Source organism: Pseudoalteromonas sp. SR45-6 (assembly GCF_014163545.1).
Taxonomy (GTDB): Bacteria; Pseudomonadota; Gammaproteobacteria; order Enterobacterales; family Alteromonadaceae; genus Pseudoalteromonas; species Pseudoalteromonas rhizosphaerae.
This window is the reverse complement of the sequence record NZ_JACJDM010000005.1, coordinates 115,343-173,013: the sequence shown is the minus strand read 5'-3', so window position 1 is coordinate 173,013 and position 57,671 is coordinate 115,343. Positions and strand designations below refer to the sequence as shown.

Genomic DNA, 57,671 nt, shown 5'->3' with positions numbered 1-57,671 from the left:
CGTTTTATCGTAACCTGGAGGTAAATATAGCGTACCAGAGAGTTCAACACCGTCATCACGTTGGTAACGCACAAGTTCTTTAGTCACCCCTTTAAACGCCGGGTATGGATGCTCAAAGGTAGTGAGCTGAGTCAGAGTGTCGGCATCTAAATCGCGAATAAAGAAGTTAGGTTGTTCGGCCTTAGATTCACGAATAGTAATTAATCGCTCACCTTCATCATCAAGCATGGCACGAACTCGCTCGTAATATGGCGCTTTTGATTGCCATAAACGCTTGGTTGTATTGGTCTTAATGTCGTACTGATCTAAAAATGGCACATTCCCTTGCTCTGACGCACCATCACCACGCAAAAATATATAACGTCCACCAACCACTTTAATAACGTTTACACCAAGATCATTTCGCTCATAAATAGCGTCGCCCGGATCTTTATAAGCATCGTTATAGCTGCGCTGTGAAAACAATACGCGGTTATTATCCGCATCGCGTGGTTGGATCACATAGGTACGTAACTGGCGATCACTAAAACGCCACTCGGTTAAAAACGCAACGTTTTCATTCGCCCACTCAATACCTGAAAAACGTCGTTCTAGTTTAGCAAATAGTTTTGGTTCACGTTTAAAAGGTGAGCGTAAACTATATAGATGATCATGATACGGCACATCGGTTTTCATATCGCCGCCATCTTGCGCCTGCGCCCAAATGATCTCAGCACCTTGGTCATCACGCCACTGAAAATCACGACGACCCGTTCGCACACTGTCATAACCTTGTGGAATGTTGTCGGCCAGTGGCTGTTTAGACAATTGCGCTAACGTATAACCCCGCATGCCAAACACCTGCCACGTTGTCGCAAAGCGGCTATAGGGTACTTGATACGAAAATGGTTCGTCGATAGTGGCGACTAAAATATTGGTTGAATCAGGCGAGATCGAAAATGATTTAAATAATGCTGGTTTGCCAATCGATAACGCAACACCGCTCAGGGGAATATAAGTTAATTGACCTTGGCCGTAAAACTTAAACTGCAACTCATCAAACGGGCTGGTTAATAAATTTTGGTAAGTCCGTGCTGGCGCTTTTTGACCGCTACTTTGCTGAATAACCGGCACAACGCTATTTGCATCACTAACTAATTTTGGCTTGCCAAGGTTAACCGCTTGGTTAGCAACAATTGCCGTGCTATCTGGTAACCATTGATAAGGGGTAGCTGTTAGCACTGAATTAAGAGCCACTGTTGACAACTGACGTGCTTGTTTAGTTTCGGCGTTATACACCCACAATTGCGCCTGAGTTGGTTGCTCAACAATAAACGCTAAATATTCGCTATTACTTGACCATTTAGGTGAGCGGATCACCCCTTGAGGTAAATTATTAACGGTAATCACAGCCCCAGTCGCAATATGTTTAACTTGTAACGCACTAAATTTAGTGCGAGGACGTGAGCGTGAAAAGTTTGCCGGGTTTAACTTTATACCCGCCAATTTCAATTCTTCTTTTGCTAAATCATCTAATGTTTCAACACGTTTACGCTCAAACAGCGCTAACCATTGACCATCAGCCGATAGGTAGCTACTCGGTGCTAATTTAGCATCAACCAGCGCGGCTAAATCACTTGAAGGGGTTTGATAGCCTTGTGCAGCAAGTACCGAGCCTGAAACACTTACGCTCAGCACTAACGCTAATAACAGCCTGATGCCTTTCATGGTGTATCCTTGATTTTTTATTATTAATAGCTGTATCTAAACATGTTTTGCAACATTCATAAAGTTTTTGCGATTCTAGCTTCAATAACGCCGATAGATGACTTATTAGCTGAAACTACGTTAAACTGGCGCCTTCGTTCAAGCAATTGCTGACGCATACATTAAAATGAAAACAAAAACCGATAAAATAACTATTTTTGACGTTGCCAGAGAAGCTCAAGTTTCTAAGTCAACGGTGTCGTTAGTGCTTACAAACAGTGACAAAGTCAGTGATAAAAGCAAAGAAAAAGTATTGCATGCCATTGATAAGCTTGGCTATGTATATAATAGAGATGCGGCAGCACTGAGAAGTCGCCGCTCTAACTTAGTGGCGTTAGTTATTAATGACTTAACTAACCCTTACTCTGCGCAAATAGCGGTAGGACTTGAAAACCATATTCATGCCCTTGGTATGCTGCCGATGTTAGTGAACACCGCCGAAAATGTTGAGCGCCAAACACAAGTTGTTAAAACACTCAAAGAATATAATGTTGCCGCATTTATCATGTGTCCTGCCCCGGGAACTACCCAGCAGTGGGTTGATGAACTTATCAATAGTGGTTTCCCGGTCATTCACATTATGCGCGAAGTGGCTTTTTGTGCCGCCCCGACAATATTGCCGGACAATAAAAAAGGCACTCATCTAGCCACTAGCCATATTTTACAACAAGGTATTGAGGATATCGCTTTTATAGGTGGAACTGATGATATTTCTGATCATCATGAACGTTTAAGTGGTTTTCACAGTGCCTTAAAGCAGTTTAATATCCATCAACACAAACCAACGATCACCGCCGCCACGAACCGTCAAGGCGGGCGCGATGCCTTTGCTACGTTGTATGCGCAATACCCTGCGACTAAAGCGATTATTTGTTTTAATGATGTTATTGCATACGGTGTCATAGAAGCCATTCGCCAACATGGTTTGATACCCGGTAAGGATATAAAAGTAGTCGGTTTTGATGATTTAGCTGATTCATGTTTAATGTCTCCCTCGTTAAGCAGTGTCACCATCAATGCGGACGATATTGGTAAGCATACTTGCCAAGTACTGCAAGAATTACTTAATCAAGGCACTCCTGCGGTGCGTACCTTAGTCGATGTTCATCTGCAAGTAAGAGATTCAAGTCAATGAAAAAAGTCTTAGTAATTGGCTATGTATGGCCAGAACCAAATTCATCAGCGGCCGGCACTCATATGATGTCGCTATTAAAAGCGTTTAAAAATGAAAATTGGGCGGTTGAATTTGCCAGTCCCGCTCAGAAAACCGAGCATATGGTTAATCTGGATGACTACGGGATCAGCAGCGCAACTATTGCCCTTAATTGTGCAAGTTTTGATGAATATGTTATCAACTACGCCCCTGATATCGTCATGTTTGACCGTTTTATGATGGAAGAACAATTTGGCTGGCGAGTAGATAAACATTGCCCTAACGCAGTAAAAATCCTTGATACTGAAGATTTACAATGCTTACGCAATGCCCGCCATGAAGCGCATAAAGGCAACCGAGCATTTAACCATAGTGATTTACACTCTGACCTCGCCAAACGAGAAATAGCCGCTATTTTACGCTGTGATTTAAGTTTAATTATCTCAAGTTTTGAAATGCAATTACTTGCTGATGTATTTAAAGTCGACAGTAACTTATTGCATCATCTGCCTTTTATGGTCGATTTAAGCTCACTCCCTGAGCAAACTAAATCGTTTGAGCAACGCCAACACTTTATGACCATAGGTAATTTTCGCCACGCCCCAAACTGGGATGCCGTACTCTATTTACAACAAATCTGGCCGCTCATTCGTAAACAACTACCCCAGGCTGAGTTACATATTTATGGCTCTTACCCACCGCCAAAGGCCACCGCGCTTAATAACCCCAAAACTGGCTTTTTAATAAAAGGTTGGGCGCATGATGCCTATCAAGTAATGGAAAGTGCGCGTGTGTGCATCTCACCACTGCGTTTTGGTGCTGGCATTAAAGGAAAGCTGTTAGAGGCGATGATCATGCAAACACCCAGTGTTACAACGACAATTGGTAGTGAGGGTATGCACCATGATTTACCTTGGAGTGGTGTGGTTGAAAATGAGCCGCAGCAATTTGCCGATGCCGCTGTGGCTCTGTATCAAAATAAAAGTTTATTTACGCAGGCACAAACAGCCGGTAATACGATATTAAAAACGCACTACGACAAACAGCTTTTATCTAATAATTTAATCATTAAAATTCAATTGATTAAAGAGAAATTACAAGCTCACCGCGAAGCAAATTTTACAGGCCAAATGCTCAAACACCACACAATGCGCAGCACTCAATATATGGCGCAGTGGATTGAGGCTAAAAACAAATAAAAAAAACTAGACAGGCGGTGATTAGTGTTTAAAATTCCCGCCAAACTAGCTAGGCAAATTTAGATGTATTGTCTATATTTTTTAACTGAATAATTTAAATTTTGGCTCAATACAAATTTGAAAACCGCAACGTTCACAGAAAAGCGCAAATTTATCGTTAAACTGGGTAAGATGCTTCATAAGTATGGCACCCCAGCTTATCGACTCGAAGCTCACTTAATGGAAGTGGCTACTTACCTTGATCTTAAATCTTCATTTGTCATGTCACCCACTTCCGTTACTTTTGTAATTTGGACCGATGGCCATGAAGATGAATATACTCACGTTGCCCGTGTTGATCCTGGCGATCACGATTTAGGTTCGTTAGCTGATACCGATGATCTGGTTAATAAAATGCTCAATGGCGAACTCACGCTACAAGAAGTTGACGTTCAACTCGACGCCATTTTTATTATGCCAAATCCGTATAATCGCTTTACCACAGGGGTTGCCTTTGCCACCTCAGGCGGCGCATTTGCAATGCTGATGGGCACCAGCTGGAATGACGTATTTTGGTCAGCGCTACTTACCTCTGTCGTTTACTTATTTGTACTGTGGTCAGCGCGTTCAAAACGCGTGGGCCATATGTTAGAGCCATTAGTGGCGATAGTCTCGGCTATTTTGGCCTGCGCTGTAAGCGTGCATTTAGACGTCGGGATTAATATTCGTTTAGTGGTATTGTCTGCGATTATTGTGTTTATACCCGGGCTTGCATTAGCACTGGGCCTAGCAGAACTTGCAGCGCGGCATTTAGTTTCTGGTACAGCGCGTGTGATGGATGCTTTTATGCTGTTGTTTAAACTGTATTTTGGTGCCTTCATCGGCATTGCGATTGGTTTTGCACTATTCGGCCAAGCCGATTTCGTACAACCTGACCCTTTACCTAAATGGACGGCTTGGTTGGCAATCTTTTTACTCTGTAGCAGCTTAATCGTTATTTTTAGAACCAAACTAAAACATGCTACATGGTCTATCGCCTCTGGCTTTATCGCTTATGGCAGCAGTATTGGCTCTGCGATGTATTTAGATTACACCTTAGGAACATTTGTAGGTGCATTTGCGGTGGGTGTATTTAGTAACCTATTTAACCGCGTAGCAAACGCTCCTGCCTCAATTGTTGCCATGCAAGGCTTGATTGTATTAGTTCCAGGTAGCAAAACTTACATAGGTCTAAACTCATTAATTGAAGGGCAAGACTTTGTGTATGCGGAGCACATCGGCCAACAAACCTTCCTAATATTTATGTCATTGGTGGCTGGATTAATCTTTGCCAACGTTGCACTCCCACCGAAAAAGAGTTTATAAAGCAATTAAGTGCGGTAGTCACTATCGCGCTTAAACCTTATCACTTTAATCTCTTCATTAAACGCCTACTTGTGCGTATTAATCGCATATTTTAGCATTTAAGGTACACCTTGTTATAATCCTTCGATAATTAAAACATGCGAAGGAAAATTCATGATAAAAACTAGCCTAGCACTGGCTCTTGGACTCTCAAGCTCACTGGCATTTGCAGCCACATCGCTTACTGTAGAAGATATCCCTAAAATTCAGTCAGTTATTCAAACCAGCATTAGTCCAAATGGTGACAATGTTGCATTTACCCGCTCAGTGCCACGTGAATTATACGTCGACGAGAATGGTGCCAATTATAGCGAACTCTATGTCGTCGATGATGAAGGTGTCGAGCGTCCTTTCATTACCGGCTCTGTAAGTATCAAGAGTATTCAATGGTCAAACGATAGCAAAACGATCTACTTTTTAGCAAAACTTAAAGACGACAAGTTTACCGCGTTATATCAAATTCCAGTGGATGGTGGTCAAGCGCAAAAAGTACTATCGCTTAAAGACACATCAATTTCTAGCTATCAGTTAAGCCCGAATAACAAACAACTCGCTATTTTAGCTATGCCAGCGGCTGATAAATCTGAAAAAGAGCTGAAAAAATTAGGCTTTATGGCTGAGGTGTACGAGCTAGGCTTAAGAGATAAACAACTATTTATTGTCGATTTAGCCAAAACAGATAAACCTCTTACACCAACAGCGCTTAACGTTGCAAACTATGTAAGTGATGTAAACTGGGCCGCAAAAGGCGATAAGTTATTAGTAAAAACCCAGCCTACAGCGCTAATTGACGACAAATACACTAAATCACAATGGCACTTATTTGATATTGCGACTAATCAAGTGACGATGTCGTTTGCTACTGAAGGTAAATTAGACGGTGCTGAACTGTCTCATGATGGTCGTTACATCGCAATTCTAGGTGCCGAAGATAAGCATGATCCAGCCGCTGGTCGTTTATTTTTAGCTGACACAAAAACAGGTGAAGTAAGTGATTGGTTACCTAATTTCATGGGTCATATCGTTGATTTTGAATGGTCACATAAACGCAACACGCTTAATTTTATTGCCAATGTAGGTACGCAAAGTTTTGTCGCAAGCATTAAAACCGGCTCTAATAAATACAAAAAAATTATTAATGAAGGCCAATTTATTGCATCAAATCTGAGTATTTCTGATTCAGATAAAACCTTAGCGCTACGTGCAAACACTGCAAAGCACCCAAATGAAGTATTCATTATTCGTGGTTCTAAAGCACAACGTTTAACGGATTCAAACAACTGGTTGAATGACAAACGTTTTGCTAAGCAAGAAACTATTTCACTTAAGGCTCGCGACGGTGTTGAGATTGATGGCGTATTAGTCTACCCATTAGATTATGAAAAAGGCACGCGCTATCCATTGATCATGTCAGTGCACGGTGGCCCTGAAAGCCATGACAAAGACGGTTGGGTAACAAACTACTCGCGTCCAGGTCAAATGGGAGCAGCACGTGGTTATGCAGTATTTTACCCAAATTACCGTGGCTCTACAGGTAAAGGCGTTGATTATTCAAAGCTTGGTCAAAACGACTATGCAGGTAAAGAGTTTGACGATTTAATTGACTTTAAACAGCATCTTGTTGAAATGGGCTTAGTTGATACTAAACGTGTTGGTATTACGGGTGGCTCTTATGGTGGTTATGCATCAGCATGGGCCGCAACAAAATTGACTGAACACTTTGCTGCGAGCGTGATGTTTGTAGGTGTTACCAACCAACTATCTAAATTTGGAACTACTGATATTTCTAACGAAATGAATCTTGTGCATGCACGTTCATACCCATGGGATAAATGGCAGTGGTATTTAGAGCGCAGCCCTATTTACTGGGCAGGCCAGTCTAAAACACCATTACTGATCATGCATGGTAAAGATGATCCTCGCGTACACCCTGCACAATCAATGGAACTGTACCGTTATATGAAAGTACAAGGCAAAGATGTACGCCTTGTATACTATCCTGGCGAAGGTCATGGTAACCGTAAAGTAGCCGCGCAATATGATTACAGTTTACGTTTAATGCGTTGGATGGATAACTATTTAATTGACGGCAAAAAAGACATGCCAGCATTCGAGATTGACCATGCAGGCAAGTTAAAAGCGGTAAAAGACGCCAATAAATAATCCTATTATTTTGTGTTAAATACGCTTTTAGGCCAACATTCGTGTTGGCCTTTTTGCTTTTAAATAACAATGAATATGGATGTAATATAAAGACCTAACTCGGTAATTTTTACAAGAAAACACCTTAACAAGCTCAAATATAAAAAATTAAATCAATATATTACAACAACTTAAAAGTTGGCTTCTGTCTTGCAATATTCATTGTAATTAATGAGTAAAGCAAGGAAAACCCATGAATATTTTTGAAGCACTTCGTAATGATCACGACAAACAACGTTCGCTTGTCGATGCGCTGATAAAAACCCAGGGAGAGTCACCGAATAGACAGTCTCTTATGGATAATTTAAAACATGAGTTAGTAGAACATGCTAAATTTGAAGAGCGTTATTTCTATAATCCTTTGATGTTTGATGATTTAACCCATGAAAAAGCCCGTCATAGTATTGCAGAGCATCATGAACTTGATGAATTGATTGAGCAACTTGAAGAAACTGATATGAGCTCACCAGTGTGGCTTGTGACCGCTAAAAAATTACATCATCTTGTACATCATCATCTGGCTGAAGAAGAGCATGAAGTATTTCAACTAGCCGGTAAAGCGCTAACCGAAAGTCAAAAAGAAAGTCTAGCCGAAAAGTATAATGATGCGATGAGTTAACTGCTATATGTGCCCGCTTTAATTTATAAAGCTCTCTAAATAGCAACAACTCTATACCATTTGCATTTATTAGGCACCTCTAACACGGTCAATACTTGGCTAAGCAAACACTCTTAAATTAACTAAGCCCGGCATCAAACGCTGGGTTTTTTAATGCTCATGCTCCATCCCCACCTTTATTTAATATGAAAATCATTCATTGAATGTAAATATTTCGCAATTGAACATACAACTGATAATTGTTATCATACCTACCTTGGTTGCTTATTAGATTAATAATCTTTATTCTTGTCATGAAGGAAGTACAATGAAATCCCGCCCGCTTTATCTGGCCTCACTGATCAGTGCATTATTAACATCAACAACACTTATTGCTGATGATGACACAGCTGAAAATATGGAAGTGATGGTTGTCACCGCTTCTGGTTATGAGCAAAAATTAATAGATGCACCTGCAAGTGTCTCGGTTGTCTCTCGCGAAGATCTACAAAATAAGCCATTTACTAGCCTTGCTGATGCGCTTCGTGATATCGAAGGTATCGATGTTGGTGCCGGACAAGATAAAAACGGTAATATTAGTATTACCATGCGTGGTTTACCCGCAAGCTATACTCTAGTGCTTATTGATGGCCGCCGTCAAAGTGATGTAGGTAATATAGGCCCAAACAACTTTGGTAACAGCCAATTTATGTATATGCCGCCACTTGAGGCTATCGAGCGAATTGAAGTCGTTCGTGGCCCAATGTCCACTTTATATGGCGCTGATGCAATCGGTGGTGTAATCAATATTATCACTCGTAAAAATCTTGATAGCACCCATGGTAGCGTCACGGTAAGCAGTAATATCCAACAAGACGATCAATACGGTAACGATAATAAAGTCGATATATATTTGACCGGCCCAAGCGGCGTTGAGGGATTAACTTACGGGATCCGTGGTAGTTTTTATGACCGTCAAGAAAGTGAGCCAACTTACAGCGAAAGTTTACCACTTCCAGATGGCAGCATGTGGGTTGATGATGGTAGCTTTGGCGATAAAAAAATCGTTGCAGCACGTAACTGGAATGCCGGCGCAACAATAAACTACCTGATCAATAATCAGAATGAAATTACCTTTGAGTACGACATAGCCAAACAGCGTTACGATAACACCGAAGGTCAAACGGGTACGTTAGATAGCCCAGTCAGTTTATGGCGTGTTAGCAAAGGCATTGTACAGCCACGCGTTGGTTATACTCCATATCAACGTGTTGAACGTGAGCAATTTGTATTTGCACATGTTGGTCGATACGATGTTGGTACGCTTACCAGCAGCATGACCCAAAGCAGCAGTGAAAACTTTGGTCGCTCATTACCTCTTAATGTACAAGAGCGTTTAGGTGTGCAGGCCATTTGGGACCAAGCAGTACAGGATCAAGGCATCGACAAGCCAGAACTAACGGATGCAATTTACGCTCAACTTGATGAGACTTTTTTACCACGCCCAATGCGTACACTAAAACTTGATAACTTAATTATTGATACTAAGTTTGAATCAAATATAGATAACCACTATTTTGTAGTAGGCGCACAATATTTTGATGCCGAAATGGAAGATGGTGTATTTGGTATGTACGGGGATGGCTTCCGTGAAGGTACGACTCAAGATCATCGTCAAACAGCTGTATTTGCTGAAGATAACTGGGAAATTACCACAAATCTAACTGCAACTTTCGGCGCTCGTTATGATCATCATAATATCTTTGGCTCACAAGTTAGTCCTCGCGCTTATTTAGCCTACTCTCCTGCTGATGAATGGACTTTCAAAGGTGGTATCAGCACAGGATATAAAACCCCAGAGCCAAACCAACTATTCTCTGGTATTACAGGTTTTGGTGGCCAAGGTACTAAACCTTTTGTTGGCACGCCAGACTTACAACCTGAAACCAGTGTAAACTACGAAATGGCTGCTTACTTTAATGGCAGTGATAGTTTTAGTGGTAACGTAACGGTGTTTTACAATGATTTTAAAGACAAAATCATTAACCAAGATAACTTACCAAACTGTGAAGTGGCCATAGCTGATGAACCTTGTGTTGAAATTGGCGCAGGTTGGGCAGGCATCGGTAGCACCACCTTTACGCAAGCTGCTAACGTAGATAAATCAGCTACTCGTGGTGTTGAAATTGCTGCTAATTGGCAGATTATTGAACAGTTGTCACTACGTAGTAACTTTACTTACACCGATAGTGAAGTGAAAAGTGGCCGTGATGAAGGACTACCTTTAGTTAATACACCTAAAAATATGTATAACTTAACGCTTGCATGGCAACCATTGGATGATTTGAGTATTTCACTTATTTCTGAAATCCGCAGCGATCGTTACCGTGGTACGGCAAATGTGTCTGGTCCACAGGGCCCTGAAACACAAAAGCTCTACTACAAAGCCTATGATTTATATCATTTAGCAGCAAGTTATAAAATTAATGATAGCCTAGCATTAAATGCCCGTATTAATAATCTGTTAGATGACGACTTATCAAGCCGTACTTGCTTATTAGCAACCTCAGAGGAAGAGTACGAATGTACATCTGATTACAATACCACCCAAAAAGCACGCAGCTTGTGGGTATCAATGAGTTACAGTTTCTAGAATAAAAAGCTATAAAAATAAAGCCCAGCAATAATGCTGGGCTTTTTATTATTACGATTTAACCGTGCCTTTTATACTTCATCACCCAACACAGATCCGTGGCCGAAGCAGATTAAAGCGTATACTCAATAAGGGTTCCCGATGAATAAGCAAAGGAAGCCTTAACTTATAGAATTAAATTTTAGAGTTTATTCGCTTAGTATGTAAAGATATGTTCTGAAAGATTTAATTTAAATCATTGAGGGATCTTATGTATAGAATATGGCTATTAAGTTTATGCTTTGTCTTCGGTGTTGCAAATGCACAAACGCCGCAACCACTGAGTTATGACGCATTATTAAGCAACTATAATTACGATTTTGACGTTAACTATTTTAACCTTGACTCACAAGGGCTGTCGTTAAAAATGGCGTATATTTACTTACCAGCAAAGGCTGGTAAACCCGTTGTGACTTTAATGCACGGTAAAAACTTTAACGCTCATTACTGGACTGAAACTGCACTATTGCTACAAAAACTCGGTTATGGCGTGCTGATACCTGACCAAATTGGTTTTGGAAAATCATCTAAACCACGAGATTATCAATTCTCTTTTGCAGCCTTAGCTAGTCACACCCATGCTTTAATGAGCCAACTTAATATAAATAAATCAATTGTATTGGGTCATTCTATGGGCGGTATGCTGGCAAGTCGCTTTGCGCTTATGTATCCACAAACAACCCAACAATTAATTTTACTCAACCCTATTGGCCTTGAAAATTACCTGCAATATGTTGATTATAAAGACACTAACTTTTTTTATAAAAATGAGTTAGCTAAAACACCTGCCGGGGTAAAAGCATACCAGCAAAAAAATTACTACGACGGAAAATGGAATAACCAATTTGCCGCTCTGACGAATTTTATCACCGGGCAAATTCAAGGCCCAGATAAAGAGCTAGTAGCGTGGGTTAACGCAAAAACATACGACATGATTTTTACTCAACCCGTTATCACCGAGTTTAAAAACTTCACCATGCCTGTTTCACTAATTATAGGTACAAGAGACAGAACAGGGCCTGGCCGTAACTGGAAAAAACAAGGGGTAGATTATGAACTTGGCCGCTACGATCAATTAGGTAAATCAGCCGCGGTATTAATTCCTCACAGCCAACTATTTGAACTGGCTGATTTAGGTCATTTACCCCATATTGAAGATTTTAAGCGCTTTAAAGCTGTATTGTTAAAAGCCTTAGAAGCAGGCTCAAAGCCACTAGAGTAATATTTAGGCAGATCAGCGGTTAAAGTTATTAACAGCTGATTTGATTACTCAACGCTGACCTTTGAAAACCAATTAATAAACATAAATGCCTACTATTAGATACCTTTTAGCGATAACAGAAAAATATTGTTAATTAGCATGTGGATTCACTTTTAATATTTTGATGGCACTAAAAAATAACAACTCACTGATATAATTAGACTAAAACCCTATCTCCATTAATATATTGCTATTCTGAAGTTATTTAAAAATTAAATAACTTTTCAGTTTAAAACTAAAAAAGCAGGTAATGTAAACTTAAAGTTAAAAAAATAAGCAGTCTGTTGTTGACCAAATTACAACCTTAGCTTACTCTATGTAAGCGCTTACAACACACACACTGATAAATGTAAGCGCTTACAACTTCGTTCGTAGACACAATAACAACCACAACGAAGTACTTTTAAATTTTTGTCGATACTGGGGTTCAACTAATGAACATGACAACAACCAAAGTAAGCCGCCTTGTTGCGGCAATATCCATGACCATGCTATTTGGCTGTGGTGGAAGTGCTGAGACAAAATCTGACTTCACAAAAGTCGATCCACAAAAGCCGGTTTCTGATTGGCAAATGGTTTGGAGTGACGAATTTGATGGCGCAAGTATTGATTCTAACAAATGGAATTTTGAATTAAGTTGTGCCGGTGGTGGTAACAACGAAAAACAATGTTACACCGATAACGAGCAAAATGCGTTTATCAAAGATGGCATATTAAATTTAGTTGCTTTACCGGCCGACGAAGGTGCCGAAAAGCCTTATACATCGGCACGTTTAAACACCCGCTACAACGCTGATTTTACTTATGGTCGTTTTGAAATGCGTGCAAAGTTGCCTTCAGGGCAAGGTAGCTGGCCTGCATTTTGGATGATGCCAACCGATGAAGAATATGGTACTTGGCCGCGCTCTGGCGAAATTGATATTTTAGAAGCGGTAAATTTAAAAACAGTTGCTGAAGATGGCACCGTTGAAGCAAATATTCATGGCACACTTCACTATGGTCGTGAATGGCCTAACAACTCGAACTCTGGTAAAGCGTACACATTTGCAGAGGGGATGAACCCTGCTGACGATTTTCATACTTACGCTATTGAATGGCAAGAGGGCGAAATTCGTTGGTACGTTGATGGTTACTTATATGCCACACAACGTCGTTCTGAAGTTCGTTATAACTCAAAAGACGAAGCTGTTGGCCTAAAACATAAAGGTTGGTTTGCTGAATACTTTGAACAAGGTAATGGCGAGCTTACAACACATTGGGATAATGCCCCCTTTGATAAAGACTTTTACCTTATTTTAAATAATGCCGTTGGCGGTGATTGGCCGGAAAACGTAAATAACTTAGGCGTTGACGCTGCAGCATTTGCAGAGGGTCAAAGCTTTGAGATTGATTACGTACGCGTTTATCAATGTGCAGCTAATACTGACACAGGTAAAGGCTGTGAGACAGTGCGCCCAGGTTACGACAACTTAGAAGATGCACTTGTTGAAGGTAAAGCGCCTGTACCTACTCCACCAAGTGATGGTGTTGCAAAAAACCTTGATATTTTTAATGGTAGCTTAGACGCAAACTGGATCGCTTGGGATTGTTGTGGCGGAACCACACCAGAAACCATTACCGACGCTGACAAAGGCGACGTGGTTAAATTTAATATCAACGATAATAACGGTACAGTATTAGGTTTTTCAACCCGTGGCGGTCACTTCCCTGATGGCTTTGCAGGGTCATCGTCTCCATTTGATGCTTCTTTACTGCTTGATTTAAATGGTCGTGTATCATTTGATATGAAAGTAGTGACTCCTCCAACATCTTCAACTACTTGGTTATTAAAGGCTGAAGCCGGTGATGGCGGTCCTAATACCGGCGATGTAGCCCTTAGCGATAGTAATGAAGGCGTAACACCGGTTACAGGCCAATGGCAAACCTATACATTCCCACTTTCTTTACTACAAGAAAGAGGCCTCGATATAAGTGCCATTGATGTATTAATGGTATTTCCTACATGGCAAACAGGTGGCGGTGCCGAGTACTTAATTACCAATGTAGCTATTGAAGGTGACTTACCAAAAGTCGATCTTTTCAGTGATGAACAAAACCTAGATTGGCCAATGTGGGATTGTTGTGGTGGTTCAAAACCGGTTGAAGTAATGGATGATGAAGAACACGGTTTAACGGCTGAGTTTACTATTGGCGCAACAGCAACAGTAATGGGCTTTAATAGCCGCACAGCTGCAGGCGGAAGCGATGAAGCATTCGATGCTACTTCGATATTAGAAAACGGTGTAATAGCGTTTGAGTTAAAGGTGATCTCAAAACCAAATAATCTTGATTCAGTTTGGAGTTTCAAAGTTGAGTCTGATAACGGTAGCTCTGCTGTCGAAATTCCATTAACTGACAGCGTCGAAGGTGTAGAACCTACTATTGGTGAATGGCAAACATATACCTTTACCCTTGCTGATTTAGCGGGTGCAGGTTTAGATGTTAGTGCATTAGATGTGGTGATGATTTATCCAACTTGGGACACAGGTGAAGGCGCTGTTTATCGTGTAGATAACGCATTCATTGGCATTCCATAACTAAGAATCACTTTATGGTAGGTGCGTATAAGCACCTACTTACCGTAAAAAATTTAGTAAAAAGCAGAGCAATTATGAACACAAATAAGTTTAAAAAAAGCCAAATAGCGGCTTCTGTGTCACTTATCATCGCTGCAAGCACATTTAACTTCGCTAACGCTGCGCAAGAAAGTACTGCCGAACCTGAAATCGAAGTAATACAAATTAAAGGTATACGTGGTTCACTGATCCGCTCTATGGACATGAAACGCGATGCATCTGGAGTAGTCGATGCAATTTCTGCCGAAGAAATGGGTAAATTCCCAGATACCAACTTAGCTGAATCACTACAACGCATTACGGGTGTATCGGTGAGCCGTGCAAACGGCGAAGGTAGCCAAATTACAGTCCGTGGTTTTGGCCCTTCATTTAATTTGGTAACACTTAACGGTCGCCAAATGCCTGGAACGGGTAACTCTCGTTCGTATAATCTTGAAAACATCGCCTCAGAAGGTGTAAGTGCCTTAGAAGTATTTAAAACTGCCCGTGCTGATGTGCCTAGCGGTGGTTTAGGTGCGACAGTTAATATTTCAACATCGCGCCCTCTGCAAAGACCTGGGCAGCACTTTTCAGCAACAGCAAAAGCAATTCATGACTCATCAAATGAAGTTGGTAGCGATGTAACACCTGAAATATCAGCTATTTACAGCAATACCTTTAATGATGAAATGTTTGGTATTGGCTTTTCATTCTCGCATCAACAGCGCGACTTTCAAAAACAAAGCGCTAATATTCAAGGTTGGCAAGCTAATGTAGATTTACCGACTCTTTCAGAAGATAAATTTATTGATGCTCGCCCAGTTGATGCAGACGGTAATCGCGTAGGTAATCACTTTTTTGCAAAAGACATGAACTACGCTATTGAAGATTTACAACGTGAGCGTACCAATGGGCAAGTAACACTGCAATTTGCACCCACTGATAATTTTGTGGCCACCCTTGATTACACAGCAAGTGAGGCTACAACAGGGTCAAAAACTCTCGGCTGGGGTATTTGGAACGACTTTGGCAGTAATATTAACGGTTACGAGCTAGATGAAAATGGCACCGCTATTTATGCCGATATTAGCGGTAACGATGCGTCATTTACCTCGAGTAAAAACACCACTGAAGTAAAAGCTCGCTCTATCGGTTTAAATTTAGATTGGCAAATTAATGATACATGGCAAATTGAGCTTGACTACCATGATTCTAAAAACGAAACCGACAATGGCGCAGACAAAGGTCTAGGTAGTGATGGGCAAGTTATTTTAGGTTCTGATCAGCTTGTTAATAAAATTTATGATTACCGCACTGGCGAAGTTCCGCATACGCAAGTTAATTGGAAAAACGGCACGAATGTATTAAGCCCAGGTGAGATTGATTCAAACTTTAGTCAGTTTATTCATTCACCGGGGGAATCAAATATTGAACAACTTCAACTACATGCAAGTTGGATAAATGAAAGTTTTGACATTGGTTTAATTGAAGTTAAGTTTGGTGGTTCGCGCACAGAGCAAAACACCGGTGGTTATGAGGCATGGAGTGGCTTAGTTGGTGGCCCTGGTTTTAATCCTTCTTACACTGAAATTTTCCCAGATGGTATGTTTACACTTCATGATACCTCAGGATTATTAGATCAATTTGCCGGTGGCGGTAGCAATTTACAACCAAACTATTACTACAGCTATGATTTTGACGAAGCCGTAGCAAGACAAATGGCATACTTAACCGCTGATGTAACAGGCGGCGATGCTTATGCACCTAATGCCTATCTTGATGGCATTGACAGTCAAAGCTCGGTTGAGGAAATTACCAACAGTATTTATGTTCAATCACGTTGGGAGTTTGACGTTAGTAATTACTACGTTAAAGTAAACGCAGGTCTTCGCTACGAAGAAACCGATGTAACCAGCTCTGTTCGTCAGCGTGTTGAACAACAAGTTAATTGGATCAGCGCTTCAGAGTGGATCACTCAATATTCAGCAGGTGGCGATGATAACTTCTTAGTGCAAGAAGGCAGTTATGATATTTTACTGCCATCAATTGACTTAAGTGTTGACCTAACTGATGACGTGGTTGCTCGCGTATCATGGGGCAAAACAATGTCGCGTGCACCTTTAGGCGATTTAGCTGGCGGTCGTTCACTAACAGGCAGTCCAAAACCGGGATCACGCGTAGGTAGTCAAGGTAACACGGGGCTATTACCGTTTGAATCAACAAATCTTGATTTATCTTTGGAGTATTACTACGCAGAAGGCAGTTATGCATCTGTAGGTTACTTTAAAAAGGACGTTGATAACTTTATTCAAACCACCATTACCCCAACCACCATTGAAGGCTTATATGATATTTTAAATGGCCCGCGCTATCTACAAGCTGTGAGTGATATTGAGGCACGTGGTGAGCAAGCAACAACCGATGCCATTTTTGCACAAATGCTTGCTAATGGTGATGGTAATGCCAATGGTCAAATTGAACCAAATAGTAACGATCCACTTATTACTTGGAACATTAGCCAACCACAAAATACCGATAGCAAATCAGTCGATGGTTTTGAAGTGGCAGTACAACACTTAATTGGCGAAACAGGCTTTGGTGTCGGTGTTAATGCTACATTTGTCGACGGCGATGTTGAATTTGATACAGACAGCTTAGACCAACAAGCTCCGTTAACGGGCTTAAGTGATTCAGCTAACTTCCAAGCGTTTTACGAAAAAGATGGCTTATCAGTAAAACTGACTTACGCATGGCGCGATTCATACCTTATTGGTGTAGGCCAAGCACAAGGTTCTGCTGATGCACCACCACAATATGCGAAAACATATGGCCAGTGGGATATGAGCGTAAATTATGACGTTAACGAGAATGTGACGGTATTCTTTGAAGGTATAAATCTCAATAATGAAACCGAGCAAGGCTATGGCCGTTACGAAGAGCAGTTCTTATTTGCTCGCCAGTATGGTCCACGCTACGCAGTTGGTGCACGCTATACCTTTTAATAAACCTAAGTAATTAAACAGTCCAGCCGCTCACTGAGCGGCTTTTTTTATAGCTGTTTAATTTTTTCTAATAGCTTATCGGTTGTCCAATCAATAGCGTTATAGGCAATATCGGGCTTATAGTAATCGCCCTTTGCTCTTGCTCTATCAACATACACTTTATTAGGGATAATAACTTTACCTAACCCTGAGGGTAACTCGGCTAATCGAACATCCATATACAATGAATCAGCACTGCTTGGCGCGCCAAATAACTGAGTGTTTGAAAACTGTTTAAATACATCAATGGCGCCAAGACAGGCACTTGCACACTGTGGTGGCACAATAACAAAAACCTGTGTTTTAAAGTCACTCACTAGCGATGTATTTTCGCTTTGATTTGATTTGCTTTGCTTTGCTTCTATATAAAATGGCTTATTGTTTTCAAGTGACTTTGCCATACCTGCAGCTATTTCTTTAATCTCTTTATGGACTTCAGGTTGATCTTTCACCACTTCAATTAATGATTTAACATGGTTAGTATTATCTTTTGACGCTCTCCACCAAACTCGGCTATTTTTTGAGTAGTTATCCATTTTTTGTTCAACAACTTGCTCACCCCACAACGCTTTTGCAAGCTTTAAGCTCCAATACGACGAGCCACCTTGGTTGTGACGAAGATCTAAAACCACCGTTTTTGCACTGAGTAACTTAGAACGTTGATCAGTCACTTTTTTATACAGGTTATTGTAATCATGAGTTTGCTTATCGTTATTTGCAAAACTGGGCATAGCAATCCACGCTATGTTTTGCGTAGGCCAAGTTAAATCGGTTGTAAGCTCATCCCCATTATAGGCATGTGTTAAATGCTTACTTACACTCTTTGGCCGAACAGACCAATCAAGGGTTTTACTGTAAGCTTGCCCATTGGCTTTTATTACTCTGCTATTGAGCGGCGCAGCTTTCGCTGAAGATAACTGTTATTTAACAGCTATTGTAAACAATGTATCAACCCCTTTATTACAAGGTGTTGCATCGACATAAGACTAGTAAAAGGGGTTAACCAATTTGAATTAGTATGTACACTAAGTCAAAGTGGTGTATTCACTTTTACTCGCCCTGCACTTAAGAGCTTTTCGTGGCAACAAGATGGCGCATTAAAAGCTCCCTTAAAAACAAATCATGCAGTGCAAAATTATTAGCTAATGCTAGGTGAGTTTGATAAGTATGAGCTAGCAAACATGGCTAACTCAGCTATATTAATCTTTTTTAAATAACACCTGTGGATAAACCATTGTTTTCATTTCTAATACATTACCGTTTGGATCTTCAATAAAAAACGTTTCTTGTTCAAATTCATTGCCAACAAAACGACGGTATGGCTTATCTAAATATTCAAGACCTGCATCTGCAATACGCTTTTTTAATGCTTGAAATTGATCTTCTGATAAGTGAATGCCAAAGTGAGGAACTGCCACCGCGCCCATATCAACATCATGACGAACAGTTGGTAAGCGCTCAACACTTTGATGAAGCGTTAACTCGTTACCCCAAAAATCAATGTCTACCCATCGCCCTGCTTCACTATTGCCCGTTTTACAGCCAAGTACGTCACAATAAAATGTTTTCGCTTTTTCGAGATCACCGGCAGGAATTGCTAGGTGCAAACAGTTGGACATAAATTACCTTTATTAATAACTTTTAACATATGAAATATGCTGCATTATACATAAACTGCAATTTATATAACATTAACAGCATTACTTTTAGTAATTAATTGCATACCACCAAATCTAAAACTAATACTTTATGATGTGTGTGCTATGCCTAAATCCATCTCCTTGAAGTTCATCGCTTTTGTAAACGCGTACAACATTGGCATTATCTATTGTTGTGTCTGCGGCTTTAACTGGCCTCATTGGTTCATTCCATATCCTGCAGATTATAAAAAACATTCTTATGCATCTATTTATACACGTAGTTTTGCCAGTATGTGTTTCACCGTTTTAATTAGCAACTACTGGAAAATTGCTATTATTTCTGCAACTGGCGCTGCGCTCACAACTGCTAAATAAAAGTATTCTAATAAAGAGTAATCCGTTCGCTCTTTGTCGTTTAATAACTAATATAAATATAAATATAAAACTATTAATGACCCTAAACCGCCTACGCTATAATAATTTCATATCTAGCCTTGTTATTTTTTACGTATATCTGTTAATATCCTCCGCGAACTTTATTTGCCCTAAATAAAGAATAATCATATACGGATTTATGAACATGAAAAAACTAATCGCAGTAGCAGCTCTATCTTTACTTCCTTTCTCAAATGCAATGGCTGACCAAGATATTGGTTGTGGTCTTGGTTCAATGTTATTTGCTGGTCAGCAAGGTAAAGGCGTGAAAATTTTAGGCGCTACAACTAACGGTACATCAGGTAACCAAACTTTTGGTATCTCTTTTGGTACTCTAGGTTGTGATGGTACTGGTACAGTAACCTCTTCAGAAAAAATTGCTTTATTCATCGACGGTAACATGGAGCAACTTGCTCGTGATATGTCAAAAGGTGAAGGCGAAACTTTAGCTACTCTAGCTGAAGCTTGGGGCGTTGCAGATCAAGATAAAGCAGCGTTTAATGAGCTAGCTCAAGCACAGTATTCTTCAGTATTCACTTCTGAAAATGTGACTTCACAAACAGTTTTAGAAAACCTAAACACTGTAATTGCAAGTGATGCAAAACTTGCTTCTTATACTCTTTCTTAATCAGCTAAATTAGCCGGTTTTTATACGTATAAATAAAGCCGCTGGGGTTTATCTCTAGCGGCTTTTATTAGTGATTATGAAAAAAATATTATTTGTTTTACTAATTGCACTGTTCAGTGCTTACTCAAACGCTAAAAGTATTGAAATTAATACATTAGCAACAGATCCATACTGGCTTAAACTGGGTCACTATCGTCCGACGACGCTAGGTGGTTGGAAAAGTGAAGTAGACAGTGTTAAGTTTTTTTTATCCCCTAAAGGAAAGGTAAGCCCAAGGGATGAGCTCAACACCACAATTAACGCATTTAATGGCGATAATAGCCTCCCTCAACAAACACAACAAACTCGGTGCCAATTTCCTGCACGTTACACGTGGCTTAAAACAAAAATAAAAAATAACTGGCCAGAACTTAATTGCCCAGATCTACAAACTTGGCAAAAAATTATAAACCCTAAGGGCGTTACTTTAGTCTTTCCAACTGCATTTATGAATAGTCCATCATCAATGTTTGGCCATACCTTGTTACGTATTGATGCAAAGGATCAAACTCGGCATAAAGAATTACTCGCATTTGCCGTTAATTTTGCAGCAGAGCCAGATGGTTCTGATAATGCTGCAATGTATGCATTAAAAGGCTTAATTGGTAGCTATCCGGGCAAATTTTCACTGATGCCGTATTATAAAAAAGTACGCGAGTATAATGATTTAGAATCTCGTGATATTTGGGAATACAAACTTAATTTATCCGAGGAGCAAGTTAAGCTTATTTTATTACATCTATGGGAGCTACAATTAGCCACTTTTGATTACTTTTTTATAGATGAAAACTGCTCTTATCAGCTGCTCGCATTATTACAACTGGCAAAAAACGATCTCAATTTAACATCCTCATTTGACTTACAAGCCATTCCATCTGATACCGTTGCGGTACTTAGAAATAATAACTTGTTACAAACACCTAATTATCGTCCTGCGTTTGGTACTAAACTGTATCATTATTCTACTCAAATGACTGACGAGCAACTTAATGACGCAAGAGCGCTTATGCAAGGTGGATCACTCAATACCCGAAACTACTCCGAATCACAATTGGTCGCTATATTAGAAATGGCCTATGAGTGGTTAAATTTTGAGTTTTACGATAAAAATTTAAACCGTGAAGAAATTGCCCCACGACTTGCTAAGTTACTCCTCATGCGTAGCAAATATAAAATAGCTTCGCCATTTACCAAACCAAATCGACCTGCAGCCTCTCCAGAGCAAGGTCATGGTTCTTCTAAAATAACGCTAGCAAGAACCCATTATAATCAACAAAGTGATTTAACAAGTTTTGCATATCGCCTCGCATACCATGACTTACTAGACACCTCTGCTGGGTTTATTCCTGGTGCTCAAATTAGCTTTTTTGATATTGAAGGCGCTATAAAAGATAACGGTAACACTCAGCTAGAACATTTTTATCTATTAGATGCAATGTCACTTGCACCCGATAACCGGATTTTTGATAGCTGGTCATGGAACCTTAAAATGGGCTTTGATCGACAGCCAAATAATGACTTTCAACAAGGCCGCTGGTTTACTAAAGGTGGCTATGGAAAATCAATCGGCAACCCAAACACCCTTCATGGCTATTTATTAGCACAAGTTGAGTTTAACAATGGCGATATAACGGATAAGTTAACAACGGGGTTTGGCACAGAAGCTGGTGTTATTTGGCAAATCAATAATAGTCATAAGCTTGCCCTTACAACAAATATAATGTGGCTTGTCGATGCAGACGTAGATAATCACGCTGATCTAACATTAAAATGGAATTACGCTTTGTCACGAAATTTATCTATACGCACAGAGCTAAAAAACCAGCGATGGTATACAAGCAGTACGTCGGCTAAACTAGCCATTCAATATTACTTTTAATCACTGGGTTTTACGGAGCTTGTTGGGTAACCAAACAGCACGTTTAACTTGGCTTTTAACCCTTTAGCTTGGTAGGTACTTTTAAATAAATACTGCCACTGATGAAAGGTGATTTTGATTGGGTTATTACTGTTTAGTTGGCCAATAATGCCGTATTTACAGGGCTTGTTTTCATCCTCTTCTACATAAGTGCCAAATAATTTATCCCAAATAATTAAAACGCCAGCGAAGTTTTTATCTAAGTAGCCATTATTTATAGCGTGGTGCACCCGATGATGCGATGGGGTATTAAATAATGCTTCAAACCAACCGAGCTTTTTTACCACTTGCGTGTGTACAAAAAATTGATAAGCCAAATTAAGTGCCACCACCGCAAAAACAATTACAGGCTCAAAGCCTATTAATATCATCGGCAACCAAAATAGCCACATTCCCGCCAGCGGATACATTAAACTTTGCCTAAATGCCGTGGTAAAGTTCATTTTAGTAGAACTATGATGCACTACATGAGCGGCCCATAACCAATGAATATGGTGTGATGCACGATGAAACCAATAGTATAAAAAGTCTTGCAGTAAAAAAGCGCCTAATACAGTAAATAGCGTCAATTCAATATCAAATAGCCGAAACTGATACAACCAATAAAAAAACGGCATTAATAATAATAACGCAATGGCATCAGCTCCTTGATGTAATAAAGCAAGTAACGCGTTGGCTAAGCTGTCTTTTATATCGTAGTAACGTCTAAATTTTATAAACTCAACCCCTACAAACAGCAAAAAAATAGGGCTCAGTGCCAATAAAATAATTTCAATGCTCATGGCGTTTGCTCCTTAAAATAGCGGGCTATTTTTTTAAGTGCTTGGCTAACATCTTTTTTTATAAAAAAAGCCAGTATAAAATTGGGTAACCACAAAGGCGCAATGCAACGAATATGGTAGCTGATCTCGGTGAGTGATGGCTGAGCATTATTGGCTTTTAAGTAAATATCACCACGGTGCTGTGCAACGGGTTTATCCCCTAAAATACGGTAACTAATGTGGCTATTATCGGCCGTTATTATTTGCTCTTTAAATGTTGTACCTTGCATTTTTATTTGTCTAATAGTGCCTTTTCCGCCACTTATTTCACCCGAGTCTTGCGGTGTTAACACTTTAAACTGCGCATTAAAAAAGCGCCCCAAATCAGCATGCGCTAATAATAAGGTGCGTAATTGTTCAGGCGTTGCTGCCACACTATGTTTAACGTTTACCTCAATCATTGTGTGCCCCATATTATTTTTATAGATCTCTAGCATATAAAAATATTGCATGGCAAACTTGCGATTAGATGACTATTTTTTAGCTTTAGGCGACAAATGAAAACCTTAGCCGATCATTACTTTTCTAGCTGTTTGGATTATCTTCAAAGCAAAGGATTAGATAGCCAAGAGATACTAACTGCCATTGAGTTTGACGAGTATACAAATAAGCAAACACAACAATTAGCACCACGTATTAGCTTAAAAAGCTATAATGCGCTGCTTAGTTATGCACAGCAAATGCTAAACGACTCCTTATTTGGGTTTGAGTTAGGAAAACAAATACGTACCGCTGATTTTGGTGTACTTGGGTATTTAATTGAATCGAGTACTAATCTAGCCAGTGCCATTACTGCATTACTGAGCTACGACAGTTTAGTGGCCAACATAGGGCGTGCTGAGTTTGAACAGCAACAAACACTTTGCAAGGTAACTTGGTTAGCCGACCCACAGTGCAGCCCACAGGCCGTATTACGAAATATGACCGCGTGGGTAAGTGTTATACGCCAACTACTTAATCCTCAGCTTTCGCCTAGTTGCGTTTATTTTACAGCACGTTTTTCAGACAGTGAGCTACAACAATTAGCGCGATGGTTTAATTGCCCAGTAAAAGCTGGCGCTAACTTTAATCAAGTAGAGTTTCCAAGTAGTTACTTAACCCTGCCTTTTAAAACCGATAACTCCCAGATTAACGCTGTGCTTAAGCAAATGTCAGAGCAACGGCTATCCCAGTTTAAAAGTCAGCAATTATTAACAGAAAAAATTAATCATATTTTAATGGCTAAACATGATTTACAAGAGTGTACGTTAATTCGCACCGCAAGCGTGTTAAATATGACCCAAAGAACATTACAACGTCGTTTAAAAAAAGAGCATAAAACCTTTGCAGCCCTACTCGAAGCAGAACGAAAACGACGTTTACCACTTTATATTAATCAATACCCTTTAAGCACAATTGCATTTATGTTGGGTTTTAACGATCAGAGCTCATTCAATCGTGCTTTTAAACGCTGGTATAACATCAACCCACGCGACTATATAAAAAAGCACTCACTGACTTAGTAAATCAGCATCATTTAAAAAATGGCGTAACGATAAAAACAAAGGTGTTGGCAAATCATTCACATCGCACCAACGCCACTGTAAACATTTGTTAGGCTCTTTATTTACAGGCTCGCCACCTTCATACTTTGCCTGCAAATATAAAGTAATATAATGCTTGTTCTCGGCGCTAAAAATATCGTTGGTAAAATCGAGTTTACGAATATTAGTAACATTAAGCCCTGTCTCTTCAGCGACTTCACGCACTGCACATTGCTCAACCGTTTCACCAAATTCTAAATGCCCCCCAGGGGTTGCCCAGGTATTTGCACCATGTGCGCCTATTCGCTCACCGAGTAAAATTTTATTATCATGCATTACTATCACTGCAACGCCTACTCTGACAACTTGACTCATTATTACCACATTAAATAGTTCATCATTTTTATATGTTACCTCATTTAAACCATCAAACTAGTCGTTAGTTCGTTATAAACCATAGCGTTAGCTAAAAACCACACAACCCGTTCATTATTTAACCGACCATAGTCGAATATCACTCCTGATAAAAAGCGCTTAGTTTTAAGATCTGTTGATCTTTCAAGCTTTAATTTGCAAAGGTCAACAGACCCTAAATAAAGTTATATTAAATTTTGCTCAGGAGCCTTTATGTCAGGTGAATACAAACAACATTACAACGAGTTTAAACAAAACCCGGCAGCGTTTTGGTTATCGCAAAGTAAACGCCTCCCTTGGTACCAGGCTCCCGAAACAGCTTACACACAAGATGAAAACGGTTTATATCACTGGTATGCCGACGGCCAACTTAATAGCTGCTTTTTAGCGGTAGATCAGCATGTTATTGCCGGCCATGGCGATGAAACAGCGTTAATTTATGACTCACCCGTAACCAATACCGCGCGCAGCTACAGCTACTTTGAACTGCAACAAGAAGTCGCTAAATTCGCAGGGTTAATGCAGTCTTTAGGCGTAACAAAAGGCGACCGCGTGGTTATTTATATGCCCATGATCCCCGAGGCCGTAATTGGTATGTTAGCCTGCGCTCGCATCGGCGCTATTCATTCGGTCGTTTTTGGCGGGTTTGCAGCACATGAGCTTGCCGTAAGAATTGATGACGCCAAGCCTAAGTTAGTACTCAGTGCCTCTTGCGGTGTAGAAGTGAATACCGTAATTGAATACAAAGAGTTACTTGATAACGCCCTCGAATCAGCCTCGTATAAAGTAGAACATTGTATTATTTATCAGCGAGAGCAAGTAACTGCACCACTTATGCCTGAGCGTGATATTGACTGGGCTGTTGCAATGCAAACAGCTACTGGCGTTGATCCCGTTCCGGTAAATGGCGATCACCCGCTTTATATTTTATACACGTCAGGCACAACGGGTACTCCCAAGGGGGTTGTTCGTGAAAATGGCGGCCATGCCGTGGCCATGCATTACAGCATGGAAACCGTATACGGAATGAAACCCGGTGACGTGTTTTGGGCCGCTTCGGATATTGGTTGGGTTGTAGGCCATTCGTACATAGTGTATGCCCCGCTTATGTACCGCTGCGCCACTATTTTATTTGAAGGTAAACCAATAAGAACCCCGGATGCCAGTGCATTTTGGCGTGTGGTTGAACAGTATAAAGTAACGGCTTTATTTAGCGCACCAACGGCCTTTAGAGCGATAAAAAAAGAAGACCCCAATGCCGATGGGTTTAAACAATACGATACTTCAAGTCTGAAACGCTTGTTTTTAGCAGGCGAGCGCTTAGATCCCCCCACCTACGATTGGCTCAAAGAAAAAACAGGCCTACCTGTACTTGATCATTGGTGGCAAACCGAAACTGGCTGGGCGATAGCCTGTAACCCTGTCGGCATTGAGCACCTGCCTACAAAAGCAGGCAGTTCAACGGTTGCTACTCCTGGGTTTGACGTACGTATTTTAGATATGAATGGTGACCAATGCGCCCCCAATAAACAAGGTGCAGTCGTTATTAAACTGCCTTTACCACCAGGATGTTTACCCACTATTTGGCAAAATACCGAACGCTTTAAAGCCGGTTATTTAAGTGAATATGAAGGCTATTATCTTTCTGGCGACGGCGGTTATATTGATGATGATGGCTACCTATTTATTATGGGCCGCACCGATGATGTAATTAATGTCGCGGGGCATCGTTTATCAACTGGTGAAATGGAAGAAATTGTAGCCGCTCACCCAGCAGTTGCTGAGTGTGCCGTATTTGGTATTAATGATGCGCTCAAGGGTCAAAACCCCATGGCCATGGTAGTGTTAAAAAATGATTTTCGTGGCTCGCATAAAGAAGTAGAGCAGCAATTGGTGCAAACCGTGCGTAATCAAATCGGCGCTATTGCGTGTCTTAAAAATATTATGTGTGTAGAGCGCTTACCAAAAACACGCTCGGGTAAAATTTTACGCAAAAACTTACGTCAACTTATTGATGGTGAAGAACTGCAAATTCCATCAACCATTGACGATCCGAGTATTTTTGAGGAATTAACTCTGCAACTTGCTGAAAGTAAAATATAAATATTATTTTTAAAACGTCTATTTAAGCGCGGCTTAAATAGACTTTTCTCGCCCCATCTGCTTAACTAGATTTCATTAAATAGATGAAACTCACGCAAATAAATCTCTTGGGAATATAAATGACTGAAATACGATCGCAGCTGCGAGAATTTTTACTGCAATGGTTTAGTCTTTATTTTCCTGGGAGTGCGCATTTATGGTACAACATATTAGTACTGTGCTGGGTTGGCTTATTTGCGCTCATATTGCACCTCATCTTAAGGTCAGTTTCAAAACGACTACTTAAAGGCCGCTTTAGTGATAAAGTTGTTCAAACCGATACCCACACGCCTGCCGACTTAGCGCTTAAATTAACACGTAATATTTCCTTTGTTTTACAAGGTGCTGTGGTTGTTATACAAGCAAGGCTCTGGGTTCCCGAAGGAACGGCTTTTTTACATATCATTGAGATGTTTACTGATCAGTGGATCATTTTATTTGCACTGCTCTCGCTGTTCTCTTTGCTCAATATTTTTCAAGCAATATCTGACAGGCAACCCATTGCAGCTCACTTTCCATTACGTGGTTTTTTACAAACAATTAAACTGATCGCCAGCGTATTAACCGGTATTTTAGCGATTTCATTATTAATGAATAAATCCCCGTTAATATTACTCAGTGGTTTAGGTGCGCTATCGGCTGTACTGCTACTGGTGTTTAAAGACGCTATTTTAGGGCTGGTGGCCGGTATTCAGCTTTCAGCAAACAATATGCTTGCGGTTGGTGATTGGTTAGAAATGCCCAAATACGGCGCAGATGGCGATGTGATTGATATAGCCTTGACCACAGTTAAAGTAAGAAATTGGGATAAAACCATTACCACTATTCCAACCTATGCGCTAATTTCTGACTCATTTAAAAACTGGCGCGGTATGTCAGAATCCGGTGGGCGGCGCATAAAACGGAGTATCCATATAGAAATGAGCAGTGTGCGCTTTTTAGATGAGCAAGAGATCACCGCGCTGAAAAAAGCAGATTTATTAAGTCACTACCTCGAAATTACCCTACCGGCTATTAACGAGCAAAATACCACGAAAAAAATAGATATGAGCTGTACGTTAAATGGTCGTCGGCTCACTAATGTTGGCACATTTCGTCATTATTTAGTCGCGTTATTAAAACATCACCCACATATTCATCAGGGAATGACACTGATGGTAAGGCAGCTAGAGCCAACTAAAAATGGCTTACCCATTGAGATTTATGCATTTACCAATACAACTAATTGGGGTGAGTATGAAAATATTCAGTCAGATATATTTGACCATATATTAGCGATATTACCCGCCTTTTCGTTACGTGCCCATGAGGCACCAACAGGGAACGATATTCGTCAACTAATTAAATAATCACTAAATCCGTTTTAATTGTGCTATTAACCACTGGTGAATATCGCTGTTATTTGAACGTGGATGCCATGCAGCAATCACCTTAAATGGCGGTGGTAATAATTCAACTTCAAGCTGTTTCACTTTGGCGTTTGGCAGTAAACGCGATGGGTAAAAAGCAATTAAGTCAGTACTGCAAAGCAAATCGGGGACAAATGAAAAGCCAGGCACTGACATAACAATATTGCGCGCATAGCCCTTATCAGCAAACCATTGGTCGTGAGAGCCTCGTAAGTTAGCACGGGACGCCGAAACCACTAATTGAGAGTGTGCCGCCACTTCAGCAAGGCTCAACGTCGATGAAGAAAACACCGTGTCTTTCCCTGCTATACAAATATGCTGTTCTTCAAATAATGTGTCATAGATTAAGTTTGCAGGGATAAATTCAGGAAAACTAATTAATAAATCCAGCTCTCCTGCACTTATTAATTGATTAACATTATCAGAGGCAAAGTCACGAATAATCAGCTTTAATCCTGGCGCTTCGCGTCTTGTTATTTCTAATAATTGTGGCAAAAGAGCTGCTATAGCGTAATCAGTCGCACTTATTGTAAATACGCCCTTGTAGCTACTTGGGGTAAATTGTTTAGGTATTAATAACGCTTCTACCTGAGTTAATATTTGATTAATGGGCTTCTCTAGTGCAATTGCTTTAGGTGTTGCAACCATTGTATTGCCTTGGCGAATAAAAAGCCGATCGTCAAATAAGTCACGCAATTTTCGCAGCTGCTCACTAATAGCCTGCTGGGTTAAGCCCATTTTGCGCGCCACATCCGACACATTTTTTAGTTTAAGTAATGCACTCAATATTCGTAATTGTTTTATATCAAGCCGAGATATACCATTCATAATTGTATCTTAAACAAAAAAGCATTGTTTCAAATTGTACCTTTTAATCCCTATGCTCACCAGCATTGTAATTGGCGCTAAACAGCATTATTAATTTAAAAGGTATTAAAATGAGTCAACCAAGTAAAAATATCGATAGTCTATTTTCATCAATCAATTTAGGCCCACACACGCTTAAAAACCGTATTGTAATGCCGCCACTTACCCGCTCACGTAGCACGGTTCCTGGCAATATCCCCAACGAGGTGATGGCCACATATTATGCACAGCGTGCTAGTGCTGGTTTTATGGTTACCGAAGGCACTCAAATTGAACCAAGAGGACAAGGGTATGCCTGGACACCGGGCATTCATTCTAATCAACAAATAGCTGGTTGGAAAAAAGTAACTGATGCAGTACATGCAGAAGGTGGAATTATTTTTGCCCAACTTTGGCACGTTGGCCGCGTTTCACATACCAGCTTACAGCCTAATGAAGCCAAACCTATTGCCCCCTCAGCTCTAATAGCTGATAGCGTTAAAGTCTTTATTGAAACAGGACCGGCTCAAGGCGCTTTAGCCAACCCAAGTGAACCACAAGCTTTAACAACCGATGAAATAAAAGAGCTTGTTGGCATGTATGCACAAGCTGCCCGTAATGCGCTAGAAGCGGGGTTTGATGGCGTAGAGCTGCATTGTGCTAATGGGTATTTAGTAAATCAGTTTATTTCTGAGCACACCAATAAACGAGATGATGAATACGGCGGCTCTCTTACTAATCGCCTGCGCTTTTTAAAAGAAATTGTCGCGGCAGTAAGTGACGTAGTAGGCCCGGAGCGCTTAGGGGTTAGATTTGCGCCCTTATTTAGCAGTACTGATGAAACCCGTGTTTATTTAGGGTTAGTAGAATCAAACCCGCATCATACCTACATTGAAGCGATTAAAGCACTTGAACAAGCTGGTATTGCCTACCTTTCAATTGCAGAAGCTGATTGGGACAATGCCCCTGATTTACCAGAGCAATTTTATCAAGCAGCTAGAGCTGAATTTTCTGGGCGTATTATTTACGCTGGTAAGTACACTGTTGAAAAAGCGGTGGCGATGTTAGCTAAAGGCTACGGTGATTTATTTGCTTTTGGTCGCCCTTTTATTGCAAACCCTGATTTACCAGCGCGCATAAAAAATCAATGGCCATTAAATGAAGCCGATGCAGCCACTATGTATGGCGGGACTGAGCAAGGTTACAGTGACTATCCTTGCTATAAAAATGATTGATAAAAATAACGGAGTAAGAGGCAGCTTAAGTTAAAAATAAATGACCCAAACATGCAGCCCATGTTTGGGTCATTACAGGGTATTACTGCTTTTTATCTATCACCATTTTTAGTTCATTTAATGCAGCAACCGAAAAACCCCGATCATAAAAGTAAATAATCTTACCGCTACCATCAATTAATACGATGCGGCTATTATTCGGATTTTCATTACCAGTGAACGCTTGTACTGCATCACCGTCTTTATAAATAGTGATCACCCCGCCCCACAGTTCTTTAGGAATGCCTTTTCTCATACCGCTATCAATAAAAGTACTAAACATACGCGGCACCATGCCTTGAATTGTGGGTAACTCATAAGCGGTGACGTTTATGCCACTCATATCCAAGCCAATAAGCCAGCGATCAATATCAAATTGACTATCTTGTTTATACCCAATTAACAGTAATGTCTGTGCGTTGTTAAAGTCTGTAGGGATAGTAAATTGCTGTTGCTCCAAGCTTTCACCACTGATAGTTGGAAACTGTTTACCGACTAAGTTCTGATTTGGGTATTGACTCGAACACCCACTTAAAAAAATAAAAAACATTAAACCAACAACTGATCGCAACATCTCTGTTCTCACTATTAATTAATAAACGATTAGGAAAAATTCTTTTGAATACAAATTTTTGATACGAATAAACACGCTATTAAGATCTAAATAACAACCAAAGAAGTCCATTCATACTGTTTTTTATCATTGCTTAATTTACCATTGATTATTAGCACCTTTAAATAGAAGCTCAACGGTTATATTTGTGTACAATAGTATTTTTTATACTCAAACATTATTAGCACATATCAATTTGTTCTATAGCATATCAAAAGTGTATTTTCGTTACCCGATACAAAACGCTAAAGTGCCGCGCTTATTCACAGCTTTAAAGAGGATGCTATGTCGCTTGCTGTTTTATTAATGCTGGCATTATTTGTCGGTTTGCTGTTTGCGATTTATCTTTTTTCGCAAAAAAGTAAAACCTTATCTCGCACTGTTTTATTTGGCTTAGTTGTTGGTAGTGCTTTTGGTTTAGCCTTACAATTTTTATTTTCCCACTCCCCAGAGTCTATTAATGACGTTTTAAGTTGGGTAAGTGTTGTTGGTAAAGGCTATGTTGGGCTATTAAAAATGATCATCATGCCATTGGTATTGGTGTTTATGATTGCCGCCGTGGTGAAACTAGAAAACCAAGGCTCTTTGGGCAAAATATCGTTCATTAGTATTGCTGTTTTACTCTTTACTACGGCAATTGCAGCCTTAATTGGTATTGCCGTAACCTATGGCTTTAATTTAAGTATTGAAGGCTTAGTTTCGGGAACCCGTGAGGCAGCAAAAATGAGCACGCTAGAGGGTAAAGCAGCCAATGTAGCTGATTTAAGTGTGCCACAAATGCTATTGAGCTTTATTCCAGAAAATCCATTTGCTGATTTAAGTAACCAACGCTCAACCTCTATAATTGCCGTCGTTATTTTTGGTGTCCTTGTAGGGATTGCCGCACGCAAGGTGATGCTTGAACGTAGCGAACTAGCAGATCCAATTCGCAACGGTGTTAACGCCTTACAAGCCATAGTAATGAACTTAGTAAGAATGGTGATAGCGCTAACGCCTTATGGCGTCGCAGGGTTAATGGCAAGCGTTGTGGCAAACTCAAGTAGCAATGATATTGTTAATTTACTGGCGTTTATTGTGGCTTCCTATGTCGCTATATTATTAATGTTTATTGCTCATGGTTTATTACTTAGCCTAGTTGGTGTGAACCCTAAGAGTTACTTTGAAAAAATTTGGCCAGTACTGACCTTTGCATTTAGCTCGCGTAGTTCAGCAGCCTCTATTCCTATGAATGTGGATGTACAAATTAACCAGCTAAAAGTGCCGCCTGCTATAGCTAACTTATCGGCTTCTTTTGGCGCCACTATTGGCCAAAATGGCTGTGCCGGTATTTACCCAGCCATGCTGGCAATGATGGTAGCACCCAGCGTAGGAATTGATCCGCTGACATTCGAATTTATTTTACCGTTAATTGGCATTGTTGTTATAAGCTCTTTTGGTATTGCCGGAGTAGGTGGTGGCGCAACGTTTGCTGCATTGGTTGTATTACCGACCATGGGATTACCGGTTGAGATAGTCGCGTTACTGATCTCAATTGAGCCATTAATAGACATGGCACGCACCGCATTAAACGTATCAGGGTCAATGACCTCAGGTGTTATAACGAGTAAATTAATTAAAGTGCACTAGATTTTTTGTAGTCGCCCAGCTTTGGCTGGGCTTTTTTATCTGTATTACTCCCTCCGCCTTAAGTAAAAACAATCCATTTATCTAATCACTAAAACAAAATCAATCATATTTATAGATTGTAGTAATCGCTTTATTTCGCACACACATTTCAGCCCGTTGCTATATTCTTTTCATTGCTTTGTTATTCAGGCTTGATTAAGCCTCACTTGAGCAAACAAATTTACAACTCAATAATTTTTAAAACGATTGAGATCTCTGTTTAAAGTAGTAATACGCTTTGTATAACGAAATTCGTTAACTTTAAGGAAGCTGACAATGAAAAACCGTTCATTCAATAAAAAAGCGCTTGTTGGATTTATAAGTATGGCACTTATATCTGGCACCGCTGTTAGCCAAGAAAAACCACAAATGTCAAAGCCACAAGGTGCTGTTGGCATGGGTGAAGCTAAAATGGGCGCAACCAGAACAAACCAGTTTTGGTGGCCAGATCAACTTAACCTTTCACCTCTGCGTGATCATGATGAACGCTCAAACCCTTACGGTGCCGACTTTAATTATGCCAAGGCATTTAATAGCCTAGATTTAGACACAGTAAAAAGTGATATTGATGCCCTACTAACACAATCTCAAGATTGGTGGCCGGCGGATTTTGGTAACTATGGGCCATTTTTTATCCGTATGACATGGCACAGCGCAGGTACTTACCGTACGCTTGATGGCCGCGGTGGTGCTGGTGGCGGTCAACAACGTTTTGAACCTCTCAACAGCTGGCCAGACAACGTAAGCCTAGATAAAGCGCGTCGCCTACTTTGGCCTATTAAACAAAAATACGGAGAAGCACTTTCATGGTCAGACTTAATCGTATTAGCCGGTAACGTTGCTCTAGAAAACATGGGGTTTGAAACCTATGGTTTTGCCGGCGGCCGAACTGATGACTGGGAACCAGACATGGTTTACTGGGGTCCAGAAGTAGAAATGCTTGCCAGCGACCGTGAAGATGCCAGCGGCAAATTAGAACGCCCATTGGGTGCAACTCACATGGGTTTAATTTACGTAAATCCTGAAGGCCCTAAAGGGGTTCCTGATCCAATCGGTTCAGCTAAAAATATTCGTGTGGCGTTTTCTCGCATGGCCATGAACGACGAGGAAACTCTTGCACTTATCGCAGGTGGCCACACCTTTGGTAAAATGCATGGTGCGCACAAACCTAAAGATTGTGTGAGTGCAGAGCCCGCAGCAGCAGGCATTGAAGAACAAGGATTAGGCTGGAAAAACAAATGTGGTAAAGGCCACTCTGAAGATACCGTATCAAGTGGTTTAGAAGGCGCATGGACACAAGCTCCTACTCGCTGGTCATCACTGTACCTTAGCAATCTACTTAACTTTGAGTGGAAACAAACTCGCAGCCCAGCGGGTGCGATCCAATGGATCCCAACCGACGAATCTATGCACAAAACCGTACCTGATGCTCATGTGAAAGGTAAGTTTAATTCACCAGTCATGACGACTGCAGATTTAGCACTTAAATTCGATCCTGAATACCGCAAAATTGCTGAACGCTTTTTAAACGACCCTAAAGAGTATCAACTGGCATTTGCTAAAGCATGGTACAAATTGACTCACCGAGATATGGGGCCACCACGTAACTTCTTAGGTAAAGAAGTTCCTAAAGGAGACTTAATTTGGCAAGATCCTATTTCAGCAGAGACTCAATCAAACATTGATGCTGGCGCAGTAAAAGAGCTTAAAGCCAGTATTTTAGATTCAGGTCTTAGCGTATCAGAGCTAGTACGTGTTGCATGGGCATCTGCAGCAAGCTACCGTCATTCCGATATGCGCGGTGGTGCTAATGGTGCACGCCTTGCACTTGCACCACAAAAAGACTGGGCTGTGAATAATCCAGCTGAAACAGCAAAAGTAATCAAAACCTTAAAAGCGATTCAAACCGACTTTAATGATAGTTTCTTTAGCAAAAGCCAAGTGTCACTGGCCGACCTGATTGTGTTAGCTGGTAATGCAGCGATTGAAAAAGCAGCGAAAGATGCAGGCTACACAGTAGACGTACCGTTTAATGCTGGCCGTGGCGATGCTACGCAAGCTCAAACTGACGTTAATGCATTTAGTTTATTAGAGCTGCCTGCCGATGGCTTTAGAAACTACTTTGATGCTGAACAAAGCTACAAATCGCCAACTGAAATGCTAATAGATAAAGCAGATCAACTTGATCTAACAGTGCCTGAAATGACGGTATTAGTAGGCGGATTACGTTCGCTTGATGCAAACTATAAAGGCACTGACTACGGCGTATTTACTGACAAGCCAGGCACTCTAAATAACGATTTCTTTGTTAATTTATTGGATATGTCTACGGTTTGGAAAAAGTCATCAGATGCGGGGATTTATCAAGGCTTTGATCGTCAATCAGGTGAGCAAAAGTACACAGCCACTTCAGTTGACCTTATCTTTGGTTCAAATTCAGAGCTGCGTGCAGTTGCAGAAGTATATGCCTTTGATACATCAAAGCAAAAGTTTGTAGAAGACTTTGTTGCGGCATGGACTAAAGTAACGAACTTAGACCGTTAATTACCATTAAGTAATACAACCATAGCGCTGCAATTAATTGCAGCGCTTTTTATGTTGGTTAGTCATACTCTTTTATATATTACTGCATTGCTTTGCAGCTAAACATACTGCCCAAACCTTGCTGAGTGTAAGTGCCTATAAAGATAGTCAATAAGCTTCGTCATCACTAAAAACCGTCACTGAAAGCTCTTCATCTATATTTTCAAAAACCAAAAAATTAATAGGCTTACAACAGACTTGGCAGTCCTCAATATATTGTTGATCAACATCTGCCGGATCGAGCAGCACGTCAATATTCTCACCACAATAAGGACATGCTATCGTTTTTTCAGTTAATTGATTCATTGCTATAACCTCACATATTACTTGCTATACCCATTATCATTAGACATATAGTATCAAGGTGCATTTCTTTGTGCAGGCTCTTTGTTGAATTTCTTGGCTGGAGCAATCAGCATACTATACTCACTCATAGTACTGCCGATAACATACTTACACTCAAAGTGTTTTAACAAACAACTTTATTTATTGCTATATTAAACTCATTAAATTTAAGGGTGTTGGGTAAAACGAAAAAGCAACAGGCATAAATATCTTTGCCTAAGATAGTGCATATCTAGCCTCACAAAATTTAGGACATTAAAAGATATTTGCATAAATATATTCAAATTCATCATCTTTTTCATAAAATACGACATCACAAAGGGATCCTTTTGCTCCGCCTCGCTTTTTGCAAACTCAATATTTTTGCGCATATAAGAGCTCAAAATATCTAAATGACTTCAAGGAATTGGGATTTAATTTTTAGCAGCTTAGATTGCACTCCAGCCTCCATAAAAACCTAACGAGCCTGAAGAGTAATTCGTTTTTAATTTATTTTTTATTGATGTATTAACCACAGTCGAATTCCTATTTTGATTCAATCGGTTACTTCTATTTCACGAAAAATATAAAAAGAGGACTTGGTGTTGTTTTAATTGTCATTTTGGAAGGTATTACAGGTGTTTGAGGATATAAAGCGCAGTGCTTTAGAAAAGTAAAAAAGCGCTGCAACAATACAGCGCTTTCATTACTCATAAAAATTATTTGTTTAAGCTTAACCGCTTTATTTAAAAGAAGCCGAGCGGATCTTCGCTGTAGCTTACTAATAAATTTTTAGTTTGTTGGTAATGGTCAAGCGCAAGCTTGTGGGTTTCGCGGCCGATGCCTGATTTTTTATAACCACCAAACGCAGCGTGTGCAGGATACATATGGTAACAGTTGGTCCATACACGGCCTGCTTCTATTTTGCGGCCAAAGTGATAAGCACGGTTCATGTTGCGGCTCCATACCCCTGCGCCTAGACCAAATTCAGAGCTATTAGCCAGTTCGAGTGCTTCGGCTTCGTCTTTAAAGGTCGACATTGAAATCACCGGGCCAAAAATTTCTTCTTGGAATACCCGCATATCGTTAGTGCCTTTTAACAGCGTTGGCTGAATGTAATAACCGCCATTTAGCTCATCTGTTAGTTGCTCTACATTGCCGCCAGTAAGTACTTGTGCGCCTTCTTTTTTGCCAATTTCAATATAGCTGAGAATCTTATCAAACTGTGCTTTAGACGCTTGTGCGCCTACCATGGTTTCACTATCAAGCGGGTTACCGCGTTTAATTTTTAATGTGCGCTCTAAAATACGCTCAATAAACTGCTCGTAAATATCTTCTTGGATAAATAGTCGCGATGGGCAAGTACACACTTCACCTTGGTTAAAGTACGCAAGTACTGCGCCTTCAATGGCTTTACTTAGGAAGGAATCGTCTTTTTCCATTACATCGTTAAAGAAAATATTCGGTGATTTACCACCAAGCTCAACCGTTGATGGAATAATGTTATCAGCGGCACATTTTAAAATGTGTGAACCAACAGGGGTTGAGCCGGTAAAAGCAATTTTAGCTATACGCGTGCTGGTTGCCAGCGCTTCGCCCGCTTCTTTACCGTAGCCATTTACTACATTAAGCACGCCTGCAGGCAATAAATCACCAATGATTTCCATCAACACTAAAATAGATACTGGTGTTTGTTCAGCCGGTTTGAGTATCACACAGTTACCTGCGGCAAGCGCTGGTGCAAGTTTCCATGCGGCCATTAGAATTGGGAAGTTCCACGGAATGATTTGTCCAACAACGCCCAGTGGCTCATGAAAATGATACGCGACTGTGGTTTCGTCTATCTCGCCAATACTGCCCTCTTGGGCGCGAATACAACCGGCAAAATAACGAAAATGATCTGCCGCCAGTGGGATATCTGCCGCCAATGTTTCGCGAATGGCTTTACCGTTATCCCACGTTTCGGCAACTGCAAGAAGCTCAAGGTTTTGCTCTATCCGATCAGCTATTTTTAATAATATATTGCTACGAGCCGTTACTGAAGTTGTACCCCAAGCAGCTTTTGCAGCGTGGGCTTTATCAAGGGCAAGTTCAATATCCGCTTTATCAGAGCGTGGTACTTTACAAAATACTTTACCATTAACGGGGCTAATATTATCAAAGTACTGACCATTTACAGGCTCGACCCACTGTCCGCCAATGTAATTACCGTACTGGGATTTAAAGTTAATAAGTGCGCCGTCGCTGCCAGGATTTGCATAGATCATTGTGTGTGTCCTTTATTCAAAATGTTGCTTTTTAAATTTAATCAAATTGACTAAGTTTGACGGGAGATTGTTGTTTATTTATCCGTCACCTGTTGACATTAGCTTATAAGAAGCATAAAAACTTGATTAGCTGTCCAAAAAACATGTCTGTGCGTCCAAACTCTGTTGGTCGTGTTTAAAGGAAATAAAATGAATACCACGTTATTGACTGAAAAACTGACTAAAAAGCGCCAAGCGGTTGATGTACTGATCGAAAATAAAATTACTTTTGCCTCAGACAACGCCGAGCTGAGCATTTACGACACCTACCAAGACGCACAAAAAGTAGCACTGCATTCCAGCGAACTGCTGTTTTGCGGCATGATCAGCGGTAAAAAAGTGATGCACGTTGCCGACAGTAACTACCATGAAGAGTTTTTACCCCAGCAATCATTTGTATTAGCACCCGAACAAGGGGTTTTAATCGACTTCCCAGAAGCATCAATGCAGCAACCTACCACCTGTTTGGCTATCGAAATTAGCCGCGATAAAATCAGCCAAGTAGCTGACGCGCTAAATATGCAGCAGCAAATAAGCAGCGATGATTTTTTTCATTACATTCCAAAGCTGGTGCATACCCAACACAATCAACACACCCAACAATTACTTGAACGGATGATTGGGTTATTTAGCGAAAACGAGCAAGATCGTCATTATCTAATTGATCTATCAGTAAATGAGTTAATCACTCGATTATTACAACAACAAAGCCGCGATTTAATGCTCGCCAATTGCCAACAAACTATTGCATGCCCATTAACCGATGCCCTGCATTTTATTAAAGAACATCTTAATCAAACTTTAGATATCGATACTTTATGTAAAATAGCCTGCATGAGCCGTAGTAAATTTTACCAGCAATTCAAGCTCGCCTTTGGGCAAACTCCGGCCATGTGGCAACAACAGCTAAGATTAAAGAAATCTCGCCAACTTCTACAATCAGGACAACAAATAAGCCAAGTTTGCTACGATCTTGGCTTTACCAATCCCAGTCATTTTAGCCGTTTGTTTAAGCAAAAATTTGGTGTTTCACCTAAACAATGCAAGCATTAATATTCATCTATTAAGAATTTTTAACTAAATTAAAAGTTTTTATTGACTCGAACGCAATTGCAGATTATTTTCCCGCTGATGTTTTTATCGGCATAACAATAGCGGCATGCATCCCCTGCACCGTCTGGCGCCAAGCCAACGCATTTTACTGTGTCGCAATTGTGCTAAACCCACCGCGAAACCTAACAGTGACTTCTGCGTGCAAAAGCAGTGACTTGGAATATCAGCCGTTGGGCTAACATTCTTTGTTTTTGTTAAGCAGTTTGAGCCAATTACTCAAATGCTTTTTATTTTGTGAATACTTAAATGCTCGAACCTTCTGCGTTAAGTCTTGTGCCGCCAGTTGTAGTGGTGGTTTTGGCGATCGTGCTACGTCGTCCTATTTTATCTTTGCTGATCGGTGCCCTTGTTGGCCTTGCTATGCTAAATCCTGTTGAAATGCTTAGCAACTTTGCTGCGGCATCGTTAAAAGTAATGGTAGATGAAACAATCGGCTGGCTTATTCTAGTGTGTGGTGGCTTTGGTGCGTTAATCGCATTGCTCGTGCGCACCGGTGGTGCAGCAGCATTTGGTAGTTTTGCGCTGCGCTTTTGTAAAGGCCCACGCTCATCGTTGATCATGACCTTTTTGCTCGGTATCGTGATTTTTATCGACGATTACCTCAATGCGCTTACCGTGGGTGAAACCATGAAACGCATTACTGATAAATTTAAAATCAGCCGTGAAATGCTTGCCTACGTGGTCGACTCTACCGCAGCGCCAATCTGTGTATTAGTGCCGCTGTCTACCTGGGCGGTGTTTTTTGGCGGCTTGTTGGTTGATAACAACATAGCCGTCGAAGGCCAAGGTATTGCTGTGTATATTCAAGCAATACCCTATATGCTGTATGCATGGTTTGCCGTGTTACTTGTGCCATTAGTGGTACTTGGTGTTATCCCTTTATTTGGGCCGATGAAAAAAGCCCAATTACAGGCGATGCAAGAACAACCGCAAGTAGATCCTGCACAGTACAACGAAGTGCAAACTGCCGATGAATACGCAGTAAAAGCCGTTGAAGAAAGCTTTGAAAGCGCAGACAGCCACGGCAAACTGTACAACTTTTTACTGCCTATATTATTGCTCGTTGCGTTCACTGTGTATTTTGACATTGATGTATACAAAGGGTTATTAGCGACATTCGCCGTGACGCTGCCATTTTATATGCTGCAAAAGCTAATGCCATTTGCCGAAATGATTGAAAAAATGCTCGATGGTTTTAAAAGCATGTTGCCAGCAATAGGAACTGTGATCGCCGCATTTATTTTTAAAGATGTGTGCGACCAACTACTATTACCACAGTTTGTAATTGATTCCTTAAGCCCATTCATGACCGCAGGCTATTTACCTGCAGTGGTGTTTTTAGCAATGGCAATTTTGGCGTTTGCTACAGGCTCAAGCTGGGGTATTTTTGCGGTAACAATTCCTATTGTGATGCCTCTGGCAGTCGCGGTTGATGCAAATATACCGCTGGTGATTGGTGCGCTGTTATCTGCCTCATCATTTGGTAGCCAAGCATGTTTTTACTCAGATTCAACTGTCCTTGCAGCACAAGGTTCAGGCTGTAACTTAATGAGTCACGCAATTACTCAATTGCCCTATACACTCATCGCAGCAGCCTGTGCATTTGTCGGGTTTTTAGTGATAGCATAACGACAAAGGTTAAAAATGGTCTAGCTTTTCAGCGCGGGAAATAAATACCCGCGCTAATTTTTTATCAAGGAAAGAATCGGATATAATAACGAAGCTAGAAATTTTGTAAAAGGAGTAATATTTTGCTCTACACTTGCCATTTCTAAAGCTTCCATATATGCCACACAAAAGGACGTATAGCAAGCGTTACATCGCCTTGCTGTTCATCTGGGCTTGAAGGAATATACCAACCTCGCATTACCTCTTTAATGAAGCCATGCTTAGTCAAGCGCTCTCTATCGGTGCGCTCAAGCATTTTCGATTGCACAGCAATAATGCCACTATCTTGCAATAGCTTTAATCGCTCTAGAGAATGTGTAAGCTTTACTGACACTTGATTCATGTTAACACAGCTAGTTTTTGCTGAAGTTGAAAATTAGCTTTTAGTGTAGTTAATTACTAGCTTTTAATGCAGCTGTGATAGCTTAGGAGAATTAGGTGCAGGAAAAAGTTAGCGAGGTGAAGGTTAAAAACAAACCCATTTAACTATACAGCCACTTTAATTGAGCAAACAAAACTGTACAACTAAATTTACTTTTTAGGCTCAAAACATTTCTATTGCTACTTGGTACTTGGTACTTTAATTTCAGCTATTAAATGGGTCATTATCCCTATTAAAGTCAAATTATTCGAAAAAAAATAACTGACTGATACTATTTAACTTTTTACTAAGTGGCCGGATTTTTAAGCTAACAACTATTTTGGCGTGAAATGCCTGCAAAACGTAAGATCTTTTAGATTGTTTGCCTGTGATTGTACTTTCTAAGCGTTTTTCACGCTGGTATGCATGAGTTGTAAAATAGGAACGCCCTCTTTATACTGAACGCATATATCCTTAGCCATCTAAAAAAGCCATAATCATTATGCTCAAGACTATTTATCCATCCAAAAGCTTGTTTATCCAGCTCTTATTTATTTTTATAATAGTAGCATCCATAATGCTTTCACATGAAGAAAAATCAAGCATAAAAACGGGGTACAGCCTTGAAACTCTCACTACCAAAATAGTTATCAACCATGGTTGGCCTCTAACTTATAAAAAAAGCCAAAGAGGGTGGCCTTCCATTATCTATTACACCAACTTGTCAATCATATTGTTAATTGCTTTTTTGGTCGGTTTGGTAATTCCTTTGGTGATTAATCTCGGCACTTTCTATTGTGAAAAAAGAAAAAAATAGAAAAATAGAAAAATAAAGTTAAGAATACCATTAATTAGAGTGATATGGGATTAGGGGGCGGCTTTAACAATGTCTTTATTGGCTTGGCATACTCCTAGATAAATAAGCAGAGATAAAATCTGAAAGTTACTTATCTCTTTACTTATCTTTGCCTTCTACTTTCTACCTATTATGTCGTCGATGACACAACGTTTAGTAAAGTGTCTGTTAACGTAGGCTTTGCGCCAACTGCATTAAATGAAAGTTCATTTTAAGGCGACCTAACTATCTAATAGCTACGTTGCTTTCAATCAAAATAATAAGCCAACTATTACTCAATAATTACTCCTGTAATATTCCACTACGGGCCCTATGTCATAGTCAATCACGCACCTTGTTATTGAAAATTTATACACGCTAACAAATTGTTCACTAAATTTATATATTTGGTATTATTCGCTTTTTCGTATAATAAGTTAATAACGAATGAAGTAATAACAAACCTATAAGCTCACACACCGCTACTTCAGCAGTAGAGGTAGAACTAGTATAATAGAAAATAGAGGTTATTTTATAAACTCTTGTTGATAAGAAGTAACCAAACACACTAGGAAATATCAATAGTAATACCGAGCAGAGAATGATGAATCGTATGATCAAATGCTGATTTTTTAAAATATTATCTTCCCATGCTCGAACTACAACATACAGGTACGGAGCAAATATGAATGGGATATACAAAAAAAGATTTAAGCTCTCGTCGCTACGAGTGAGTATTCCGAAAATCAATAGAATACTAATAATTAGAAATAAAAGACTACAAATGACCGACAGTGTTTTAACAAAGAATTGTTTCATGAGTGCTTATTGTCGCCTAGATTATTAAATAAATTTAAGATGAGATAGGTTAAGTTATTCTATCTATCAAATCAATAGATTAAAGAATCGCCCGCAAGCGCCCCCCCGTTTAAAGGAGTCCTAACTAAGCACTGTGCTTTTCTTTATTATCTAATTCGACTAACTGATTTTTGAACACTCCCCTCCCGGTCTGCAATCAAGCACCCGAGGTTTTCGCTACGCTCTGTTAAATTGTGGCAGACACAAAGTTTAAGAAATTAAACCCAGTACAATTAGTGAATAGCGATTCTTGCTTACAGTCTGAACTGTTTTGTATAAATAGCACTTATTGGAAGCAATGAAAATAGGCTCTAAAAACATGCCTAAGTGGTTGAAAATATATTTTCAAGCTGATAGTAAGTGGTCGAATCAGCCACTTACTAAATCACTAAAGCTTTAAAGCTAATCTTTTAGGGTAACTAAATGGTTGGCATTCAACGCATTTTATTTCATGCGCATCAGTATGTGCGGGATTTATTATAAAATTATACTCATCTGAACAAACAGATGAAGGAACTTGCAGTACAGCTTCTCCCATACTCGTTAACCAGTCGCTACCCACTATTTGGGTTTTTAATATATAAGGGTGATCATCCCAGTCACTTGGTAGATCAGATACAACCAAGCGTTTAATTTTCAGTTTATCAGGTATCAATATAGATGTGACTGATAGCTGCTTGTTAAGTATATCCGTAGAGTCGTTCACTAACCTCTCAAGCATTGCAAGTGAACGGCTACTTGCTGTGTAAACAACAGGTTTACCAGCCATGTGCCATCTACCTTCTGCATAAAGCCCACCTAGGCCTGATAGCGCGTTATTTGAATTGTTATGTTCAGTTGGGGCAATTCTATAACAAATCATCAAGCAGTGAATCCATACTCTAGCCCATAAATAATTCGCTTAATTAACTCACGGCCGCGAATGGTATGCAAAAATTCTTTTGGCGCATTGCCATCGAACTGCGTATGAGCGGTGTTCAACCACTCATTCCAACGTTTTACATCACCAAAGTATGAAATACCTATAGACGACAAACGTGCAACTTCCAATGCATTTTGACTTAAGTTAATACCTAAACGTTTGCGCTCTTTTACATGTCGCTCCAATGTCCGCGTAGTAGTACCAATAGTCTTAGCTATTAGTTTTTGTTCCCATCCAAGCGATTTACTAAGAAGGAAAATGGACGAAGCTTTCAAGCCTGTAGTAGCAACAGTAATTTCTTCTAATGCATTAGAGTTGTTAGTGATTAACCCACCACTCACTACTTTTATAAAATCAAACTTTAAAGTTTCCATAAACACCTCCAGCGACAATTGTCGTTAATTATAATACCAAGTGTCAAAACTAGCAAGGTGACATAGCGCTATTCACTGATAGCTGAACGAGATGGCCGCTGGGGTTCTTGCATCTCATGCGCACCATGCAATTTGTCTAATTCTGTATCAGTCTAATGTAAAGTACTCTCTTGAGTAAATTCAAACACACTAACAACTTTGGCCTTTAACCTTGCTAACTTTACCCTCGCGAGCATTACTCTTTTCCAATTAACCACGACTATTACTTGTATCTGCTCCCCTAAAAAGCGGATAATTGCAGCTAAATGAAAATACACTGACTAAGTCTGGCGCAAACACCTGCAAGCCTTACTTATTAGTGCGCATGAAGGTGGACCAACTCAATGGAAATTAAAGTTAATTTTCTCGATAATCTTAGATTAGAAGCTAAGTTTGACGATTTCTCAGTCATTGCGGATCAACCAATCCGTTACAAAGGCGATGGCTCTGCGCCAAGTCCATTTGACTACTTTTTAGCATCTTCGGCTTTATGTGCTGCGTACTTTATTAAAGTGTATTGTAATGCCCGTGATATCTCGACTGACGGTATTCGTGTTGCGCAAAACAACATTGTTGATCCTGAAGATCGTTATAACCAAATCTTCCAAATCCAGGTTGAACTCCCTGAAAGTATTTCTGAAAAAGACCGCACCGGCATTTTACGCTCTATTGATCGTTGTACCGTAAAGCGTGTTATTCAAACCATACCTGAATTTAAAATTGATGCCGTAGAGAGCTTAGATAACGACGCGCAAGCCATGTTAATGGCAAAATCAGCAGGCAGCGAAAACACCTTTATTTTAGGTAAAGATTTACCGCTTGAGCAAACCATTGCTGATATGACTGCGATTTTGGCTGACTTAGGCATGAAGATTGAAATTTCATCATGGCGTAATATTGTACCAAACGTCTGGTCATTGCATATTCGTGATGCTGCATCACCGATGTGTTTTACCAATGGTAAAGGCGCCAGCAAAGAAAGCGCATTATGTTCAGCCCTTGGCGAGTTTATTGAACGTTTAAACTGTAACTTTTTTTACAATGACCAGTTCCTTGGTGAAGAAATTGCCAACAGCGAATTTGTTCATTACCCGAACGAAAAATGGTTTCAGCTCACTGATGATGACTCACTACCAGAAGGTATTTTAGACGACTATACCTTGAGCATTTACAACCCTGAAGATGAACTGTGCGGCTCGCACCTTATCGACACAAACTCAGGTAATATTGAGCGCGGTATTTGCTCTATCCCGTATGTGCGTCAATCTGACGGCGAAACCGTATACTTTCCATCAAACTTAATTGAAAACTTATTTTTAAGTAACGGTATGAGTGCCGGTAATAACTTTGCAGAAGCCAAAGTACAATGTTTATCTGAGATTTTTGAGCGCGCGGTTAAACGCCAAATTATCGAACAAGAAATTGTACTGCCTGATTTACCGGAAGAAGTACTTGCTAAATATCCAGGTATTGTTGCTGGTATTAAAGGCTTAGAAGAGCAAGGCTTTCCAGTTGTGGTAAAAGATGCCTCCCTTGGCGGACAGTTTCCAGTGATGTGCGTTACCTTAATGAACCCAAAAACCGGTGGCGTATTTGCTTCATTTGGTGCACACCCAAGCTTTGAAGTCGCCCTTGAGCGCAGCTTAACTGAGCTATTACAAGGTCGCAGCTTTGAAGGCTTAAATGACGTACCAAAACCCACCTTTAACAGCATGGCCGTATCAGAGCCTGAAAACTTTGTTGAGCACTTTATTGACTCAACAGGTAAAATTTCATGGCGCTTTTTCAGTGCGAAGCACGATTATGACTTTGTTGAATGGGATTTCTCCGGCACTAACGAAGAAGAAACCGCAAGCTTGTTCGGTATTTTAAAAGACTTAGGTAAAGAAGCTTACATTGCTGAGTTTTCAGACCTAGGCACAGCGTGTCGTATTTTAGTGCCTGATTACTCTGAAGTTTACCCAGTAGAAGACTTAATTTGGGATAACACCAACAAAGCCCTTAAGTACCGTGAAGACATTTTAAATCTGCACAGCTTAGATGAAGATCAGCTTGCCGATTTAGTTGAGCGCCTAGAAGACAGCCAGCTTGATAACTACATCGACATTATTACCCTAATTGGTGTTGAGTTTGACGAAAATACCGTTTGGGGTCAGTTAACGATACTTGAACTTAAGCTGTTAATTTACTTAGCACTGGGTGACTTAGAAGCGACGATGGAACTGGTTGAAACCTTCTTGCAATTTAACGATAACACCGTTGAACGCGGGTTGTTCTATCAAGCAATGCACGCGACTTTAGAAGTTGCGCTAAATGATGACTTAGAAATTGAAGACTACATTCACAGCTTCACCCGCATGTTTGGCCAAGAAGTAATGGATGCAGTAGTCGGCTCTATCAATGGTGATGTGATGTTCTACGGTTTAACTCCAACCAATATGCAACTTGAAGGGTTAGATCGTCATCAGCGTTTGATCGACAGCTATAAAAAACTGCATGGGGCTCGCGCTGCAAGAGCCAAATAACTATTGTCAGCGCGAGATTTGCGTAGGCGGGATTTTATATCGCGCTGTTACTCTTTCTGTCGGACAATAACTTCTTAAATTTAAGCACCTAGCAATGGCAGGTGCTTTATTTTTTTATAGCGCAAAGCCAACGATATACAATGGGCTAACTCTTTAACTGGCACGGTTTGATTAAGCTTAAACACCAAAGCACGGTTACCTTCATAGCTAAACGTATCACCATAAAGCTCTTTGAAGGTTTCAATAAGTTTAGTTTTACAGTTAAAGTAAATACAAAATTGCTCAGCTGATTTTGGTTTGTGATCAAAACGAATGGTAGTGCCTATTTTTGAAATATAACTCGGCTCTCCCCACTTGAGTGTTTCTTCAAGTTCAGTGATGCCATCCTGCACAGCTACCTGCAAAATCAGACTTCTGATCTCATGTAATACAACCGCGATATTTTCAGGGTACGTCGTAAATTTTTGTTTAACACTCTGATTCATTTAACGCTCCTTAAAGAGTCGTAAAATTAGGCTATTTCGTTAACTCAAGTATTTTTACTTTGTTTATCTGTGCTGAGTAAATTTTGCCCTGCCACTTCGGCTTTTTAGCTAACCATGCCGGCTTTTCTGAATGTTTCCAGATACCCGCAATCAATTAACGGCTGGCTCATACCGATAATGGCCGGTGATCTTATAACGAAACAGTACATCCTCAAGTTGCGGCCCTGCGCCTATGTTATGCACTATTAATGGGGTTTTGTTATCTGCAGTGTATGTATCTACCACGATACCGATATGCGGCAAATTGCCCGGCAGCATCCACGTGACAATATCGCCTGCTTTATAGGTCTGAGCATTATTAGTTATGGGCAGTACTGTACCGTGGCGTTTAAAAAAAGCCTGTAAATTAGGCACGCGACGATGATCAATATTACTATCGGGTTTAGTAAGCCCCCATATTCTTGTTGATGGGTAGACTGAAAAATTATCGCGCATATCTTCATGAACTAACTTTTGTAAATCGATACCCAGTGCTCGGTAGCTGCGAATAATCACATCTGTGCATACGCCAATATTGGCAGGTACATCGCCATTTGGATAGGCAATACGGTGATAAGCGCCGTCATAGCGCACGCTTTGTGTTGTTCTATCATTTGCAGCGTTTACAAAATCATCAGCAAATGAGTTGGCTAAGCTATAAAAAGGGCTTAGCAGTAGCAATATGCACACTATCTTATTCATCAAAATCCTAGCGGTTTGAGCTGTTCCTTTTTTATATAGTTACACTGTACATACATTTTGTAAATTATTTAAAAGATAATGATTCATAAAAAAGCCCAAGCAAATCGCTTGGGCTTTAATCTTTTTCAACGCTTCAATGTGCTAAATTACTTTTGCAATTTAATGCCATTAAAGTGCGCTTGTAAGTCTGTTACCAATGTTTGTTTTGGTAAATCTGCAAACGGTTTGTCGGCAAATTTGCTACCACGAAGCTGTACGTTTAAACGCGCAGCTTGTGGGTTTAACATAGTTTGCTGGTAGTAGTCTTTGATATCAGCAAGCGTGACTTTTTCAACTTCAGCGATTAACTTATCCTTTGAATCAAAATCAAAGTTTTCACGATACCAATCGCCAATCAGTGGGCCCATTTCATCGCTAAGATTTTTAGGCTGCTGTTTAAGCGACACTAATACGGCATTTTTAAGCTGCTCGAAGGTTTCTTCGCTCATGTTATCAAGCTCTACTGCATATTGCATTTTGAACTCTTCAAAACGCGCTTGCATGGTTTTTACATCTTTTACTGGGGTTTGAATAAACAAGCCAATCGCTGAGTAATCTTCAATCGGCCTTGCTAAACCACCAACCGCATACGCTAATTGCTCTTCAGTACGTAACTTGTCAAACGCGACGGTGCTAAAGTGACCTTGTAAGACTTGCGCTTGCGCTTTTTGCTTATAGCCTGCAATCGGGTGTACAGTCATATCAATGATAGCTACATCAGCCACATCAATATCTTTTTGCAATACAATCGTTTCGCCTGGTTGCGGTAACCACGCTTTACTGCGCGCAAATTCAGTGCTTATATGCGCCGCTGGTAAAACTGCCGTTAACTCTTTAGCTATCGCTTCAACATCTGTTTGGTTATAGTTACCATAAGTAAACACCCGCATTTCGTTATTAGCGAAGGTATGCTGTTTAAGCTGCTCAAAATCTGCAATGGTTAATGCTTTTGCCGTATTGATCAGTGCATCGGTGTCAAAGCTGCCAGTTCGTATTAATTTAGAATACTCACCAAACGCTTGATAATATGGGAATTGTTTTTGGGCGTTTAATAAATCACGTTGGTAACGATCAAGCGCTTGAGCAAAACCTTGCTCAGTTACTTGCACATCAATATTTGTCAGTGCTTGCGCGAGTAAAACATTTTGTTTATCGGTAAAACCACTCATTGAAAGGATAAGTCCGTTACTTGCTTCAAGGCCAACACTCATACCTGCCACGGCAGCTTCGGTACTTAGCTTGCTTTGTTGTAAGTTAAATAAGTCAGACCATACTGAATAAAGTACTTTAGCTTTGATATCCGTCAAAGCATCTGGGGTATTTAAGTAAACTTCGACCAAACCTTTCGGTTGCTCGGCAAAGTTTTGACTCGCTTGACGCCATACTTTTACGCCATTTTTATCATATACCAGCTTAGGGTGTTTTTGCTCTGCAAATTGTGCTGTTTTAATCGCAAAACTCTCTGGTAATAAACGGTTTACCGTGGGTAATGCTAAGGCAAACTGACTAGGCTTACTCCAGCTGGCAATTTCAGCATCACTGATATCTTCAATGCGGTATTTACCATCGTAAAAATGCAATTGCGAATCGGTTTCTTCTTGCTGTGAGGTATACCAAATACGCAGAGTATCAGCATTGAGTTGCGCAAGTACGTTGTTGATCGCAGCTGCATCAAACTTAGCATAATAGAAAGGCGCATTAATAACGTGGTTTAGTGGATAATCTTGCATGCTACCAGTTAAATTACTGACATAGCCAAATTCATCGCCTTTTTCTAAAAATTGAAATTCATTATTAAGTGAAGTGCGAATTTCATTAAAGTATTTACTATCTACACCTTCTTTTTTGATCAAATCAATATATTGCATTATTGTTGCAACGATCGTTTCACGGTTTTTCATGCCTTCGTCTGTTAATTGCACATTAACCGTCAGCGCACCGTAATTACCATATTGGGTTGGCGCTGCCCCGGCTGAAAGTTGTGAAACCCAGCCTTTATCACGCAAAATTTGCGCCGGGCTACCTTGCATTTCATTGCTTAATAAGTATGCTACAAAACGGTTAGGTTTAACGGCAAACTCATTGCTGTTATCGGTAATAGTAAAATCAAGTTGTAACTCTTTTACGTCTTCATTTGGCGCGTAGTGAACGCGTTTTCCACCTACGTTATCAAAATCTAGCTTTGTGGTAACAGTTGGTTTGTCGATCTTTTTATCTTCAATATCAGCGAAGTATTTTTGTGCTTTCGCTTCCATTTCCGCAAGTGGTAGATTTGAAATCATTGCTACTTTCATAATGTTAGAAGAGTAGTATTTATTATAAAAATCAACGGTTTCTTTATGTAAAGAGCTACCGTCTTTATCACCTAATGTTTCAAGATTACCGATTAAAAAACGATTAGCTGGATGATCGCCCATCATTTGTCGGGCAAGCTTAAACTGACCAAAAAAATCCATCTCGCGACGCATTGACCATTCGGCGTTTACTGCGTTTTTTTCTTTATCGGTGTATTCTGGGTAAAGCTTAGGGGATTTAAAAAAGTCAGCAAAACGATCCAATGCTTCATCGTAAGCATCGTTATTTACTTCAAACATGTAATTAGTAATATCTAACCATGTATAAGCATTGTGGGCGCCGCCGTTTTTAGTCATAAAATCAGAGTAACCCTTGGTATCTGGGTAACGATCTGTGCCTAAAAATAGCATGTGCTCTAAATAATGCGCCATTCCCTGCTGGCTAATTGGATCATGTAATAAACCAACACCCACACTCAATGAAGCTGCTGATTTTTCAGCAGTTGGATCCGACACTAAAATTACTTCAATCTCATTCGCAAGTTTAAGGGTTTTATATTGACGAGTATCGTTGGGACTTATTACCAGCGTATCTGAAAGTAATGACGTTTGCTGCTGTACCGCTGTGGTGGTAGTCCCGCAGCCACTTAATACTGCTAAAGCAATAGCGCTTAAAGTAATTATTTTTTTCATATTGAGAATGTGATCCATACTTATTTGTTGTTTGAATGATCGGTAAAATTCAAAAAGCTTGCAATCATTTTTCTAAATACTTTGTAACACATTGTGAATTATAAAGACAAACTGCTAGGCTTAAAGTTACGTTATTTATCAAATGAGACTCTTAATGGAAAAATATGTATTACTCGCGATGTTTTCTCAGGTACTACTCACTTTTACGGTAATGGTAGTCATGGGCCGCCGCCGTTTTAGTGCGGCGCGTAACAAAACGATTACTATGCAAGATTTTGCCACTATGCAATTAAATAATGCGGGTGATGATGTATATATTGCCGGTAGAAACTTTATTAATCAGTTTGAAATACCAGTGCTATTTTTTGTAGCCTGTTTAGCTGCTTTACAGCTCAATGCAGCGGGTTATGTATTTATTACTTTAGCCTGGGGTTTTGTGATTTCGCGCGTCATTCACAGTATTATTCATTTAGGCAGCAATAGCGTAAAACCTCGCTATTATAGCTTTTTGCTTGGCTGTTTACTGGTTTTAACTATGTGGGTGTTATTAGTAATGCGGGTATTTGCACTCTAAAGCGTTACGTTTGCTATCGGGACACATAACCCGATAGCAAGTATATACCTTTAAGCTGCGCGGCGGCGTTTAAAGCCAAGCAATAATAATGGTAGTAACCAGCTCATACTACCACTTGAGCTATCCCCATCATCAGGCTGAGTTGGAGTCGGATCGTCAATTAGCGTATTTTCTTTTGGAGATAAATTTACTGACGAATTTGGATCATCATCAAGTACCAGAACACTATTGATCGACACTAAATTAGCAATAGTCAACGTGGTATCTGCACTTGCACATTGGTCTTTAGTTAGATTAACTACCGGTATTTCACCGCAATGCACTAACGCAGAGATCTTATCAAGCACAGCATAACTATCTGCTGTAATCTGACCAAATACGGTAAAACCGCCATTTTGCTTATCTAAGTTTGCGCTATTATCTTTGAGATTAAAAAACCATTGACTTGTGGCACTATTCGCATTATTGCTTAATTTAGCCATGGCAATCGTGCCTTTTACATTCGATAATTCTGGCTCATTCACAACAGCTGGTGACGTTGTGATCGCTTTAAAATCATCGGTAAAAGTAAAGCCTCCACCTTGAATAATAAAATCCTTGATTGAACGGTGGATCACGGTTTGATTGTACGCATCACTTTGTATATAACTTAAAAAGTTCTCGACCGTTTTGGGGGTCTGTTGATCAAACAAATCAACCTTAATAGCACCTTGTGAAGTTTGCATTTCAACTACAGTTGCATGGCTTGCAAATGAGGTTGCGGTTAACAAACCGCATAGTAATAGTTTTTTCATTATTATATTTATCCTGAAGAATGTTGTGGTTATGTGAATTTAATGCAAATAGTAAAGAACTCTTGTGGAGATTACGATAGCAAAACGTACCTTTAAACAAATCAAACCGAATTGATTACATTTAAATTACATGTGGTTACAATGTGTTGTTATTCACTCACGTTATAAATAAATTTTGTTTAAAACGAAATCGTCTTAATAGCCGAGTTTATTTTGTTAGTATTATTTATAACAATAAAACACACACAACAGGATTAACAACTATGTCGTATGAAGAGCAACACATCTGTGATTTTGGTTTACACCAAGGAGAGGCGTACACTAAGTTACCGGCAAGCTTTTTAAACTGGATGGTGGGTAATAACCATGAAAAATCAGCATTAGCAGAACAAGAGTTACAGCGACGTCAATTAGCGGCAACTGGAAAGTTAAATTTCCAAGATGACATTAAAATAGAATAATTACGTTATTTTGCAATAAAACTAGTTTAAACTATGCGCTTAATAAATAGCACAACACTGACAACACGGGTCATATTATGCGCATATTACTTTCATTTTTCCTATTACTAAGCATTACTGCATGTAGTAATCATCAAACCTCCGTTCAACAAGCTGACACAGCAGATATTCACTATCTCACCATTTTACATACCAATGATAATCATGGCCGTTTTTGGCATAACGAAAAAGGTGAATACGGTATGGCTGCACGTAAAACCTTAATAGACCAGTTACGTGCTAATGCGCAGCAACAAGGTCACGCAGTGCTACTTCTATCTGGTGGTGATATAAATACAGGCATTCCAGAATCAGACCTGCAATTTGCAGAGCCTGATTTTAAAGGAATGTCATTAATTGGTTACGATGCGATGGCGATTGGTAATCATGAATTTGATAATCCACTGAGTGTTTTAAAACAACAGCAGCAGTGGGCAAATTTCCCGCTTCTTTCGGCTAATATAATTGATAAAAAAACCGGTAAAAATGCCTTCGAATCCTATAAGATTTTTAACAAGCAAGGGCTGAAAATAGCAGTTATTGGTTTGACAACCACAGATACCGCTAAAATCGGCAACCCGCAGTATATCGGCGGCCTTGAATTTCAAGAGCCCGTTGCAGTAACCCAAGCTTTAGCCGAGAAAATCAAAGCACAGTATCAACCGGATATCACGATTGCAGTAACTCATATGGGTCATTATGTTGATGCGAATTATGGTATAAATGCACCTGGCGATGTTACTCTTGCCCGCTCTTTACCAGCTCATACCCTTGATATGATCATCGGCGGTCACTCACAAGAACCTGTGTGCATGGCAAGCGAAAATAAAAATGACGATAACTTTAAACCCGGTATGACATGTAAACCAGACCAACAAAATGGTACGTGGATAATGCAAGCTCATGAATGGGGTAAATATGTCGGCAAAGCCGAGTTTAAACAAGAAAACGGCGTATTAACCTTATTAGATTATAAATTATTGCCAGTTAACTTATACGTTGATAAAACGCAAGCTGATGGTTCAATTAAGCCTGAGCTTGCCAACGAATACATCAAACCAGACGCTGCCTTAAAAACATTTTTAGCTGATTACCAAGCCAAAGGTGCAAAACAAATTGAAGGTGAAATTGGTTATGTTGATGCAAAGCTTGAGGGCGATCGCAATAAAGTTCGTTATCAACAAACCAACTTAGCGCGCGTTATTGTGCAAGCACAAATGAATGTTGTTGGCGCTGATTTTGGTATCATCAGTGGCGGTGGCGTACGTGATAGTATTGCTGCAGGTGCAGTTAGTTATAAAGATATTTTAAAAGTACACCCTTTTAAAAATCGCATCGCGTATGTTGATTGGCAAGGCCAAGAGCTTTGGGATTACCTTGAGACTGTAACTAGTTTCCCACCGGATTCTGGTGCTTATTTGCAATACCACAAATTAAGCTTCGAGCGTAACGATAATGCGCTGACTAAAGTGATGATCAACGGCAAAGTTCTGGATAAAAACAAAACCTATCGCATGAGCATTAATAGCTACAATGCATCTGGCGGTGACGGCTACCCGATACTGATAAATCATAAAGGATTTGTCAGCACTGACGAAACAGATGCACAGGCATTGAAACGCTTCTTTATTGAAAATAGTCCAGTCAAAGCCATTGAATTTGCTCCTAAATAATCAGAGCTTACCTCACACAGTTTAAGTATTAGCAGTGTGAAGTTTTTATTCTGAACTAACTTACTAACCAGGTTAAGGTTATTTGCCTATCACCTCTATATCATCTGCTTTGATATTCGATAAACCATAACTATGTAACCGTGACCGAGAGCCTTCACCATGTGCCTTAGGAGGGTAATATTTCTCCTTCAGCTGTGAGTGTTCAATAAGTACCTCATCCAATGCAGCCCTAATTTCACTCAAGGTTTTTTCTAGACTGTTAGTAAAATTAGGCCGTTTACGAATAGTATGGCCAAGTTGTGTTAATCGGTAAAAATACTTATTAGCAAGTTCAATTAACTCATCCGGCACATCTTTGTTTTGATTAAGTATCACGTCCGGATTCTCAACGCAAAACTCGATTAAAGCCAAGTAAAAACACAGTGGTTTGTTAGCTAAGCCAGCTTTTATCTCAGCGTTATCATTAATAGCCAAAACTTTGGCTTGCAAATCAATCACTAGTTTCACTTGCACATTAATCAGTGGAAGTTGCTCTACTTGTTCTTTTAATGCTAAGTGTTTCAGCGATGTTCGGTTAATAAGTTCAGCCCACTTAGAAAATAAAAAAGCCAATAATAACAATACAATAAAGGCATAAATATCGCTTGTATGCCACCAACGCGTCTCAATTAAAAATGTAATCGCAACTTTTTGATCACTTGTTTCAAGATACTCTATCCGACTTTCGCGGCCATTATTTGTTAATGCCAGTGAGACATCATTGATGGTATTAACTTGAATTGGCTGTTGTATCAATTGCATATTCAAACGTTGTAGATAACCAACAATAGCATCATGATTACCCGAGTGTTTCAAAAAACGATTTGATAAGTCTAACCGAGGTAAATCTAGTGCAATTCGGTTTTCAATATCAGCCATTATTAAATCGTTATGTTGCGCCTGCTGCAGATAACTAGAGAGTTTAAACGTCAATAGCGCCGCACTAAAAATAAGCAGTGTCACGCCAAACAAGCGCTTATTATTCATCACGTTGCTCTCCTAAGAATTCAGCTTTACCCGCTAAACAATGCCAGTATGGTTCAACATGATTAAAATAAGTCGACACTTGCTGCTTAGATAATTGGATTAATTGAGATTGGATAGCGCACAGCAAATCAGTGTTCTCATGCTGCATTTTAAAGTACCAACGTGTGCCTATTACATTATCGCTGATTGGAGTTATATAATTTTTAGAAAAATGCGCCTGATCTGCTTCCTTCCAAAAAGAGGCTATTAAATCAACCTGTCCATTGGCTAATAACTCCCTAAGCTCATTATGTGAACTGGCGTAAGTAATTTTTAAATTTTCAAGGTTGATCCCTAAATCTTTAAACTTTTGTTTAGGTAGTATATGCCCCGATCGGCTTGTAGGATAATCAAGTAAGCCAATCCGTTTCCCCAAAAAGTATTGCTTGTTAATTTTTGGCTTTTCTTTAGCTGAAATAAAAAACGCAGTATAACTTGGAAAGCCAACCACAGGCTGGTAGTTATAGGTCGATTCAGCTTTGAAGGCTGACATAATGTTGTTTTTTGCTAAAATTAAATCAGCAATACCTTTACCAATGAACTCAATGCTATCGGCAGTACGGTAACCCCATAAAGCGATCACTTCGCCATATTGTTTTGCTACAACGGGATCGTCACACAGGTTTTGTGTTAAAGAACGAGCAACCTTTTGCGACGAGGCATAGACAATTAATTGCAATTGGTTTTCTGTTGCCCTCGTCTGACAGCGACTAGATGTTTCAATTAAAGGCTTCAAGGTCCCCGTTGATGTAACCACACTCAGCTGGCCACTGAGCCAAACCAACAAAAAAAACAGTAACAAAACAGTAACAAAGAAGCTGTGTTGCAAAAGCAGCTGTTTAATTTTCAAAAGTTCAACAATCCAAAACGATTCATCCTCCTATTTGACCAATTTAAATTACTTATTACAACAAGTAATTTTACCCAAAACAGTTAAGCTTATGAATTGAAAGAACTATCAATGGGAAATTATGAATTTCTTTGAGTCCTTCCTATTTATCTCAAAATCAGGACAATTCGCGCTATAGAAGAGGCCGCTCTTGTCAAATAAGATCATTGAGGAAAACACAAATGTTACGCAAAATTACACATGGATTTAGTTATCTTTTAGTCGGCGCAGTACTTTTATCATCACAAAATGTATTGGCTTGGGGACAAAATGGCCACAGAATTGTCGGTAAAATTGCCGAAAATCACATAACAGACGCAACTAAAGCAGAGCTTAAAGAACTTTTAGAAGGGCAAAGCCTAGCGCAAATTGCTACTTGGGCTGATGAAATGCGCTCTGATCCGAGTCCTTTTTGGCAAAAAAAATCTTCTCGTTGGCATTACATCAACGCGCCAAGCAACTCAACTACATTTACTCACAACCACGATGAAAATTTAAATAAAGATAATGTAAGCAACATTCTTGAAGGGATGTATTTTGCCATCGATACACTAAAAAACAAAAACAGCTCAATAGATGCCAAACGTTTTAGCTTACGCTTTCTTGTTCATTTAGTTGGCGATAGCCATCAGCCGTTTCATGCCGGACGTGCAGAAGACAGAGGTGGTAACCGTGTTAACGTTACCTTTTTTGGCCAGCCAACCAACCTGCACTCATTGTGGGACACTAAATTAATCGAAAATGAGAACCTATCATTCACTGAATTCGCGCAGTTTATTG

Annotated in this window: 42 protein-coding genes and 2 pseudogenes (2 of these 44 running past the window's edge); 25 read left to right on the top strand and 19 right to left on the bottom strand. The window is 39.9% G+C overall.

Features of this window, described 5'->3' with window-relative positions; translation table 11 throughout:
- Window positions 1-1,707, bottom strand: part of the annotated coding region (locus H5158_RS04395; protein ID WP_182739533.1) for a prolyl oligopeptidase family serine peptidase (this coding region is incomplete at its 3' end). The annotated region extends 668 nt beyond the left edge of the window; 1,707 of its 2,375 annotated nt are in view.
- Between the two features lie 166 nt (window positions 1,708-1,873).
- Between H5158_RS04395 and H5158_RS04390 the strand changes: the two genes are divergently transcribed.
- From H5158_RS04390 to H5158_RS04350, 9 genes are all read left to right on the top strand, one after another.
- Window positions 1,874-2,881, top strand: a complete 1,008-nt coding sequence (locus H5158_RS04390; RefSeq protein WP_182717550.1) for a LacI family DNA-binding transcriptional regulator — start codon at window positions 1,874-1,876, stop codon at window positions 2,879-2,881.
- On the top strand, window positions 2,878-4,098 hold the full coding sequence (locus H5158_RS04385) for a glycosyltransferase (protein ID WP_182717551.1): 1,221 nt from the start codon (window positions 2,878-2,880) through the stop codon (window positions 4,096-4,098). Before H5158_RS04390 ends, H5158_RS04385 begins: the two co-directional genes overlap by 4 nt.
- Window positions 4,099-4,215: 117 nt before the next feature.
- Window positions 4,216-5,442, top strand: a complete 1,227-nt coding sequence (locus tag H5158_RS04380; protein ID WP_149980016.1) for a threonine/serine exporter ThrE family protein — start codon at window positions 4,216-4,218, stop codon at window positions 5,440-5,442.
- 153 nt (window positions 5,443-5,595) lie between these two features.
- Window positions 5,596-7,644, top strand: a complete 2,049-nt coding sequence (locus H5158_RS04375) for a S9 family peptidase (RefSeq protein WP_182739532.1) — start codon at window positions 5,596-5,598, stop codon at window positions 7,642-7,644.
- 232 nt (window positions 7,645-7,876) lie between these two features.
- Window positions 7,877-8,302 (top strand): hemerythrin domain-containing protein, encoded by a 426-nt coding sequence (locus tag H5158_RS04370; RefSeq protein WP_149980014.1) that lies wholly within the window; start codon window positions 7,877-7,879, stop codon window positions 8,300-8,302.
- Between the two features lie 307 nt (window positions 8,303-8,609).
- Window positions 8,610-10,934, top strand: coding sequence for a TonB-dependent receptor domain-containing protein (locus tag H5158_RS04365; RefSeq protein WP_182739531.1), 2,325 nt, complete (start codon window positions 8,610-8,612; stop codon window positions 10,932-10,934).
- 250 nt (window positions 10,935-11,184) lie between these two features.
- On the top strand, window positions 11,185-12,195 hold the full coding sequence (locus H5158_RS04360; protein WP_182717555.1) for an alpha/beta fold hydrolase: 1,011 nt from the start codon (window positions 11,185-11,187) through the stop codon (window positions 12,193-12,195).
- A 473-nt stretch (window positions 12,196-12,668) separates the two neighbouring features.
- The gene (locus tag H5158_RS04355) at window positions 12,669-14,810 is read left to right on the top strand and encodes a glycoside hydrolase family 16 protein (protein ID WP_182739530.1); all 2,142 of its coding nucleotides are present in this window, start codon (window positions 12,669-12,671) and stop codon (window positions 14,808-14,810) included.
- A 74-nt stretch (window positions 14,811-14,884) separates the two neighbouring features.
- Complete coding sequence (locus tag H5158_RS04350; protein WP_182717557.1) at window positions 14,885-17,830, top strand: TonB-dependent receptor; 2,946 nt, start codon at window positions 14,885-14,887, stop codon at window positions 17,828-17,830.
- A 47-nt stretch (window positions 17,831-17,877) separates the two neighbouring features.
- On the opposite strand, the pseudogene H5158_RS04345 reads toward H5158_RS04350, so the two are convergent.
- Window positions 17,878-18,747: pseudogene (locus H5158_RS04345) on the bottom strand (S41 family peptidase); the annotation flags it as partial.
- Window positions 18,748-19,068: 321 nt separating this feature from the next.
- A complete protein-coding gene (locus H5158_RS04340) occupies window positions 19,069-19,488 on the bottom strand; it encodes a VOC family protein (protein WP_182739529.1) in 420 nt (139 codons plus the stop codon).
- 196 nt (window positions 19,489-19,684) lie between these two features.
- Between H5158_RS04340 and H5158_RS23735 the strand changes: the two are divergent.
- The 3 genes and pseudogenes from H5158_RS23735 to H5158_RS04330 form a co-directional block, all read left to right on the top strand.
- Window positions 19,685-19,875 (top strand): annotated as a pseudogene (locus H5158_RS23735) (hypothetical protein); the annotation flags it as partial.
- A gap of 214 nt (window positions 19,876-20,089) precedes the next feature.
- Window positions 20,090-20,572 carry a DUF3015 domain-containing protein gene (locus H5158_RS04335; protein WP_182739528.1) on the top strand — a complete coding sequence of 161 codons (483 nt, stop codon included), beginning with the start codon at window positions 20,090-20,092 and terminating at the stop codon, window positions 20,570-20,572.
- A gap of 76 nt (window positions 20,573-20,648) precedes the next feature.
- Complete coding sequence (locus H5158_RS04330; RefSeq protein WP_182739527.1) at window positions 20,649-22,490, top strand: DUF4105 domain-containing protein; 1,842 nt, start codon at window positions 20,649-20,651, stop codon at window positions 22,488-22,490.
- On the opposite strand, the gene H5158_RS04325 is transcribed toward H5158_RS04330, so the two are convergent.
- A complete protein-coding gene (locus tag H5158_RS04325; protein ID WP_182717559.1) occupies window positions 22,487-23,311 on the bottom strand; it encodes a sterol desaturase family protein in 825 nt (274 codons plus the stop codon). The two genes, H5158_RS04330 and H5158_RS04325, sit on opposite strands and share 4 nt — an antisense overlap.
- Complete coding sequence (locus tag H5158_RS04320; RefSeq protein WP_182739526.1) at window positions 23,308-23,751, bottom strand: SRPBCC family protein; 444 nt, start codon at window positions 23,749-23,751, stop codon at window positions 23,308-23,310. The genes H5158_RS04325 and H5158_RS04320 overlap by 4 nt, the downstream gene beginning before the upstream one ends.
- A gap of 96 nt (window positions 23,752-23,847) precedes the next feature.
- Here H5158_RS04320 and H5158_RS04315 point away from each other — a divergent pair, with 96 nt between their 5' ends.
- Window positions 23,848-24,852, top strand: a complete 1,005-nt coding sequence (locus H5158_RS04315; RefSeq protein WP_182739525.1) for an AraC family transcriptional regulator — start codon at window positions 23,848-23,850, stop codon at window positions 24,850-24,852.
- Here H5158_RS04315 and H5158_RS04310 read toward each other — a convergent pair.
- On the bottom strand, window positions 24,841-25,248 hold the full coding sequence (locus H5158_RS04310) for an NUDIX hydrolase (protein WP_182739524.1): 408 nt from the start codon (window positions 25,246-25,248) through the stop codon (window positions 24,841-24,843). The genes H5158_RS04315 and H5158_RS04310 overlap by 12 nt on opposite strands.
- Window positions 25,249-25,500: 252 nt before the next feature.
- Here H5158_RS04310 and H5158_RS04305 point away from each other — a divergent pair, with 252 nt between their 5' ends.
- The gene (locus H5158_RS04305; RefSeq protein WP_182739523.1) at window positions 25,501-27,390 is read left to right on the top strand and encodes an AMP-binding protein; all 1,890 of its coding nucleotides are present in this window, start codon (window positions 25,501-25,503) and stop codon (window positions 27,388-27,390) included.
- 119 nt (window positions 27,391-27,509) lie between these two features.
- Window positions 27,510-28,778 carry a mechanosensitive ion channel family protein gene (locus H5158_RS04300; RefSeq protein WP_182739522.1) on the top strand — a complete coding sequence of 423 codons (1,269 nt, stop codon included), beginning with the start codon at window positions 27,510-27,512 and terminating at the stop codon, window positions 28,776-28,778.
- A gap of 3 nt (window positions 28,779-28,781) precedes the next feature.
- Here H5158_RS04300 and H5158_RS04295 read toward each other — a convergent pair whose 3' ends face one another.
- Window positions 28,782-29,666, bottom strand: coding sequence for a LysR family transcriptional regulator (locus tag H5158_RS04295; RefSeq protein ID WP_182730754.1), 885 nt, complete (start codon window positions 29,664-29,666; stop codon window positions 28,782-28,784).
- Between the two features lie 110 nt (window positions 29,667-29,776).
- Between H5158_RS04295 and H5158_RS04290 the strand changes: the two genes are divergently transcribed.
- A complete protein-coding gene (locus tag H5158_RS04290; protein WP_182739521.1) occupies window positions 29,777-30,919 on the top strand; it encodes an alkene reductase in 1,143 nt (380 codons plus the stop codon).
- Between the two features lie 82 nt (window positions 30,920-31,001).
- On the opposite strand, the gene H5158_RS04285 is transcribed toward H5158_RS04290, so the two are convergent.
- Entirely contained in the window at window positions 31,002-31,532 is a 531-nt protein-coding gene (locus H5158_RS04285; RefSeq protein WP_145234322.1) for a hypothetical protein, read from the bottom strand.
- 324 nt (window positions 31,533-31,856) lie between these two features.
- On the opposite strand from H5158_RS04285, the gene H5158_RS04280 reads away from it, so the two are divergent.
- Entirely contained in the window at window positions 31,857-33,197 is a 1,341-nt protein-coding gene (locus H5158_RS04280) for an L-cystine transporter (protein ID WP_149979997.1), read from the top strand.
- Window positions 33,198-33,512: 315 nt separating this feature from the next.
- On the top strand, window positions 33,513-35,780 hold the full coding sequence (katG, locus tag H5158_RS04275; RefSeq protein ID WP_182739520.1) for a catalase/peroxidase HPI: 2,268 nt from the start codon (window positions 33,513-33,515) through the stop codon (window positions 35,778-35,780).
- Between the two features lie 147 nt (window positions 35,781-35,927).
- Here katG and H5158_RS04270 read toward each other — a convergent pair whose 3' ends face one another.
- Together H5158_RS04270 and H5158_RS04265 are read right to left on the bottom strand one after the other, a co-directional pair.
- Complete coding sequence (locus H5158_RS04270) at window positions 35,928-36,125, bottom strand: CPXCG motif-containing cysteine-rich protein (protein ID WP_145234329.1); 198 nt, start codon at window positions 36,123-36,125, stop codon at window positions 35,928-35,930.
- A 764-nt stretch (window positions 36,126-36,889) separates the two neighbouring features.
- Window positions 36,890-38,410: an aldehyde dehydrogenase family protein gene (locus tag H5158_RS04265; protein WP_145234333.1), complete on the bottom strand. Its 1,521-nt coding sequence runs from the start codon at window positions 38,408-38,410 to the stop codon at window positions 36,890-36,892.
- 189 nt (window positions 38,411-38,599) lie between these two features.
- Here H5158_RS04265 and H5158_RS04260 point away from each other — a divergent pair, with 189 nt between their 5' ends.
- Together H5158_RS04260 and H5158_RS04255 are read left to right on the top strand one after the other, a co-directional pair.
- A complete protein-coding gene (locus H5158_RS04260) occupies window positions 38,600-39,502 on the top strand; it encodes an AraC family transcriptional regulator (RefSeq protein WP_182739519.1) in 903 nt (300 codons plus the stop codon).
- A gap of 306 nt (window positions 39,503-39,808) precedes the next feature.
- Window positions 39,809-41,191 carry a Na+/H+ antiporter NhaC family protein gene (locus H5158_RS04255; RefSeq protein ID WP_182717569.1) on the top strand — a complete coding sequence of 461 codons (1,383 nt, stop codon included), beginning with the start codon at window positions 39,809-39,811 and terminating at the stop codon, window positions 41,189-41,191.
- 142 nt (window positions 41,192-41,333) lie between these two features.
- Here the strand turns inward: H5158_RS04255 and H5158_RS04250 are convergent, their stop codons facing one another.
- The 3 genes from H5158_RS04250 to H5158_RS04240 all read right to left on the bottom strand — a co-directional run bounded on the left by H5158_RS04250 (window position 41,334) and on the right by H5158_RS04240 (window position 44,580).
- The gene (locus tag H5158_RS04250; protein WP_182717570.1) at window positions 41,334-41,573 is read right to left on the bottom strand and encodes a hypothetical protein; all 240 of its coding nucleotides are present in this window, start codon (window positions 41,571-41,573) and stop codon (window positions 41,334-41,336) included.
- Between the two features lie 2,099 nt (window positions 41,574-43,672).
- Window positions 43,673-44,146 (bottom strand): RES family NAD+ phosphorylase, encoded by a 474-nt coding sequence (locus H5158_RS04245; protein ID WP_182739518.1) that lies wholly within the window; start codon window positions 44,144-44,146, stop codon window positions 43,673-43,675.
- Window positions 44,146-44,580: an antitoxin Xre/MbcA/ParS toxin-binding domain-containing protein gene (locus H5158_RS04240; RefSeq protein WP_182739517.1), complete on the bottom strand. Its 435-nt coding sequence runs from the start codon at window positions 44,578-44,580 to the stop codon at window positions 44,146-44,148. Before H5158_RS04240 ends, H5158_RS04245 begins: the two co-directional genes overlap by 1 nt.
- Before the next feature lie 383 nt (window positions 44,581-44,963).
- Between H5158_RS04240 and H5158_RS04235 the strand changes: the two genes are divergently transcribed.
- Entirely contained in the window at window positions 44,964-47,144 is a 2,181-nt protein-coding gene (locus H5158_RS04235; RefSeq protein ID WP_182739516.1) for an OsmC domain/YcaO domain-containing protein, read from the top strand.
- 80 nt (window positions 47,145-47,224) lie between these two features.
- Here H5158_RS04235 and H5158_RS04230 read toward each other — a convergent pair whose 3' ends face one another.
- The 3 genes from H5158_RS04230 to H5158_RS04220 all read right to left on the bottom strand — a co-directional run bounded on the left by H5158_RS04230 (window position 47,225) and on the right by H5158_RS04220 (window position 51,396).
- On the bottom strand, window positions 47,225-47,629 hold the full coding sequence (locus H5158_RS04230) for a DUF1801 domain-containing protein (RefSeq protein WP_182739515.1): 405 nt from the start codon (window positions 47,627-47,629) through the stop codon (window positions 47,225-47,227).
- Window positions 47,630-47,779: 150 nt separating this feature from the next.
- A complete protein-coding gene (locus H5158_RS04225; protein ID WP_182739514.1) occupies window positions 47,780-48,370 on the bottom strand; it encodes a DUF1287 domain-containing protein in 591 nt (196 codons plus the stop codon).
- Window positions 48,371-48,516: 146 nt separating this feature from the next.
- A complete protein-coding gene (locus H5158_RS04220; protein ID WP_182739513.1) occupies window positions 48,517-51,396 on the bottom strand; it encodes an insulinase family protein in 2,880 nt (959 codons plus the stop codon).
- Window positions 51,397-51,550: 154 nt separating this feature from the next.
- Between H5158_RS04220 and H5158_RS04215 the strand changes: the two genes are divergently transcribed.
- Window positions 51,551-51,970: an MAPEG family protein gene (locus H5158_RS04215; RefSeq protein WP_182739512.1), complete on the top strand. Its 420-nt coding sequence runs from the start codon at window positions 51,551-51,553 to the stop codon at window positions 51,968-51,970.
- Between the two features lie 50 nt (window positions 51,971-52,020).
- Here the strand turns inward: H5158_RS04215 and H5158_RS04210 are convergent, their stop codons facing one another.
- On the bottom strand, window positions 52,021-52,764 hold the full coding sequence (locus tag H5158_RS04210; RefSeq protein ID WP_182739511.1) for a peptidylprolyl isomerase: 744 nt from the start codon (window positions 52,762-52,764) through the stop codon (window positions 52,021-52,023).
- 263 nt (window positions 52,765-53,027) lie between these two features.
- On the opposite strand from H5158_RS04210, the gene H5158_RS04205 reads away from it, so the two are divergent.
- Both H5158_RS04205 and ushA read left to right on the top strand, forming a co-directional pair.
- A complete protein-coding gene (locus H5158_RS04205; RefSeq protein WP_145234351.1) occupies window positions 53,028-53,225 on the top strand; it encodes a hypothetical protein in 198 nt (65 codons plus the stop codon).
- Between the two features lie 77 nt (window positions 53,226-53,302).
- Window positions 53,303-54,937 carry a bifunctional UDP-sugar hydrolase/5'-nucleotidase UshA gene (gene ushA, locus H5158_RS04200; RefSeq protein WP_182717578.1) on the top strand — a complete coding sequence of 545 codons (1,635 nt, stop codon included), beginning with the start codon at window positions 53,303-53,305 and terminating at the stop codon, window positions 54,935-54,937.
- 78 nt (window positions 54,938-55,015) lie between these two features.
- Here the strand turns inward: ushA and H5158_RS04195 are convergent, their stop codons facing one another.
- Together H5158_RS04195 and H5158_RS04190 are read right to left on the bottom strand one after the other, a co-directional pair.
- Complete coding sequence (locus H5158_RS04195; RefSeq protein WP_182739535.1) at window positions 55,016-55,963, bottom strand: hypothetical protein; 948 nt, start codon at window positions 55,961-55,963, stop codon at window positions 55,016-55,018.
- Window positions 55,956-56,852, bottom strand: a complete 897-nt coding sequence (locus H5158_RS04190) for a PhnD/SsuA/transferrin family substrate-binding protein (protein WP_182739510.1) — start codon at window positions 56,850-56,852, stop codon at window positions 55,956-55,958. The genes H5158_RS04195 and H5158_RS04190 overlap by 8 nt, the downstream gene beginning before the upstream one ends.
- 221 nt (window positions 56,853-57,073) lie before the next feature.
- Here H5158_RS04190 and H5158_RS04185 point away from each other — a divergent pair, with 221 nt between their 5' ends.
- Window positions 57,074-57,671, top strand: partial view of a S1/P1 nuclease gene (locus H5158_RS04185; RefSeq protein WP_182717581.1) — the 5' portion only. Its footprint extends 266 nt past the window's final position; the window shows 598 of its 864 coding nt (coding positions 1-598); the start codon lies at window positions 57,074-57,076; the stop codon falls past the right edge of the window.

Excerpts from the sequence above, each read along its gene's own strand:
- H5158_RS04390 (WP_182717550.1), top strand. The coding sequence starts at position 1,874 with ATGAAAACAAAAACCGATAAAATAACTATTTTTGACGTTGCCAGAGAA.
- H5158_RS04385 (WP_182717551.1), top strand. The coding sequence starts at position 2,878 with ATGAAAAAAGTCTTAGTAATTGGCTATGTATGGCCAGAACCAAATTCA.
- H5158_RS04375 (WP_182739532.1), top strand. The coding sequence starts at position 5,596 with ATGATAAAAACTAGCCTAGCACTGGCTCTTGGACTCTCAAGCTCACTG.
- H5158_RS04370 (WP_149980014.1), top strand. The coding sequence starts at position 7,877 with ATGAATATTTTTGAAGCACTTCGTAATGATCACGACAAACAACGTTCG.
- H5158_RS04365 (WP_182739531.1), top strand. The coding sequence starts at position 8,610 with ATGAAATCCCGCCCGCTTTATCTGGCCTCACTGATCAGTGCATTATTA.
- H5158_RS04360 (WP_182717555.1), top strand. The coding sequence starts at position 11,185 with ATGTATAGAATATGGCTATTAAGTTTATGCTTTGTCTTCGGTGTTGCA.
- H5158_RS04355 (WP_182739530.1), top strand. The coding sequence starts at position 12,669 with ATGAACATGACAACAACCAAAGTAAGCCGCCTTGTTGCGGCAATATCC.
- H5158_RS04350 (WP_182717557.1), top strand. The coding sequence starts at position 14,885 with ATGAACACAAATAAGTTTAAAAAAAGCCAAATAGCGGCTTCTGTGTCA.
- H5158_RS04340 (WP_182739529.1), bottom strand. The coding sequence starts at position 19,488 with ATGTCCAACTGTTTGCACCTAGCAATTCCTGCCGGTGATCTCGAAAAA.
- H5158_RS04335 (WP_182739528.1), top strand. The coding sequence starts at position 20,090 with ATGAAAAAACTAATCGCAGTAGCAGCTCTATCTTTACTTCCTTTCTCA.
- H5158_RS04330 (WP_182739527.1), top strand. The coding sequence starts at position 20,649 with ATGAAAAAAATATTATTTGTTTTACTAATTGCACTGTTCAGTGCTTAC.
- H5158_RS04325 (WP_182717559.1), bottom strand. The coding sequence starts at position 23,311 with ATGAGCATTGAAATTATTTTATTGGCACTGAGCCCTATTTTTTTGCTG.
- H5158_RS04320 (WP_182739526.1), bottom strand. The coding sequence starts at position 23,751 with ATGATTGAGGTAAACGTTAAACATAGTGTGGCAGCAACGCCTGAACAA.
- H5158_RS04315 (WP_182739525.1), top strand. The coding sequence starts at position 23,848 with ATGAAAACCTTAGCCGATCATTACTTTTCTAGCTGTTTGGATTATCTT.
- H5158_RS04310 (WP_182739524.1), bottom strand. The coding sequence starts at position 25,248 with ATGAGTCAAGTTGTCAGAGTAGGCGTTGCAGTGATAGTAATGCATGAT.
- H5158_RS04305 (WP_182739523.1), top strand. The coding sequence starts at position 25,501 with ATGTCAGGTGAATACAAACAACATTACAACGAGTTTAAACAAAACCCG.
- H5158_RS04300 (WP_182739522.1), top strand. The coding sequence starts at position 27,510 with ATGACTGAAATACGATCGCAGCTGCGAGAATTTTTACTGCAATGGTTT.
- H5158_RS04295 (WP_182730754.1), bottom strand. The coding sequence starts at position 29,666 with ATGAATGGTATATCTCGGCTTGATATAAAACAATTACGAATATTGAGT.
- H5158_RS04290 (WP_182739521.1), top strand. The coding sequence starts at position 29,777 with ATGAGTCAACCAAGTAAAAATATCGATAGTCTATTTTCATCAATCAAT.
- H5158_RS04285 (WP_145234322.1), bottom strand. The coding sequence starts at position 31,532 with ATGTTGCGATCAGTTGTTGGTTTAATGTTTTTTATTTTTTTAAGTGGG.
- H5158_RS04280 (WP_149979997.1), top strand. The coding sequence starts at position 31,857 with ATGTCGCTTGCTGTTTTATTAATGCTGGCATTATTTGTCGGTTTGCTG.
- katG (WP_182739520.1), top strand. The coding sequence starts at position 33,513 with ATGAAAAACCGTTCATTCAATAAAAAAGCGCTTGTTGGATTTATAAGT.
- H5158_RS04270 (WP_145234329.1), bottom strand. The coding sequence starts at position 36,125 with ATGAATCAATTAACTGAAAAAACGATAGCATGTCCTTATTGTGGTGAG.
- H5158_RS04265 (WP_145234333.1), bottom strand. The coding sequence starts at position 38,410 with ATGATCTATGCAAATCCTGGCAGCGACGGCGCACTTATTAACTTTAAA.
- H5158_RS04260 (WP_182739519.1), top strand. The coding sequence starts at position 38,600 with ATGAATACCACGTTATTGACTGAAAAACTGACTAAAAAGCGCCAAGCG.
- H5158_RS04255 (WP_182717569.1), top strand. The coding sequence starts at position 39,809 with ATGCTCGAACCTTCTGCGTTAAGTCTTGTGCCGCCAGTTGTAGTGGTG.
- H5158_RS04250 (WP_182717570.1), bottom strand. The coding sequence starts at position 41,573 with ATGAATCAAGTGTCAGTAAAGCTTACACATTCTCTAGAGCGATTAAAG.
- H5158_RS04245 (WP_182739518.1), bottom strand. The coding sequence starts at position 44,146 with ATGATTTGTTATAGAATTGCCCCAACTGAACATAACAATTCAAATAAC.
- H5158_RS04240 (WP_182739517.1), bottom strand. The coding sequence starts at position 44,580 with ATGGAAACTTTAAAGTTTGATTTTATAAAAGTAGTGAGTGGTGGGTTA.
- H5158_RS04235 (WP_182739516.1), top strand. The coding sequence starts at position 44,964 with ATGGAAATTAAAGTTAATTTTCTCGATAATCTTAGATTAGAAGCTAAG.
- H5158_RS04230 (WP_182739515.1), bottom strand. The coding sequence starts at position 47,629 with ATGAATCAGAGTGTTAAACAAAAATTTACGACGTACCCTGAAAATATC.
- H5158_RS04225 (WP_182739514.1), bottom strand. The coding sequence starts at position 48,370 with ATGAATAAGATAGTGTGCATATTGCTACTGCTAAGCCCTTTTTATAGC.
- H5158_RS04220 (WP_182739513.1), bottom strand. The coding sequence starts at position 51,396 with ATGAAAAAAATAATTACTTTAAGCGCTATTGCTTTAGCAGTATTAAGT.
- H5158_RS04215 (WP_182739512.1), top strand. The coding sequence starts at position 51,551 with ATGGAAAAATATGTATTACTCGCGATGTTTTCTCAGGTACTACTCACT.
- H5158_RS04210 (WP_182739511.1), bottom strand. The coding sequence starts at position 52,764 with ATGAAAAAACTATTACTATGCGGTTTGTTAACCGCAACCTCATTTGCA.
- H5158_RS04205 (WP_145234351.1), top strand. The coding sequence starts at position 53,028 with ATGTCGTATGAAGAGCAACACATCTGTGATTTTGGTTTACACCAAGGA.
- ushA (WP_182717578.1), top strand. The coding sequence starts at position 53,303 with ATGCGCATATTACTTTCATTTTTCCTATTACTAAGCATTACTGCATGT.
- H5158_RS04195 (WP_182739535.1), bottom strand. The coding sequence starts at position 55,963 with ATGAATAATAAGCGCTTGTTTGGCGTGACACTGCTTATTTTTAGTGCG.